Origin of the sequence: Rhizobium sp. Leaf384, assembly GCF_001424065.1 — a bacterium.
Lineage (GTDB): Bacteria > Pseudomonadota > Alphaproteobacteria > Rhizobiales > Rhizobiaceae > Ferranicluibacter.
Genome location: NZ_LMQE01000008.1, coordinates 173014 through 230364 on the forward strand (window position 1 = coordinate 173014; position 57351 = coordinate 230364).

Here is a 57351-nt window from a genome sequence, read left to right on the forward strand (position 1 = left end):
AAGGCATCGAGCTCGAAGCTGATCTTGCCACCATCGGGGCCGGTGATTTCGAGGTTTTCGAGGTCGACGGTAAGAACGGCGTTCGAACCGCGGCTCGCATCGTCCATCAGCTTTTCCAGATCCTCGGGGCTGACGACGACCGGCAGAATGCCGTTCTTGAAACAGTTGTTGTAGAAGATGTCGGCAAACGAGGTCGAGATGACGCAACGGATGCCGAAGTCGAGAAGGGCCCAAGGAGCGTGTTCGCGCGAGGAACCGCAACCGAAATTGTCGCCGGCAACGAGGATCTTGGCGTCCTTGTAGGCAGGCTTGTTCAAGACGAAACTTTCGTTGAGCGTGCCGTCCTCGTTATAACGCGCTTCGGCGAAAAGGCCGGTGCCGAGCCCTGTCCGCTTGATCGTCTTCAGATAATCCTTCGGAATGATCATGTCGGTGTCAATGTTGACGACGGGCAGGGGAGCGGCGACGCCGGTGAGCTTGACGAACTTGTCCATGGCCTTGCGACTTTCGTGTCCAGAAGAGGGAATTGTCCTGCGCTTTAGAGCAAAACGTGGGTAATTTGAAGGAAAATCTCTGGCGGTGCGGAGACAGTCGAAGGCGCGTGAGGCGGCGGAGCACGGATCCGGGCCACTTTCTGTCGCCGCTTTACAGCGTCACTTCCCGCAAGCCCTTGGAGAACGAAACCTACAGCATAGGTAAAGCGTTGAGCACCGTGCGCATGAAATGCGCCGCCCCACCACAGGAGGACGTTCCCAATGGGCATTTTCGACAAGATCAAGGATGCGATCTTCGGTCATCACGACAAGGCCACGGCACCGGCATCGCCGACCGGCACGACCTTGAACCCGTCAGGCGCCGGTCCCGTCGTTGCGTCCACAGCGCCCTCGGCGACCCCGGTTGCCCCGACGGGAACCGCAGGTACAGCTTCCGGCTCGGCGTCTGGAATGCCGTCCGGAACACCCGTCGCTGCCCCGTCCCAGGCGCCTTCGGCCACCGCGCCGACGACCGCGTCGGCGTCCGGTCCGGTCGATGTCGCCGCAATGCTCGACAAGGCTGTCGCCGCCAAGGGCCAGAAGCTCGACTGGCGTCATTCGATTGTCGATCTGATGAAGGCGCTCGGCATGGAAGCCAGCCTTTCCGAACGCAAGGAACTTGCGCAGGAGCTGCATTATACCGGCGACGCAAACGACTCCGGCAAGATGAACATGTTCCTGCACAAGGCGCTGCTTCAGAAGCTGTCGGAAAACGGCGGCAAGGTTCCAGCTGAACTGCTCGACTGAGACCACCCTTTAGCGAATCTGGTCGATGACATGAAAAAGGGCTTCCGTAGTGACACGGAAGCCCTTTCGGTTTGGCGTGTCTGTTTGCAGAAACGCGTCTCAGATTTCCGGGCAGCCGTTCCGGTTGGCGAAGGTGATGCGCTGAGGACCACGGCGGGTCATGCCTTCCACGACGACGCGGCGTTCGGTGACCCGAACAACTTCGGGATCGCGCAGGCCGGAATCGCGTGCTGCTGCACGGGCTTCGCGCTCGCCGCAACGATCGCGTCCACGCTCACGGCGCGGTTCGCGAATGACCGGGCGAATGCCATCGGGCCCAACGCGCAATTCGACACCCTGAGCGTTGGCGATGCCCGCAAAACCGGCGGATCCGCCGGCTGCAATCGCCAGCGCCATGCTGGCAGAGACGAAGAACTTCATCATGATATGACCTCCCATGCGCAGTGATGCGCCTTTGAACAATCTCCATCAATCCAGACGGGGGGATTTGGTTCCGCTGATGGCGGTGGAGCTTGCGTCCCTCGCCAGGGACCGGATGCCAGCACCGAGGCATGTTGCCATGCCCCGGTTGCGCGCTCGTTTTTCAGTCGTCGCTCTCCATCACGGCAGGCTCGATGCTGACGGGCTCGATGGCATCCCGTCCGCCAGCGATAATTGACCGCTTGCCGACATGGTTGGCCGCACCCACGAGGCCTTCGCGCTCCATCCGCTCGACCAGGGAGGCGGCACGGTTGTAACCGATCTGCAGGCGGCGCTGGATATAGGACGTGGAGCACTTCTTGTCGCGCAGCACCACCTTCACGGCCTTGTCGTAGAGATCCTGGCCGTCTTCCTCGGCCATGCCGGACTTGTCGAACACGGCCGTATCTTCTTCGGGAGACTCTTCCACCTCGTCCGCATCCTCGGTCACCGTGCCGAGATATTCCGGGCGGCCCTGCGCCTTCAGATGGTTGACGACCTTCTCGACCTCCTCGTCGGAGACGAACGGTCCGTGCACGCGGGCGATGCGCCCCCCGCCGATCATGTGCAGCATGTCGCCCTGTCCGAGCAGGTGTTCTGCACCCTGCTCGCCAAGGATGGTGCGGCTGTCGATCTTCGAGGTCACCTGGAAGGAGATGCGGGTCGGGAAGTTGGCCTTGATCGTGCCGGTGATGACATCGACCGAGGGACGCTGCGTCGCCATGATCAGGTGGATGCCGGCGGCACGGGCCATCTGGGCGAGCCGCTGGATCGCGCCTTCGATCTCCTTGCCAGCCACCATCATCAGGTCGGCCATCTCATCGACGATGATGACGATGTAGGGCATCGGCGCAAGGTCGAGTTCCTGCTCTTCGAACACCGGCTCGCCGGAGCCGCGATCGAAACCTGTCTGGACCGTCGTGAACACCGTCTCGCCCTTGGCCCGGGCAATGGCCGCGCGGCTGTTGTAGCCGTCGATGTTTCGCACGCCGAGCCGCGACATCTTGCGATAGCGATCTTCCATTTCCCGAACGGCCCATTTCAGCGCCATGACGGCCTTCTTCGGGTCGGTGACGACGGGGGTCAGGAGGTGCGGGATCCCGTCATAGATCGACAGTTCCAGCATCTTCGGATCGACCATGATCAGGCGGCATTCCTCGGGCTTCAACCGATAGAGCAGCGACAGGATCATGGTGTTGATCGCGACAGACTTGCCGGAGCCCGTCGTTCCTGCCACGAGAAGGTGCGGCATCTTGGCGAGTTCCGCCACGACAGGTTCGCCACCGATCGTCTTGCCGAGGCAGAGCGGCAACTTGAACTTCGTTTCCTCGTAGCTGTGCGATTCGATCATCTCCCGGAAGTAGACCGTTTCGCGCACCGGATTGGGCAGCTCGATGCCGATGACATTGCGGCCCGGAACAACCGCGACGCGGGCCGACAGGGCCGACATGGAGCGGGCGATGTCGTCGGACAAACCGATGACGCGCGAGGATTTGACCCCCGGGGCCGGCTCGAATTCATATAGCGTGACGACAGGGCCGGGCCGCACATCGATGATCTCGCCGCGGACGCCGAAGTCTTCCAGCACGCTTTCGAGCAGGCCGGCGCTTTGCTCCAGGGCTTCCTGGCTCATCGAGGTGGTCTGCTGGAACACCGGCTCCTGCAGAAGGTCGACCGGCGGGAGTTGATAGCCCTCCATCTCCGGCAACACCGAGAGATCGATCGCGCGTGCCGCGGCACTCAGTTGCAGCGAAGGGGTCAGCCGTCCGGCGAGAACCTGAGCGGCGCGGATGCGCGGCTTGATGGCAGCCGGCGCTTCCGTCTCCGCAGCGTCGGGAGCCATGGGGATGTCGGCAGGGATAGGCTCGGGAGCAGCTTGCGGCATCTGCTCGGTTCCCAGGGTCACCGTGTCCGCGCCCTCGTCAACGACCGGCAACACCGCGGATTTGGTCGCACCGACCTCGATCACGCGATAGAGGGCCGTAACGGATTCGGGGCTTGCACGAAACGCAACGGTCGCGTTTGCGGGAGCCGTCGAGGCCATGGCCTTTTCTGATAATACTGGATGCGCCGTCGGCATGAGCGTTGGCTCGACGGCCGGGATATCGCGGATAGCCGGCGCCGGAACAAGAGAAAGCGACGGATCGAAATCGGGGTTCGAGAGCAGGGTCTCGAAGAAGATCGCGTCGTTGATGGCAAAGCTGAAGGCCCGAGGCGCAACGGATGGGGCCGTTTCCATCTTGATAGCGGCGTCGTCGATAACCGGTGTCACGACAGGTTCCTCTTCCACCTCGAGCGGATCCTGCAACGCGTCGGCACGTGGTGCTTCGATCTGTGCCTGTGGCCAGCTTTCCGGCTGGGAAAATTCGCGGCGCAGTTTCAGCGCCAAGGCGAGCGCGCCGCGCGCCGTTGCGAAATCGGTGGGGATATCGAAAGTCTGTGTCATTTCAGGTCGTTCCAATGAAGCGTCGGCTTCGATCATGTCCGAGGTCAAGGCGGCCAGCGGCTCGTTCGGCTGCTCGCTGATCTGAACCATTTCAAGCATGGGTGGCGATTTCGGGCTACGTTTGGGGTAGGCGCTGTCCGGTGTTCGGGTAAAGCGGACGTTGGGGCCGATCACGAAGTTGCTCTGCCAGATCGGCGCCCGTCCTTCGATCTCGCCGGCTGCCATCTCGTCGGCGTTCTCCGCATCGTTACCCGACAGGAAAGCGCCGCCGAGTGTCTCCGGCGTGCCGTAGATACGCTTGACCGGCTCGATGCGCTGCGGCGCATCTTCGGCTTTCGTACTGTCGATACCGTGGGGAAGATTTGTTCTGGATAGACGCATAGGAACCTGCAAACTCGGGAACATGAGGGCCGATGGGCACCTCTATTCAATAGAAAATAAAGGTTAATCAGCCCTTTCCACGCCACACGTCCGACAAGGGCAGAAGTGCGTTGTGCCCGTCTTAAACTATTGTAATCATTGAAATGATGATTGGCTTTGCACAAAAGTGCGCAAAAAAATTTCTCCAAAGGCTGGAACCGGAGGGGAAAGCAGGTCATTAATACATCTGGCGGAAATGTGCAGGCGCGACCCGCCCGCGTCGAAGCAAAGTGAGGAGACGCAGATGAAGACACTGCTGCCAGAACTTCACCAGGGGCATGCTCCGATCAACCTGCATCAGCTGTTCCGCGAGGCAATCGACGCCTACGAGGACTGGGATGGGGGCGCCGATGCGCCGACCATCTACCATCAGGGTGCACTCCTGCCGATCGCGCTGGTCTTCGACCATATGCGGGATTGCACCGACATTCTGCCGACGTCCGTCCGGGAAGTCGTAACGTCGCAGCTGACCAAGCCATGGTCGAGCGAAAGTCCGCTCGACGACATGACGGTTTCGACGGCAGCCCGAATCATGGGCGTCATGGTCCGCAAGCGCCAGGTGCGGAGCGGTCGGGCCGACATCAATGCGTTTCTTCGACGGATGGAGCGACAGCAGGCGCATCGCGCCGTGCGCTGACAGACAGATCAGGGGCTGCGAGAGCGGCCCCTTTTTCATTGGCAGGTCGCGCTCGTGTTCTGTTCGCCAAGCTCAGACCTTGGCGATCGCCGTCGTCAACGAAGGCTGAAACCGCTTGATAGCGGCCAAGACCCATGGTGTAATCTGTCGACGACAGAGACCGCATATGTGAACGCATGCGCCATTGACGTCCCAGGGACGATCGGGGCGAGGGCATCAGGTTCAACCATCCGAGACCTGCCAGAGGTGGCAGCAAGGGAGGAATGATATGACGGTTCAGGGCTTTCCCACGTCCAGCCGACGCATCCCCGGCGAGCCGCGCGAGATCGCGGTGGTGGGGCGCGGCTTCTCCGGAATCATGATGGCGATCGCTCTCCTCAAGACGGTCACCCAACCGTTCCGGCTTCGACTTTTCGATCCGGCTCCCACCATCAGCGGCGGACAGGCTCTGGCCGGCGCGCGCTCGACCGAGATCCTGAACAGCCGTGCGCGGGATCTCTCTGTGGCGACCGGGGAACCGAAGGATTTCACGCGGTGGCTTCAGGCGAGCAGCGAGTTCCGCGATGCCGTATCGGCTGCCATCCCCGGTTTCGGGCAGATTTTCGTTCCGAAGTCGATCTTCAGCGACTACGTCTACCAGCGCTTCTCCGAGGCGCTCGCCCAGCGGCGCGACGTCACGGTTCAGATGTCGCATGATGTTGCCGACGATATTCGTCGTCTCGAGCACGGGGGTGTGCGCCTTGGTTTTGCCGATGGCGGCGCCATGGTGTTTGATGAGGTAATCCTTGCAACGGGGTACGGGCTCAAGGCTGACGCGGGCGACGTGGCGCGGGCGGTGAACCGGGACATCACCACGCCGGACAGCGCCGAAAAGCATGTCATCGTCATGGGCAGCGGTCTTCGCGCCGTGGATCAGGTTCTGCAACTGCGCGACGCGGGGTTCGGCGGACGGATCTCCATTCTTTCGCGCCGTGGCTTCCTGCCGCAGCCGCACACGCGGCTTGCCGCTGACTCGGTCTTTCCGACCCAGCCGATGCCGTCTCAGCTGCGCCACATTCTGCGATTCGTGCGGGAGGCCTGTGCGGAGGCTGAGGAAAATGGCTGGAGCTGGCAGGCGGCCATGAACGGGTTGCGCAAGCGTGCAAGCTCGCTCTGGTCGTCGCTCCCGCCCAGCGAGAAGCGGCAGTTCAACCGCCATCTTCGCTCGATCTACGACGCTCATCGCAACCGTCTGCCGGCGGATGTCCATGCGCGACTGGAGCGCGAGCTAGGCGCCGGCCTGACGGATCTCAGACGCGGCACGGCGCTGCGTCGCTCAAGCAAGGGCCTTGTCGTCCGCTGGTCCGGCGAGCAGGGCGAAAGTCTGTTTGCGGCGGATCGAATCATCGATTGCCGTTGCCTGTCGGCCGATCTCGACGTGCCTGTGATCGCAGCCGCGCTTCGCAACCAGCTCGCCGTGACGGACGAGCTCCAGCTCGGTCTCTCGGTCAATTCGGCCGGTGAACTTCTGGATGGACGTGGCCGCGGGCTTGGTCTCTTCGCCATCGGGCCACTGGGCTTGGGCTCCCTGCCGGATATCGATCTGGTGCCGGAAATCGTTGCCCAGGCCTATGCCGCCGCCGCTCTCATCGACCTTCGCGCCCGCCCGCAGCGACAGGCCGGCTGACGCGACGGCCTGGTCGGCGGATGGCTCGGCGTGCATGTCGCGTCCACGCGTTCCGTTCTGCATGCGGCGGCTTCGCCGGCAGGGTGCGTTCGCATTGACAATGACGGGGGGCGGACAGAAAGTGGCAGCGGAACCGACCGCCGTGAGCAGGCCGGGCCTTGAGGGGGGAACTCGGTATGCGCGCGACACTTCGGTTTGCCGTCGGTCTTCTGATGCTGATCGCTTCGGCCATCGCGGCGCAAGCCGCCGGCGGGCGAACGATCGTCACGACGCAGGACCAGGATTATTTCGGTTTCGACCTGCGCACGGAGCAGAACCTCTCGCTGTCCGCCTGCGAAAAGGTCTGCATCGCAGACCGCAACTGCCGAGCCTTTACCTATAATCCCAAGGTGAAGTGGTGTTTTCTCAAGTCGGATTTCCACACGATCAACGCCTTTCCTGGTGCTATCGCCGGCCGGATTGTGGATGCCGGGACGGCTGGCCCGGATATCGGCGCGGCGCTTGCGCTGCCCTTCCTCTCGGAGGATCTGGTTACCCAGGCGCGAGACGCCAAACGCGCTCTTACCGTCCCGGAGGATCGCGCTGAATCCGGTCGAGCAGCGCTTATCGCCCAGGCTGCCCGGGAACGTCAGGATGGCGCCATCGAAGCATCGCTTCAGAGTCTGATGGCCGCACTTGCCATCGATTCTGATGATGGGCGTCTGTGGACGCAGGCCGCCCGCACGGCCAATCTCATCACCGGCAATGCGGCTGTCGCCAACCAGTCCGCACTCGCTGCCATCAACGGCTACGAGCTTTCACGAACCGCAACCGACCGCGCCGAGGCTCTGGCAATGCTCGGGCAGGCGCTCGCCGCTACCGAAAGCTTTCGTCCGGCGCTCGAGGCCTACAAGGCGAGCCTCGCCCTGGTCGAGAATCCGACCGTACGGGCAGCATTTGCCGACCTGCGCAGCAAGAACGGCTTTCGCGTGATCGGCAACACCGTGGAGGCGGAGGCCGCCTCGCCCCGCGCGTGCGTGCAGTTTTCCGAGCCACTGCAGCCGGGCGTCGATTACACGCCGTTCCTGACGCTGGACAAAGCCGCGCCGCAGGCCGTCGAGGCGAAGGACAGTCAGATCTGCGTCGAAGGCCTGTCGCATGGGCAGCGCTATAAGCTTTCGCTGCGCCCCGGCCTGCCGTCCTCCGTCGAGGAGCCGCTTGAGGCGGTCGTCGATCTTGATCTCTACGTTCCCGACCGCCCGGCCATGGTCCGTTTTACGGGAGACAGCTTCGTTCTGCCGATGACGGCGCGCCGCGGCATTCCCCTTGTGTCTGTGAACACCACGAGCGCCAACCTCAAGCTCTACCGCGTCGGCGATCGCAACATCGCCCAACTGCTGACGAACTCGCAGTTTCTGACCCAGCTTGACGGCTACAGCGCCGACCGTATCCAGAACGAGAGCGGCGAACTGGTCTGGCAGGGCACGATCGACCTCCAGACCGACCTCAACAAGGAGGTCGTGACGAGTTTCCCGGTGGATGAGGCGCTGTCGAAGCGCAAGCCGGGCGTGTATGTGCTGACGGCCGTCTCGGCCACCGGCGCGTCCAACGAATGGGATAGCCAGGCCACGCAATGGTTCGTGGTTTCCGATATCGGCCTGTCCACTTTCGCTGGCACCGATGGCCTCAGCGTCTTCGCTCGTTCTCTTTCCTCCGCAAGGCCCCTGCCGGGCATCGTGCTCGAGCTTGTTGCCAAAAACAACGAAGTGCTCGGCACGGCGACCAGCGATGCCGATGGCCGTGCCGTGTTCGATGCCGGTCTGCTGCGCGGTGCCGATGCCGCCCTGCCGGCCGTGATTTCTGCCCGGGCCGGTTCGGACGACTATGTGTTTCTCGACATGACGCGTGCCGGCTTCGATCTGTCGGACCGCGGCGTTACCGGGCGTCCTGCGCCGGGGGCCGTGGATGTGCTTACCTGGACCGAACGCGGCATCTATCGGGCAGGCGAGACGGTTCATGTCTCAGCGCTTGCGCGCGACCCGACGGCTACAGCCGTCACCGACCTGCCGCTGACCTTCGTGTTCCTGCGCCCTGACGGCGTGGAGGACCGGCGGATCGTGTCTGGAGACAGCAAGCTCGGCGGCTATGCGCTCGACATGGTGCTGCAGCCGAACGCCATGCGCGGCACGTGGACCGTCCAGGTGTTCACGGACCCGAAGGGCAAAGCCATCAGCGTGAAGCCGTTCCAGGTCGACGACTTCGTGCCGGACCGCATCGAATTCGACCTGAAGAGCGCTGCACAAGCGATGACACCCGGCACGCCGGTGCCGGTAACCGTCGATGGTCGCTATCTCTACGGCGCGCCTGCCGCAGGCCTTGAGCTGGAAGGCGACGTGCTTTTAAAGCCCACGCATGAGAGCGCCGATTATCCGGGCTATGTCTTTGGCCTTGCCGACGAGGAAAACACCGAGGACAGCCGACAGACGCTCGACCTGCTGCCGCCGCTCGATGCGGACGGAAAGGCGCGTTTCGATGTCGATCTCTCCGAGCTTCCTGCCACGACCCAGCTCGTCAACGCCACGATCGCGGTGCGGCTTCAGGAGGCCGGCGGGCGGGCCGTCGAGCGGACGCTGGAGCTTCCGGTGCGGGCCGAAACCGACAGGATCGGCATCAAGCCGAATTTCAATGGCGCGCTGACCGAGAATTCGACCGGCACGTTTCAGGTGATCGGTATCGGGCCGGATGGCGCGCGCAAGGCGATGAAGGGCCTGAGCTGGAAGCTCATGAGCGTCGAGCGGCAGTATCAGTGGTATCGAGAGGGGACGGCGTGGCGGTACGAACCCATCCTTTCGACGAAGCTGCTGTCGAACGGCACGCTGGATGCCGGTCTTGAGGGCGGCACACTCAGTGTTCCCGTGACCTGGGGACGCTACCGGCTGGAGGTGGCAGCTCCCGGTGGCGATCCCGTTTCCAGCGTCGAGTTCGATGCCGGCTTCTATGTCGCAGCGACCTCGACCGAAACGCCTGACGGCCTGGAGATCGCGCTCGACAAGGACAGCTATAAGGTGGGGGAAACGGCGACCCTTAACGTCTCGCCGCGATTTGCAGGCGAGCTCCTGATAACCGTGGGCTCGGAGACGCTGATCGCAACCAAGACGGTCTCGATCCCCGCGACCGGAGACAAGATCGCCTTGCCGGTCACGGCCGATTTCGGCGCGGGCGCTTACGTGACCGCGACGCTCTATCGCCCGGGAGACGCGCAGGACAGCCGCATGCCGATGCGCGCGATCGGGGTCAAGTGGCTGACGGTGGATCCGGCCGAGCGCAGGCTCGATGTTTCCCTGACGCTGCCGGAAAAGACGCTTCCCCGCCAGACGCTCAACATTCCGGTCAGCGTCGCGGGCGCCGGTGTCGGCGAGGACGCTTACGTCACATTGGCTGCCGTCGATGTCGGTATACTCAACCTCACGCGCTATCAGGCGCCGGATCCCGACGGCTGGTACTTCGGCCAGCGCCGGCTCGGCCTTGAAATCCGCGATCTCTATGGCCGCCTGATCGACGGCTCGCTCGGCGCGACCGGACGGTTGCGGACGGGTGGCGATGGCGGCGCCATGGCACTGCAGGGCAGTCCGCCGACCGAGAAGCTGGTCGCCTTCTTCTCCGGCCCAGTCAAGCTCGATGCCGAGGGCAAGGCCATCATCGGCTTCGATATTCCGCAGTTCAACGGGACCGCGCGCGTCATGGCCGTGGCTTGGACGAAGACCGGCGTCGGCCACGCGACGGCAGACGTCGTCATTCGCGATCCGGTCGTCGTCGCTGCCAGCCTGCCGAAATTCCTCGCGCCTGGCGATAGCGCGGAGTTGCGTCTCGATATCGCCAACACCGACGCGCCGGCCGGCGATCTTTCGATCACGATCGAGTCCGATCCCTCCGTGTCCGTGGATACGGCATCCCTCGCCCAGCGCTTCGCCATTCCGGCGGGCGCGAAGGTCGATGTGACATTGCCGCTGAAAGGCATCCAGCCAGGTGACGGCACACTGACCATCAAGATCGTCGATGCCAGTGGACAGGCTCTCGAGCAGACCCTGGCCATTCCCGTCCGGCCCGCTTCCCTTCCCGTCACCACCCGTTTTCCGGTCGAGCTGAAGCCGGGAGGGAGCCTTGTGGTGGACGAGGGTCTTCTGGCGGAAAGCCAGTTGCGCGGGGCATCCGTCAGCCTCAGCGTCAGCCGGGCTGCGGCGTTCGACATCCCGGCACTTCTCATGGTGCTTGACCGCTATCCCTATGGCTGTGCGGAGCAGACCACCAGCCGCGCCTTGCCGCTCCTTTACCTCAGCGAGCTCTCGGTCCCGTCCGGGCTTCCGTTGGACAGCGACGTGCGGACGCGGGTGGAGGATGCGATCCACCGCGTTCTTTCCTATCAGTCGTCGTCCGGCAGTTTCGGGCTCTGGGCGCCGGGTTCCGGCGATCTCTGGCTCGACAGCTACGTGACCGAGTTCCTGACCCGTGCCCGGGAGAAGAACTTCGACGTGCCGGAGCGGGCCATGGTCCAGGCACTCGACAACCTGCAGAACTCCCTGTCCTATGATGTCAACGTGACGGAGCAGGGCAACGGCATTGCCTATGCGCTCTACGTTCTCGCGCGCAATCGCAGGGCCGCCATCAGCGATCTCCGCTATTACGTCGACACGAAGCTCGGCGAGTTTCCGACTGCGCTGTCGAAGGGTCACCTGGCCGCTGCGCTGTCGCTGTATGGGGATGCGAACCGGGCGCAAACCGTGTTTTCCCAGGCTGCGACCATGTCGACGGATGCAAAGATTTCCGACCTTGCCCGGTCGGATTACGGATCGGCCCTGCGCGACGATGCCGCGGTCCTGGCGCTGGCCGCCGAGAGCCGTCCCGTCCCGACAATCATCCCGGCGCTTGCAAAACAGGTGTCGGAAGCCTGGGATCGCACATCGACGACAAGCACACAGGAGCAATTGTGGATGCTGCTGGCCGCGCGTGCCGTGTCTCGCGGAGACGAGGGCCTTGCCCTGACGATCGACGGCGTGGCGTCTTCCGGCACCTTTGCCGCCCGCAAGACCGGCGAGGAGATCCTTGGCCGTCCGGTCACCATCGTCAATAGCGGCAAGGATCCGGTCACGGCGACGGTGACGACCGTCGCAGCGCCGGCCTTTCCGCTTCCGGCCGGCGGCAATGGCTATGCCATCGAGCGCAGCTACTACACGCTCGACGGCGAGCCGGCGAATGTCAGCGAGGCACGCCAGAACGAGCGCTATGTGGTTGTGATCAAGGCGACCGACCTCAATCCCGGTCCTGCACGGATCCTCGTGACCGACCTTCTGCCCGCCGGGTTCGAGATCGACAATCCGACGCTGGTGGATAGCGCCAAGCTGTCGAATTTCGAATGGCTGGGCGAGATGCAGGCCGCCCACAGCGAGTTCTGGAGCGACCGTTTCGTTGCCGCGTTCGACCATGCGGCCGGGGATTCGAACGACATGACCGTCGCTTATGTCGTGCGCGCCGTCACGCCCGGCACCTACGATCATCCCGCCGCCACTGTCGAGGACATGTACCGTCCGCAATTCTCCGCCCGCACGGCGACCGGACGAATGGAGGTTCAGGCAGTCGAGTGATGCGGTCCTCGGTTAGCTCCCTCCCGAAACCCCGGCGGCTCGTCCGGGCAATGACCGCCACCTTCATCGGTGGCGGTATGCTGGCCGCGCTTGCCGTCATGGCCGTTTTCGGGATCGATGCACTGGATCATGCCTATCCGCCGCCGCTGGATGGCCCGGCGCTTGCAACATCGGCGGAAATGGTTGATCGCGACGGCCGGCTGCTGCGCGCCTTTGCGACAACCGACGGACGCTGGCGCCTGAAAACGACCGCAAAGGATGTCGATCCGCAATTCGTCCGGATGCTCATCGCGTATGAAGATCGCCGCTTCGCCGAACATGGCGGCATCGACGTCCGCGCGCTCGCCCGTGCCACCTTACAGTTTCTGACGCATGGGCGGATCGTCTCGGGCGCCTCGACCCTGACCATGCAGGTCGCCCGTCTGATCGAGCCGCGCGAGAGCCGTTCGATCGGTGCAAAGCTCCGGCAGATGGTCCGCGCCTGGCAACTGGAGCGTCGGCTTACCAAGGCGCAAATTCTGGACATCTACCTTACCCACGCCCCCTATGGCGGAAATCTGGAAGGCGTGCGGGCGGCAAGTCTGGCCTATTTCGGAAAGGAGCCACGCCGTCTGACGGTCGCGGAGTCTTCCCTGCTCGTGGCCCTGCCACAACTGCCCGAACGCCGCCGCCCGGACCGGCATCCCCATGCGGCAGAAGCGGCCCGCGCCCGCGTGCTGGAGCGGGCTGCGGTCGCCGCCGTCATCGGCGAGGGTGAGGCCGAGCGCGCAAGCCTCATGCCCGTGCCCGAAAGCCGCCGTCCACTGCCGACGCTCAGTCCGCATCTCGCCGAACTCGCGCGCCGGAAGGTGCCCGCCGCCTCTACGCTGCGCACGACGCTTGTTGCCCCTGTCCAGGCGGCACTGGAGTCCGTGGCGAAGGGTGCCGCGGAACGGGCGGGCCCACGCATCTCCGTTGCGATGGTCATGGCGGATGCCGCGACAGGCGAGATCCTGGCAGAGGTCGGATCTTCTGACTATCTCGATTCGAGCCGCAAAGGCTGGATCGACATGACCCGAGTGCCGCGCTCTCCGGGATCGACGCTCAAACCGTTCATCTATGGCCTCGCTTTTGAAGAAGGCCTGGTGTCGCAGGAAACCGTGATCGAGGATCGGCCGGCAGATTTCTTCGGTTATCGCCCGCGCAATTTCGACATGACCTATCAGGGCGATGTTACCATCCGGCAGGCGCTGCAGCTATCGCTCAACGTTCCTGCCATCCGCTTGCTGGACGCCGTCGGGCCTTCCCGGCTGATGCTGCGCATGCGTCGGGCCGGAATCAATCCGATGCTTCCGGTGGGAGAGGCGCCGGGCCTTGCGATCGGGCTTGGCGGTCTTGGCGTGTCGCTGCGCGAACTGGTGCAACTCTATGCGGGACTTGCCAATGAAGGCCACCCGGTCCGCCTTGGCGATGGGGTCGAGTCCGCCCCTGGACCGATTGCTGGCGAGCCCATCCTCGATCCGGTCGCCACATGGCAGGTGGCCGATATTCTCTCAGGCGTGCTGCCGCCGGCCGGTAGCGCGCGTCGTGGCATCGCCTACAAGACGGGGACGAGTTACGGATATCGCGATGCCTGGTCGGTTGGGTATGACGGGCGAACGGTGCTCGGCGTCTGGGTTGGGCGGGCGGACAATGGGGCCGTGCCGGGGATGACGGGCTACACCACGGCGGCACCTGTCCTGTTTGATGCCTTCGCGAAATCGGGTATCGCCGGAGTACCGCTTCCGCGTGCGCCGGCTGGCGCCGTTCGCGTTGCGGCGCAGGACCTCCCGATCAGTCAGCGGCGGTTCTCCATGACGACAAGCGGCCTTCTTCGCGCCAATATTCGGGAGGCCGCGCCGCAGATCGTCTATCCGCCTGAAGGGGCACGCGTCGATCTCGGCAAGGATGTTTCAGGGGTCCCGTTGCCGCTCACGCTCAAACTTCAAGGCGGACGCGCGCCGTTTCGTTGGCTCGCCAATGGTCGGCCCTTGGCGGATCTCAGCCGACGGCGCATCAACCAGTGGGTGCCGGACGGGACCGGATATTCCACGCTGACCGTGATTGACGCAGCCGGGCGTGCAGCGAGCGTCCGGGTATTTCTGCAGTAATCGCCGCGTCAGGTCCGGACCCGCTCCCGCAGGCCCGCTCGCGTCGGCGGCGGCGCATCAGTTCTTCTCGTCGAGGGCCTTCAAGACGCGCTTGAGGAGTTCGTCCTCATCAAGAACGCCATGACGATAGAGCGTGAGGACGAGGGCGGCGACAGGATTGCTGGCATCACTGTCGGGTGCGATCTTGCGCTTCTTGCGGGCAGCGTCGTAGACGCGCTGACAGAGAGCGACATGCTCGGGAAGCATGGGTTCGTTACGCCAAGGCATCGTTCAGTCTCTTCTCTCTAACGGCTGCGAGGTGAGGGCCAGGCAGTTTTCGCGTTCGGGATAACCCTTGAGTGAAAATAGGGCAGTTCTGATAAAAGTGTAAAACCTCATTTGGTTCGATTTACGGAAAAACAATGGCTCTCCTCAGAAAAGGAAAGCGTAGATCGAAAGAATTCCTCCAACGTTGATCGCTGATCAAGGGGAAGGGGCCGCAACAGTCCGTCGAGGGAAAGGTGTTTGTACAAAAGGCCTCCTGCTCCATACTGCAGCTTTCGCGACGTGTTGAAATAGCTGTGGTAAACGTTACGTGACAAAAGATGGTCTATGCGGCGGTAGCATCGCGGTCGGGATCATCCAACAGAGGCTGCTTTGGTGTAGCCGGGAGCATGAAATGCTAGGCTCGTATGTTTTCCAGGAAGGGACTGTGATTACGCCAACGGAGATGGATATGCTTTTTCGCGTTTTCCAACGTCTCTGCGACCATCGGCAGATCCCTCATACCGGCCCGAAGGCCGAGATCGAGGCAGCCTATCTCGTTGCGCTGTTCAGCGACGGTCTCAATACGGAAGAGCTTCTGTGGAGCGTTGTCGCCGCCGAGGCGTGATTTCCGCCCGGGCGTTTCGAGGTTATGCCTTCGGAAGCAAGACGCTGCAGGTCAGGGTGTGCTGGCTCTGCGCACAGCTGCCTTGATGGCTGCTTCCAGACCATCGGCATCATAGGGCTTTCGCAGCAGCACTGCTTCTGGCGGCGCTTGCTCAGGCGCACGATCGTTGCCGGTGGCAAAAACGATGCCGAGTGCCGGGTTTGTCGCCAGCGCGTCGACAGCAAGATCCGCTCCCGAGGCATCGGGAAGGCCAAGATCCGTCACGAGAACATCGACCGCGGCTTCGGCCAGCCTTTCCCTTGCTTCCCGCGCACTGCCGGCCTCGAGCACGGCATGGCCGAAATCCTCAACGAGTTCGACGGTGTTGGCGCGGATCAACGGATCGTCCTCGACGACGAGGACCGTCAGCAGGGCCGGGCCGGGCGCCCGTATCACGAGGGCTACCTCACCGGGATTGGATGTCACGGAGACATCGGGCGTCATCGCAGCGGAATCCGGTATGGTGGAACTGGATGTCCCCGGTTTGGCGGGTTCGTGGCCCAAGGCCTTGAGACCGGATGCCGATGGACCAGACCCTCGCGGGTTCAGAGCGGAACGCTGCTTCTGGTTGGCAATGACGTGCCGGATTTTCCGTGCAAGCGCCTCGCGGGTGTAGGGCTTGGACAGAAGCTCGACGCCCGCATCGAGCCGGCCGCCGTGAACGATCGAGTTCTCGGTGTAGCCCGAGGTGAAGAGCACGGCGATATCCGGCAGCCGCTCCTTGGCCTTGCGCGCCATTTCGACGCTTTTCAGCGGGCCAGGCATGACGACATCCGTGAACAGGAGATCGATGGCGATGCCGCTTTCCACGACGCTCAGGGCGTTCTGGGCATTGGTCGCTTTCAGCACGCTGTAGCCGAGATCGCTCAGCATCTCGACGACCGTATTGCGCACCTCGTCGTCATCCTCCACGACAAGGATCATTTCCGTGCCGCCGACAATGGGGCCGGCCTGGATCACGACCTCGCGGTCTTCGCCCGCCGTGGCGCGGGGCAAATAGAGCTTGACCGTCGTGCCGTGGCCGACCTCGCTATAGATCTTGACATGGCCACCGGACTGCTTGACGAAACCATAGACCATCGAAAGGCCGAGCCCGCTGCCCTTGCCCTCTGCCTTCGTGGAAAAGAACGGCTCGAAAACCTGCTCCAGAACCTCCGGCGAGATGCCCGACCCGGTGTCGCTGACGGAGAGAACCACGTACTGGCCCGCCTCGACGTCGGCATGGTTGCGAACGTAGTCGTCGTCGAGATAGGCGTTGCCGACCTCGATCGTCAGCTTGCCGTTGCCCTCCATGGCATCGCGCGCATTGATGGCGAGGTTCAGAACCGCGTTCTCGACATGCACCGGATCGACGAAGGTGTTCCACAACCCGCCAGCGACGATGGTTTCGAGTTCGATGGCCTCGCCGATCGAGCGCCGCAGCAGGTCGTCCATGCCTGACATGAAGCGGCCGACGTTGATGACCTTGGGCTCCAGGGCCTGCCGGCGACCGAAGGCGAGAAGCTGGCTTGCGAGCTTTGCGCCACGGCTGACACCGGCCAGAGCATTGGCGACCCGCCGTTCGGCGCGCTCGTTGCCGGCCACGTCTTTGGACAGGAGTTGCAGATTGCCGGAGACGACCTGCAGCAGATTGTTGAAATCATGGGCGACGCCGCCGGTCAGCTTGCCGATGGTTTCCATCTTCTGCGCCTGCTGCAGGGCCCGCTCGGCCTGCCGCCGTGTCGCGATCTCCTCGCTGACGCGGGCTTCCAGCGTTTCGTTGAGCAGACGCAACTGCTCTTCGGCACGCTGACGGTGGCGAACCTGCCGCTCGAGATGCACCGCATGGCGGCGCAGCTCGTCTTCCGCCTGCCGCTGGTCGCTAATATCGGTGTGGACGCCGACCCATTCGGCGATCTCTCCCTGATCATCGAAGATGGGAACGCCGCGAATGGCAAACATCCGCCAGACGCCGTCATGCCGGCGGACCCGATGCTCCCAGATGAAGGTGTGCCGGTCGGCGACCGCATCGTTCCACGCTTCGACGGTCGCCTGTCGATCGTCGGGGTGAACAGCATCTGCCCAGCCGTAGCCCTGGTAGGCCTCGTAGGGCTGACCGGTGAGTTCGGCCCAGCCTGGCTGCGGCCCGATCATTCTGCCATCGGCGCTGTTGGTCCACAGCACGCCGTGAACGGCGCGCACCGCGGCGCGGAACCGGTTGTTGCTGACCATCAGCTCCCGCTCCGCCCGCTTGCGGTCTTCGATATCGATCAGCAGGATGTAGATGCCATCGACCGTGCCGCCATCCGTCAGCCGCGGCATGTATCGCACCTCGGCGGTGCGGTCGTCGCCGCCTGGCCTGCGGATCACCGTATCCGTGACGACAGGCTCGCCAGCGAAGGCACGCTCGAGATAGGCGATCCGCTTGCGATAGTATTCCTCGCCGATGATCTCGCGAATGTGCCGGCCGACGACAGCACTGGCGGGATGGCCGAACCATTCCAGATAGCCCTTGTTGGCGAACCGGTAGATGTGGTCGACGTCCAGAAACCCGACGAGAATGGGAAGCGCATCGCTGATGCGGCTGAGCTCGGCCTGGCTTTCGGCTAGCGCCCGCACGGCCCGCACGCGATCAGTGTTCTCAAGCACCGTGCAAAGCACGCCATCAACGCCGCCCTGCTCGTTGTAGATCGGCGTATAGAACAGGTCGAAAACGATCTCTTCAGGCCGACCGTTGCGATGCAGCACCAGAGGCTGGTCTCGATAGCTCTGGACCTGACCCTCAAAGCCGCATTGCAGGATCCGGCTGTTCCAATCCCAGATCTCCGGCCAGATCTCCAGCACAGTGCTGCCGAGCGCTTTGGGGTGATTTCCGCCTGCGATTTCGCGGTACCCGTCGTTGTAGATCATCACGTGATCCGGGCCCCACATCAGGACCTGCGGGATCGGCGAATTGATCAACGAGCTGACCTTGATTCGCAGATTGGCAGGCCAGATGTCGATGGGTCCGAGGGACGTCGCGGCCCAGTCGAAATTCCGGATGCGCTGGCCAAGCTCGCCGCCGCCGAAGGGCCAGGTCGCCTCGCTGGAACCAATGCTCATGATGTTCGTATCTCGCCGGATGTGCGTGATGGATCGGGACAGCATGACTAGTACTGCATTCTCCGGAAAATCGGAATCGATTCGCGGCAAAAAATCCTGCGAAAGCTCAGAGCTTTAGATCCTGGGGGAGCGTTCGTGAGGCTCCTTTGTCGAAGGCAGGGTTCCCTCTGATGGAGGGCCTTTCTGCTGCTCGACGGAACCCAGATCGCAAACGGTAGTTCGACATGGCATCCATTCAAAGGAGATAAGCCCATGAAACGAATTCTTGCTGCCGTAACGGCATCCCTTCTTCTCGCGACCGTCGCCCATGCCCAGTCGGCCGCCGAGAAATCCGGCATCAACAGCGTGGCCGGGATTGCGCCGAAAACGCAGGACTTCGTGCAGGAAGCTGCTGCCAGCGACATGTTCGAGATCGAGTCCAGCAAGCTTGCCGTCGAGCGTGGTGACGAGGCCACCAAGGCTTTCGCGCAGCAGATGATCGCTGATCACGAAAAGACGACCAGCGAGCTGACAAAGATGGTTGGCGACCTCAAGCTCAGCCCGCCGGCAAAGAAGATGTCGTCTGCGCAACAGGGCATGCTCGATGATCTGAAGGAGCTCAAGGGCGAGGACTTCAGCGAAGAATATCACGACCAGCAGGTTACTGCCCATGAAAACGCTGTCGACCTCTTCAAGCGCTATGGTGAGGAAGGGGAGACCGCGGAACTGAAGGCCTGGGCTGCAAAGACGCTGCCGGCTCTCCAGCACCACTACGAGATGGCTCAGAAACTCGACGCCGAGTAACGGCGCCCCGCTCGCCAGGGCATTTCATTCACGTACCTGAAATCGGCCAACTGGAAAGGCAGTGTCGACGCTGCCTTTCCAGGAACCCATCGTCCGGTGGATAATGATCCGGCAAACGGAACCAATATTCGGCATCAGTGTTCTCTAAAGCTCGGCCGGAAGCCGCGCTACGCGGGTTTTGGAGAGACATGTGAGCAGCAACGCGACCGTTACACCGCCTCTTCACAAGACCGGTCTCCCTCTGCCGCGCGATCCCGGCACAGGAAACAGATTGTCGGGCCATGTCCTGTTGATCCTGATCTGCGTTACCGTCGTGCTCAAGGTCGGGCAGGAGATCTTCGTTCCGCTCGCGCTCTCCCTCCTCCTGACCTTCACGCTCGCGCCGATCGTCTCGTTTCTGCGGCGCCGCTCGGTTCCGAAAATCGCCGCTGTGATGATCGCGGTCGCCTCCGCCTTTTGCGCGATCGCGCTGTTCAGCGTCATCGTCGCCTCGCAGGTGGCAAACCTCGCGCAGAATATCCCGGCCTATCAGCGCAACATCGTCGTTAAGGTCCAGACATTGGCGCAGGCGGGGTCCGGCGACGGCATCATGAAGCACCTCAGCGGCATCGTCGAACGGGTCGGTGAAGAGATCGAGACCCGCGCGGAAGAGAGCCGGGATGCCACTGCCGCCCCGACCTCGCGGGAGCCGATGCCGGTCGAGATCGTCACGCGCTCGAATCCGATCCAGACGCTCGGAAATCTCATCCTGCCGCTGATCAGCCCATTCGCCACGGCCGGTCTCGTCATCGTGCTCGTTATCTTCATGCTTCTTGAGCGAGAGGATCTGCGCGACCGATTTATCCGGCTTGTCGGTCTCAACGACCTGCACCGCACGACCGAAGCCCTGCAGGATGCCGGAAAACGCGTCGGCAAATATTTGCTGATGCAGCTGGTGGTCAATGCGCTCTACGCCTTTCCGATCACCATCGGCCTCTGGCTTCTCGGGATTCCCAACGCCATTCTCTGGGGCCTTCTGACGCTCGTCCTGCGCTTCGTCCCGTATATCGGACCTGTCATCGGCATGATCCTGCCGCTTTTCCTGGCCCTGGCGATCGCTCCCGGCTGGTCGCTTGTCCTCTGGGTCGGTGCGCTGTTCCTGGTGACGGAACTGATCAGCAACAACGTCGTCGAACCCTGGCTTTACGGGTCGCATACGGGCCTGTCTCCTCTCGCGATCATCATCTCCGCGATCTTCTGGTCCTGGCTCTGGGGACCGCTCGGTTTGATGCTGTCGACGCCGCTGACCGTCTGCCTCGTCGTCCTCGGTCGATATGTTCCGCAGTTCAGTTTCCTTGACGTACTGCTCGGCAACGATCCCGTGCTTGAGCCGCACGAAAAGCTCTATCAGCGCCTTTTGGCGGGCGATCCGGACGAGGCGACGGCCAATGCCGAGGACTATCTCGAAGACGAGTATCTGCTCGACTATTATGAAAAGGTCGGCATGCCGGCGCTGCTGCTGGGCGAGGTCGACAGGCAGCGCGGTGTCATGTCCGATGCACAGGTCGAGCGCTTTTCCGGCAGCGTTCGTTCGCTGATCGATAATCTTTCGGAGATCGCCGACGAAGAGGAAGCCGAGGAAGAGGCGCCGAACGACCAGCAGACGGACAACGGCACGGATGAAAGTGTGGCGATGGACCTGCCCGACGGCACCGGTCATTCCCTTCTCTGCATCGGGGGACGCGGAGACATCGATGACGTTGCGGCGACCATGCTGGCCCAGCTCCTGGAAATCCAGGGTGCGGATGCGCTCGTTGCCGCCCATTCCATGACGGACATGCGCATGCTCAAGGAAAACGACGCGATCGACACGGTCGTGTTCACGTTTCTCAACGGAAACTCCAAGACGCATGCACGTAATCTCGTCCGGCGACTGAAACGCTTGAAGCCCGGCCTACGCGTGGGTCTTTTCGTACCGCTTGCCAACGGTGAGGATAACCCGCGCTTGAAGCTGGAAGATACGAATGCGGACTTCATCACGCTTACACTTGCCGAAACGGTGCGTTCGGCGTTGACCGACACCGGTCCGGTGCCGCTGATGAGCTTAACGCGAAAGCTCGGCAGACCGCGCATCCGTCTTGCCAAAACGGCCTGAGAAAGCGCATCCCGATAACCGACAGGTTGATGATTGCCCTCGTCCGACATTTTCGGACGCGGTCCGCTTGCGGCCCTACGGCGACAGTCCGGCGCATCGCGCCGTGTTGCGGATATGCGCTTCCATCTCACCGCGCGCCGCCGCGGCATCGTTGTTGCGCAAGGCCGCAATGATGCGGCGATGCTCGGCGATCGAATGGCGCATGCGTTCGGGGTCGGTGATCGGGATCGGTTGGCGCTGGGTCTCCGTGATCTGGTCGCGCACCGTCTGATAGAGCGCCTTCAGCATGGCGTTCGAGCAGGCCGAAACGATCGTGCCGTGAAAGGCGAGATCCGCCTCCACATTGGAAAGCAGGTCCTGGCGCGCCCAGCATTCTTCCATCGTCCGCGTCGCCGTTTCCATGCGGTCGAGCTGCAACTGGGTCAGACGACCGGCCGACAGCCGCGCGATCTCACCCTCGAGAAGGATCCGGGTTTGGAAAACGTCGAACACGGAATAACTGTCGGAATATCGCCATGGCGCCATGTGCCCGGACGCGCCCTGGGTTCCTTCTCCTGCCGTTGCGACGAAGGTACCGCGTCCTGCCTCCGTCTTCAAAAGCCCGAGTGTCTCCAGGGTCAGAAGGGCCTCGCGCAGAGAAGCGCGGCTGACGCCGAGCGTCTGGGAGAAGCCGCGCTGCGAGGGGATCTTCTCACCCGCCTTCAACGTGCCGTTCTGAATCATCGCCTGTATTTCGCGGGCGACCGACTGTGGAACGAGCGTCTTGTTCAGCATGAAAACCCCATTTCAGCCCGATCCTGCGTACTCAGCCCGGCGTCACAACGCTTTCTGTGAAGGCGTGTGCATCTGCGATCCGCGGTCGACCCATCCATCCTGTATCCGGGCTCGCTCCCGTGAGCAGGCGCACAATCTATTTTTTTCACAGCCATTGCCAAGCAGAAAGCATCGTGCTTCTTTGGCCTGACTGGTCTGACCAGTCAGGCCACTGTAGATTGAGTCATGTTCAAATAACAAGGGGAACTCTCATGACACGAACGAACGCAATCAAGACCACACTTTTCGCGGGCGTCCTCGCGATCTTCGGAACCACCGGTGCTTTCTCGGCCGACCTGACAGTCGGCGCCAATATCGGAAACGTGCCGTGGGAATTCGAGGATGCGAGCGGCAGGGTGACCGGCTTCGAGGTGGATCTCGTCAACGAAATCGCCAAGCGCCTCGGCAAGACGGTCGAATTCGTCAACACGCCGTTCAACGGTCTTTTCCCGGCCGTCCAGTCCGGTCGCATCAACATGGCGGTGTCCTCGATCACCATCACCGAAAAACGCCTTGCCTCCGTCACCTTTGCGCAACCCTATTATGACAGCGACCAGTCGCTGACTGTAACGGCTGCCTCCGGCATCGCCGGTCTGAAGGACATGGGCGGAAAGGTCGTCGGCGTCGACACCGGCTCCACCGGCGACATGTGGGTGGGTGCGCACAAGTCCGAATACAAGCTGGGCGAAGTTCGCCGTTTCGAAGGCCTGCAGCCTGCCATGCTCGATCTGGTGGCTGGCCGTGTCGATGGTTACATCTCGGACATCCCGGCACTGCTCTATTACGTCAAGGACAAGCCCGAGCTGAAGGTCGTCGAACGCATCCCGACCGGCGAGAAGTACTCGATCATGTTCAACAAGGGCGATCCGCTGGCTACGGAGGTCAATGACGTGATCACCAAGCTGAAGGGCGAAGGCTTCATTGCCAAGCTTCACGAGACCTGGTTCGGCGCCAAGGCCGAGGATAGCACCTCGACCGTGGCCGTCATGGACATGCCAAAGGCCAAGTAAGCCGCAACCGCACCGGCAGGACGCAAGACCCGTCCTGCCGGAGCCAGGGAGCCGTCTCGGCCATGAATCTGATCAATACCTTCTTCAACATGCAGGTGCTGGCCGATAGCCTGCCGCAGCTGCTTTGGGGGCTTGTGGTCACGCTGCAGATCGGCGTCACCAGCATTCTCTGCGGCCTCGCCGGCGGCCTGTTTCTGGCCATCGCGCGGTTGTACGCGCCTGCCTTCTTCAAGCTGCTGATCCGCATCTATATCGACATCTTCCGTTCGATCCCGCTGCTCGTCCTGCTGATCGTCGTCTACTATGCACTTCCCTTCGTGGGCATCCGTCTTTCCCCCTTCCTGTCCGCGGTTACCGCCCTTTCTCTTGTCTCGGCTGCCTATACGGCGGAAATCTTCCGTGCCGGAATCGAGGCCATTCCGCACGGGCAGTTCGAGGCATCCGCCGCACTCGGACTGTCCAACAAGGACACGATGATCGACGTGATCCTCCCGCAGGCCATCCGGATCGTGATTCCGCCGCTCACCAACAATTGCATCAACGTCATGAAGGATACGGCGCTCGCGTCCGTCGTCGCCATGCCGGACCTCTTGAAGCAGGCAACGCAGGCGCAAGCCCTTTCCGCCAATCCGACGCCGCTGATCGGTGCCGCGATCATCTACGTCATGCTGCTCTGGCCGATGGTGGCGATCGTTGCTCGTCTCGAAAAGCATTTCGCACGGGGAAAACGCTGATGTCCGCATCCATGTCCACGTCATCATCGCCGTCGGCGCCTTCGATCATCTCCATTCGTGACCTGAAAAAGGCCTACGGCACCTTCACGGTTCTCCACGGCATCGATCTGGATATTGCCGAAGGGGAAGTTGTCTGCGTCATCGGGCCGTCCGGATCCGGCAAATCCACGCTGATCCGCTGCATCAATCACCTCGAGGCCTTCTCGCCGGACAGCACCATCACGGTCGACGGCATCAGGGTCGCGCCCGGCAAGGCGCTGGCCAAGGTTCGCGCCGAGGTCGGCATGGTGTTCCAGTCGTTCAACCTCTTTCCCCACATGACCGTCCTGAAGAACGTCATGCTTGCCCCGATGCGGGTGCGGGGCACGACAAAAACCGAGGCCGAGCGCAAGGCGCGCGACCTGCTCGCGCGGGTCGGCATCGCCGAGCAGGCCGAGAAATACCCTGGTCAGCTTTCCGGCGGACAGCAGCAGCGCGTCGCCATTGCCCGCGCGCTCGCCATGGAGCCTCGCGTGCTGCTTTTCGACGAGCCGACCTCGTCACTCGATCCGGAAATGGTGGGCGAAGTGCTCGATGTGATGCGCAAGCTCGCCGGCACCGGCGTCACCATGATCATCGTCACGCACGAAATGGGCTTTGCCCGCCAGGTCGCCGACCGCGTCATCTTCATGGACGGCGGACGCCTGGTCGAGGCAGGGACGCCGGCCCGGATCTTTGACAATCCGGCAGAAGAGCGGACACGCAACTTCCTGCGCGCCGTTCTCAATCACTAACAAGAAAACGATACGGAGGAACACCCATGGCCACCACGACGCCGCTCGATCTCGAGTATGTGCGCAGCCAGTTTCCCGGTCTTAGCCGAGGCTGGACCTTCTTTGACAATGCGGGAGGATCGCAGATCCTCAAGGGCGCGCTCGACCGCATCAACACATTCCTGATCGAGAAGAACGTCCAGATCGGTGGCTCGTACGACGTTTCGCAGGAGGCTGCCCGTGCGCTCTATGAGGCGCGAACGGCCGCCATGCATCTGGTCAATGCACACCGGCCAGAGGAGATCGTATTCGGCAGTTCGACCACGGCGCTCCTGCAGAACCTTGCCCGCGCCATGCAGAGCCAGCTGTCGCCGGGCGACGAGATCATCATCACCGTCAGCGACCATGAGTCCAATATCGGGCCTTGGGACCGGTTGCAGGCAGCCGGCATGACGCTCAAGATCTGGCCGCTGAATACGGAAACGATGACGCTCGATCTTGCCGATCTCGCGCCCCTGATGACCGAGCGCACGAAGCTCGTCTGCGTCACCCACGTTTCCAACATCCTCGGCTCGGTCAACCCGATCCGTGAAATCGCGGATTTCGTGCATGCGCGCGGCGCGCGAATTTGCGTCGATGCCGTCGCCTACGCGCCGCACCGCGCCGTTGATGTGCAGGCCTTCGATGCCGATTATTACGTCTTCAGCCTCTACAAGACCTATGGTCCACACTACGCGTTGATGTACGGCAAATACGATCTGCTGCTCGAGCTCGACACGCTCTATCACTACTTCTACGGCAAGGACAAAGTGCCGGGGAAGCTGGAACCGGGGAACCCGAACTACGAGCTTGCATACGCCACCTGCGGTATCGTCGATTACCTCGCGACGCTGGGCGAGCAGGCCGGCGAGACCGGCACGACCCGCCGCAAGATCGAGGTCGCCTTCTCGGCAATCACGGCGCAGGAGAATGCGCTGGCCGAGCGTCTGCTGGGCTATCTCCGTGCGCGCAACGACTGCCGCATCGTCGGGCAGGCCACCAATCGGGACGATTCGCGCGTGCCGACGATTGCCTTCCGCTTCGACGGCCGCGATGCGGGCGAGCTCTGCAAGGCGATGGACGCGGAGAGGATCGCCATGCGCTTTGGCGATTTCCACTCGCGTCGGCTGGCGGAATATCTCGGCCTCACCGACCATGGCGGCATGCTGCGGGTTTCCATGGTTCACTACAACACGCTGGACGAGATCGATCGCTTCACGGAAGCCCTCGATCGTATTCTCGCCGGCGATGCCGGGCTTGCCAAGGCGAGCTGAGCAAGCGGCTCTGACCAAGGGAAGAAGGAGAGAACGATGCGCTTCGACACGGTGATCCGCAACGGAACTGTGGTAACGGCCTCCGATACGTTCAAAAGCGATATCGGCATCCGCGACGGCCGCATTGCGGCTCTTGCGGCCGAGCTGACGGATGCCGACGAGATCATCGACGCGACCGGTCTTCTCGTTCTTCCCGGCGGGATCGACAGCCATGTGCATCTCGACCAGCCCTCCGGCGATGGCATCGTCATGGCAGATGATTTCGACAGCGGTACCCGTTCCGCCGCCGTCGGCGGCAACACGACGGTGATGGCCTTCTGCATGCAGGAGAAGGGCCAATCGTTGCGCGAAGCCTTGAAGATCTATCACGCCAAGGCAGAGGGCAAATGCCATGTGGACGTCTCGTTCCATATGGTCATCACCGATCCGACGCCGGATGTGCTGGGTCAGGAAGTGCCGGCGCTGGTCGAGGACGGCTATACCTCGATGAAGGTCTTCATGACCTATGAAGGCCTGCGCCTGCGGGATGACGAGATCCTCGCCACGCTCGACACCGCGCGGCGCACCGGTGCACTCGTCATGGTCCACTGCGAGAACGAGGATGCCATCCGGTATCTTATCGGCCGCCATGAGGACGAGGGCAAGTTCGCTCCAAAGTTCCACGCGACCACACGTCCGGTTGCGGCGGAACGCGAAGCGACCCACAGGGCTCTGTCGCTGGCCGAAATCGTCGATGTCCCCATCGTCATCGTGCACGTCTCCAACCGCGAGGCGATGGAAGAGATCCGCCGGGCCCGCCAGCGCGGCCAGAAGATCGCCGGAGAGACATGCCCGCAGTATCTTCTCCTGACAGCGGATGATCTGGATCAGGAGGCACTCGAAGGCGCAAAATACGTCTGCTCGCCGCCACCGCGCGACAAGGCCAGTCAGGATGCCTGCTGGGAAGGTCTCGAACAGGGTGTGTTCGACCTTTTCTCCTCGGACCATTGCCCCTTCCGGTTCGACGACCCCGAGGGCAAGTTAAACGAAAAGGGCAAACGGCATTTCCGGTGGATCCCCAACGGTATTCCGGGCGTCGCCACGCGCCTTCCCATTCTCTTCTCCGAAGGCGTCATGAAAGGTCGCATCGACCTCAATACCTTCGTCGCGGTTACCGCCACCAATCATGCCAAACTTTACGGTCTGTATCCGCAGAAGGGCACGATCGCGATCGGTTCGGACGCCGACCTCGCGCTCTGGGATCCGGAAAAGCGTACCACGCTCACAAACGACCTTCTTCATCATGGCGCCGATTACACGCCCTATGAAGGCTTGGCCCTCACAGGCTGGCCTGTCCGCGTCCTCCTGCGTGGACGGACGATGGTCGAGGACGGCAGGCCGGTCGCCCTGGACCAGCCAGGCGGCACCTATCTGCCGCGCGGCAAGTCTGCGCTGATCCGATAGGAAGGGCTGTCGTCGGACGATCGTCGTGGCACGGCGTCGTCAGGTCACTGGGTGCCGCCCTTTCGCAGGGGCGCGCCTAGTGAGTGCGATTGGCAACGAAGGCAGCGGCCTCGACCAGCGTCCTTGCAGCATCGCCGTACGGCGTCAGGAGAGCGCTTGCCTCCGCGACAAGACGCGCAAGCTCGCCTTCTGCCCAGTCCGGACCTCGGCGGGCGACAAGGGTGGCCTTGCCGCGGGCCTCGTCCTTGCCTGTCGCCTTGCCCATCGTCGCCGCATCCGCCGTGAGGTCGAGCAGGTCATCCGCCAGCTGAAATGCGCGGCCGATATGCTCGCCGAACTGTCGAAGCCGCGCCCGGTCGCCGGCATCCCTGCCGGAAACAATGGCCCCGGCTTCGCAGGCAAAGCGGATCAGCGCACCCGTCTTCATGGCCTGAAGCGTGACGATGCCCTGCTCGTCAGGCGCGCGGCTTTCCGCGGCAAGATCGAGCGCCTGCCCACCGGCCATGCCGCCAAGACCGGAGGCGCGTGCCAAGGCCAGCACAAGAGCCGTCTTTACAGCATCCGGAAGCACCGTCTCGGGGCCTGCCAGGATGTCGAAGGCAAGCGTCAGCAAGCTGTCGCCGGCCAGAATGGCATTCGCCTCTCCATAGGCGATGTGGACCGTCGGCTGGCCGCGCCGGACGGCGTCGTCGTCCATTGCCGGCAGGTCGTCATGCACGAGAGAGTAGCAGTGCACGCATTCGAGGGCCGCCGCGACGCGAAGGGCAGCCTTTGCGTCTCCTGCGAACAGCGCAGTGCTTTCCATGACCAGAAAGGGACGCAAGCGCTTGCCGCCGTTCAGCACGCCATGTCGCATGGCGGCCAGAAGAGCCGGCGGGCGGGCGATCTCGTCGGGCGCTGGCGCGTCGCCGAGGAGCGCGTCAAGGCAGGCCTTGACCTGGTCGGCACTCTGCCGGAGTCGGGCGTCGAAGGTCAGGGCGGCTGCGTTCATGGCGGCTCTTTGGCATGGGCAGGCGGCGACTTGCAATGAATTTCACCGGGAATGCCCTTTCCACCGGGGACAGCGGTGAAAATGACGTTCAAATTGCAAGCGTCTTGGACTAAGACAAGAAGCACGGATGGGGCCACGGACGGGTTGATCAGGCGGGACGATCAGAGCTGGGATATCGTACCGGAGCCACGTGATCCAGGATCGCGGGGATCAGAGTCCCGTAAGCTGCAGGCCGATACGTCCTGGACGACGCCGGAGGACGACGAGGGCCGCGAAGCCGACCCTGCACCGCATCCGGAACTCGAGGCTCCTCTTGCGCATGCGTCGTCAGGCTCTTTCGAGGGATCGGCTGCGCCGCCTTCGCTCGCGGCCGAAGAAAGACCTTCGGCGGCGCAGGAAGGAAGCGGTCCGGACACAGCTGGAGATGAGGCGCTGCCATCAAACGCCAAACGAGGCATGCTCGCACGGATCCGGCGCCGGTGGCGCCAGCTCGTCGTCGTCGCCGTCATCCTTTTGCTGCTGCCCTATGCGCTGATCATTCTCTATGCTCCGAATTTCGTGCATCCGGTGTCGTCGCTCATGCTGCGCGACCTCGCCCTGTTGCGCGGCTACGACCGGCAATGGGTGCCGTTCGAGAAGATCTCGCCCAATCTCGTCCAGTCGGTCATGATGTCGGAGGACGGACAATTCTGCATGCATGCCGGCGTTGACTGGGTCCAGATGCGCGGTGTCGTGGACGACGCGCTGGAGGGCGAGCAAACGCGAGGCGCGAGCACCATTCCCATGCAGACGGCCAAGAACCTGTTTCTCTGGAACGGCCGCTCCTTCGTGCGCAAGGCCATGGAGCTGCCCCTGGCGCTGGCCGCTGATTTCGTCTGGACCAAACGACGCCTGATGGAGATCTACCTCAACATTGCCGAGTGGGGGCCGGGAATCTACGGCGCTGAGGCCGCGGCGCAGCATCATTTCGGCGTCCCGGCGTCGAAGCTGACACGGCGGCAGGCCGCGCTCCTTGCCGTTTCCCTGCCCAACCCGATCGACCGCAATGCCGGCAAGCCCGGGCGGGGACTGAAGCGGCTCGCAGCCATGATCGAGCGTCGGGCGGGGGCGTCGGGCGAATACATCAAGTGCCTTTATCCCTGAAATCACGCCTTTTGATTGGATGGGCACTCCGGCGTCTGCTCTAACGCAAGGACGGTTACAGGAGACCCTTGCATGAGCGACCTTGTCCTTTATGTCGGCAACAAGAACTATTCCTCCTGGTCGCTGAGGCCGTGGCTGGCTTTGAAAGCCTGCGGCGTTCCTTTTGTCGATGTGGTGATCCCGTTCGACTTTCCCAACGGCAACCCGAAATTCCGGGAGATCTCGCCAACGGCACGGGTTCCGGTCCTGCATCATGGCGATATCAGGGTCTGGGAATCGCTGGCGATCATCGAATATGTCGCAGAACTCTTTCCGCAGGCCGCCTTGTGGCCCGAGGGCCAGATCGACCGTGCGATAGCCCGGAGCATCTCGATGGAAATGCTGGCCGGCTTTCGCGCGCTCCGCGGCGCCTGCCCGATGAACATTCGCCGCCCGGTCGGAGCCATCGCTCTGCCGAACGGCGTCGCGGAAGACGTTGCGCGGATCGAGGCAATCTGGGCCCAGGCTCTGGCCAGGTCCGGCGGACCCTTCCTCTTCGGGCGGTTCACGGCCGCGGATGCCATGTTCGCGCCGGTCGTCAACCGGTTCGAGATCTATGCGCTCACGCAGGATCCGGTATCGTTGGCCTACATGGCGGCCGTCAAGGCGCATCCGGCTTTTCTTGCCTGGCAGGCCGATGCCCTCAAAGAGACCTGGATCGTACCGGAAGACGAAGCCTGAGAGCGACCTGCTGTTCGTTCGCAATGCGGCGTCAAAAAAAACCTGTGGGGTCTGGCCAAGAGGACATCTAGCATGTATAAGCCCGGCCAATTCCGAGATTGAAACGCCTTCATCCCGGCCCGTTCAACGGTCCGCAGACTGGTGGTTTCCCCCGATACGTGGAGTGTTTGAAATGGCTGTTCCTAAGAGAAAAACGAGCCCGTCGAAGCGCGGCATGCGCCGTTCTGCTGATGCGCTGAAGACCCCGACCTACATCGAAGACAAGAACTCCGGTGAACTGCGTCGCCCGCATCATATCGACATGAAGACCGGCATGTATCGTGGCCGTCAGGTTCTGACCCCGAAGGCGAGCTGATCCTCGTCTGTCCGGCTAACGGCTTTTGGCCATGCCGAACGACGTCGAAGCGATCGAATTTGCAAAAGGCTGGCCTCGCGCCGGCCTTTTCTGCGTTCTCAAGGTCTGCTGCTCTCGTTGTTGCCTGCTCTACCCGTGCCTTGTTTGCTGTGCACGGCTGGTTCATACCTCGGCACGACCCGGACCAAGCCAGATGATCTCGACAGACAGGAACCTGCCATGCTCGCATCCATCCCCCTCCTGATCCTGCCGTTCGCGCTCTACAATCTTGCCATGACCGGAGCCTTCGGATCGAGCGGCGTTGCCGCTTTCGACAACACGGTCACAAGCCTTGCCATGCTGTCGGGCGCGACCTGGCAGATGAGCGTCGGTGATGTCCTGATCGTCGGAAGCCTGGCTCTCCTGTTCGTGGAAATTCTCAAAGCCACCCGGACAAGCTCAAAGACCCTTTTCGATCATATCCTGTCGATGGTGCTCTTCATCGTCTTTCTCATCGAGTTCCTGCTCGTGGCGGGCGCCGCAACCGACGTCTTCTTCATCCTGATGGTGATCAGTTTCATCGACGTCGTCGCCGGATTCACGATCTCGATGCGCACTGCCGGGCGGGATGTCTCGATCGGGCTCTGATTGCGCATCCTGGAAGCGCACCGAGGGTGTGGCACGACGGGCGACAAACCCCGTCGCCACCGTGTCCCGTCGCTCATCGTGAGTCAGGCTCGGTTCGGGCCGAGCGCACAACAAACCCGCGCCTTTAAGGTCAGGTCAGGTTCTCGAGCTTGCTCTGGAGCGCGCGCAGCTGCTCCTTGAGCTCGTCAATGTCCTTGGCCTCTGCCTTGCGGGGCTCGCGCGCCTGCGGTGCTGCCGCCATGAACGGCGAGAACATCTGCATGGCTTGATGAAACATCTCCGTGTTCCGCTTCACCTGTTCTTCGACAAGCTGTAGCGGAACCTGAAGGTTCTTGCTCAGGGGCGTGTCTCCGAAGGCCTTGCCGATCTGCTCGCGCATCTGCGCCTGCTGGTCGGTGAAAGCCTGCATGGAATGCTCGAGATAGCTCGGCACGACGGCTTGCATCTGGTCGCCGTAGAAGGCGATGAGCTGGCGCAGGAACGATATTGGCAGGAGCGTGTTGCCGGTTTTGCTTTCCTGCTCGAAGATGATCTGCGTCAGGACGGAATGGGTGATGTCCTCCCCTGTCTTGGCGTCCTGGACGTTGAACTCCTCGCCTTTCTTGACCATGACCGCGAGATCGTCGAGCGTGACATAGGTACTCGTGCCGGTGTTGTAGAGACGTCGGTTCGCGTATTTCTTGATTACGATCTGCCCGTCCTGCTTCGCCATCAGGGTCTCCTCCCCAAATTGCTGTTTTTATGGCATTTCAGAAGGATATGCGGAAAGAGCGGCATAAGACAATCTCTTTGTGCGCTGCAGTGATCACGCCCGCGTATCAACTTACAGGTTTATTGAGTTACGCTTTGACTTGTCAGCTGACCTCGTTCAGACTCTCCTCATAGAGGGTCTCGGCAGCAGGATCCGTTTGCATCAACAGGGAGGAGACCGTGATGAGCACATCATCCATCGTCATCGCCAGCGCAGGCCGTACCGCCGTCGGCGCGTTCAATGGTTCCTTTGCCAATACGCCAGCCCATGAGCTGGGCGCCGCCGTGGTCAAGGGCGTGCTCGCCCGCGCAGGCATTGAAGCCGCAGAAGTGGACGAGGTCATTCTCGGCCAGGTGCTCGCCGCTGGCGAGGGGCAGAACCCGGCGCGTCAGGCAGCGATGAAGGCCGGCGTCCCGCAGGAGAAGACGGCCTGGGGCATGAACCAGCTTTGTGGTTCCGGTCTGCGGGCCGTCGCACTCGGCATGCAGCAGATCGCGACAGGCGACGCCGCCATCATCGTGGCCGGTGGTATGGAGTCGATGTCCATGGCCCCGCACTGCGCGCATCTGCGCTCGGGCGTGAAAATGGGCGATTTCAAGATGATCGACACCATGATCAAGGACGGCCTGACGGACGCTTTTCATGGCTACCATATGGGCGTGACAGCCGAGAACATCGCCAAGAAGTGGCAACTGTCGCGCGATGACCAGGATCAGTTCGCTCTCGCCTCGCAGAACAAGGCCGAGGCTGCGCAGAAGGCGGGTCGCTTCACGGACGAGATCATTCCGTTCGTCGTCTCGACGCGCAAGGGCGACGTGACCGTCGATAGTGACGAGTATATCCGCCACGGCGCAACGATCGAGAGCATGGCGAAGCTTCGCCCGGCCTTTGACAAGGACGGCACCGTGACGGCCGCGAACGCGTCGGGCCTCAATGATGGTGCTGCGGCAACGCTTCTGATGAGCGAGCAGGAAGCGGTGCGCCGTGGCATCACGCCACTTGCCCGGATCGCCTCCTGGGCAACGGCCGGCGTGGATCCGCAGATCATGGGCACCGGCCCGATTCCCGCATCGCGCAAGGCGCTGGAGAAGGCCGGTTGGTCTGCCTCCGACCTCGATCTCGTGGAAGCCAACGAGGCGTTTGCGGCGCAGGCCTGCGCCGTCAACAAGGATCTCGGCTGGGACACGTCCATCGTCAACGTCAATGGTGGTGCGATTGCCATCGGACATCCGATCGGAGCGTCGGGTGCGCGTATTCTCAACACGCTGCTTTTCGAAATGAAGCGCCGGGGCGCCAAGCGCGGCTTGGCGACGCTTTGCATCGGCGGCGGCATGGGCATCGCCCTCTGCGTCGAAGGTCTTTGAGGAGAGGCTTACAGCCAGGACTGGCGGTGCGGGCGGCACCCCGCCGGCCCGCGCACGTCTTGCGGAGGTTCATCGGGACGACACGATCGCTTTGTAGACCGTCATGAAGAGGGAGGACGTGCATGAGCAGGGTTGCCTTGGTTACGGGAGGAACGCGCGGCATCGGCGCTGCCATTTCGATTGCGCTTAAGGGGGCTGGTTATCGCGTTGCAGCGAATTATGCCGGCAACGATGAAAAGGCCCAGGCCTTCTCCGACGTCACAGGCATTCCGGTCCTCAAATGGGACGTATCAGATTATGCCGCTTGCGCCGCAGGCGCTGCCAAAATCGAGGAGACGCTCGGACCGGTCGAGGTTCTCGTCAACAATGCCGGCATTACGCGCGATGCCATGTTCCACAAGATGACGCCGGCCCAGTGGAACGAGGTCGTGAACGTCAACCTCAATGGTCTTTTCAATATGACGCATCCGGTCTGGTCCGGCATGCGGGACCGGAGCTTTGGCCGCATCGTCAATATCTCGTCCATCAACGGTCAGAAGGGGCAGATGGGCCAGGCCAATTATTCCGCCTCCAAGGCCGGCGACATCGGGTTTACCAAGGCGCTGGCGCAGGAAGGTGCCGCCAAGGGCATCACGGTCAATGCCATCTGCCCAGGCTATATCGGCACCGAGATGGTGCGAGCGATCCCGGAAAAGGTTCTGAACGAGCGGATCATCCCCCAGATCCCGGTCGGGCGGCTCGGCGAGCCCGAGGAAATCGCGCGTTGCGTGGTGTTCCTGGCCTCCGATGATGCCGGTTTCATCACCGGATCGACGCTCTCAGCCAACGGCGGACAGTTTTTCGTCTGAGAATTCGCGGTCATCGCACCGGGAGGGGCGGTCTTTTTGCCGGCATGCCCTTGTGTTTCCCGCGCGGCGTGGTCATGTGTGTCGCGCCGCCGACGTTTCGATGTCTGCCGCCCGTACAATGCGCAAGGTCTGAAACGTGCCTGACCAACCGATGATCTTGAGCGGCCGCGGCGTGATCGCGGTCCTCGGCCCGACCAACACCGGCAAGACGCATTATGCAATCGAACGCATGGTCGCGCACGAAACCGGCGTCATCGGTCTTCCCCTGCGTCTTCTCGCCCGCGAAGTCTACACGCGCGTGGTCGAGCGGGTCGGAGCGCACAATGTCGCGCTTGTCACCGGCGAAGAAAAGATCACCCCGCATCTTGCCCGCTATTCCGTCTGCACCGTGGAGGCGATGCCGCGCGAGACGAAGGCGGCCTTCGTCGCCATCGATGAAGTCCAGCTGGCTGGCGATCTCGAGCGCGGGCATATCTTTACCGATCGCCTGATGCACCTGCGCGGCCGGCAGGAGACGTTGTTGCTCGGTGCTTCGACCATGCGGCCAATCCTCGAGCAACTGCTGCCGGGGATCACGATCGTCGAGCGTCCACGCCTGTCGCAGCTTCTCTACGCAGGCTCCAAGAAGATTACGCGCCTTCCGCAGCGCTCGGCCATCGTCGCCTTCTCGGCCGACGAGGTCTACGCCATCGCAGAGCTCATTCGACGGCAACGCGGCGGCGCGGCCGTCGTCCTCGGAGCGCTGAGCCCGCGCACGCGCAATGCGCAGGTCGCGCTCTACCAGGAGGGCGACGTCGAATACCTGGTGGCGACCGATGCCATCGGCATGGGTCTCAACCTCGATGTGGACCATGTCGCCTTTGCGCAGGATCGCAAGTATGACGGCTATCAGTTTCGCAGTCTCAATCCGGGCGAACTCGCACAGATCGCGGGCCGCGCCGGACGACATCTGCGTGATGGAACCTTCGGCGTCACGTCGCGCGTCGAGCCTTTCGACGACGAACTCGTTCACCGCATCGAGCAGCACCAGTTCGATCCGGTCCGCGTGCTGCAATGGCGCTCCAAGGCGCTCGACTTCACGTCGCTGACCACGCTGAAGAAGACGCTGGAGACACCCCCCGCCGTGCACGGGTTGACGCGGGCGCTGCCGGCGGTTGACCAGCAGGCTCTCGAATTCCTCACGACCTATCCCGAGGTCAAGTCGCTGGCGACGACGGCGCCGCGTGTCGAGAAGCTCTGGGAAGCCTGCGCGCTCCCCGATTATCGCCGCATCGCTCCCGCGCAGCACGCCGATCTCATCGCGACCATCTATTCCGATCTTGTGCGACGTGGCACCGTCAACGAAGAGTTCATGTCCGAGCAGGTGCGCCGGGCCGACCATACAGACGGCGAAATCGATACGCTGTCGGCGCGAATCGCGCAGATCAGAACGTGGACCTATGTGTCGAACCGGCCCGGCTGGCTTGCCGATCCGACACACTGGCAGGAAAAGACGCGGGAAATCGAAGATCGATTGTCCGACGCGTTACATGAACGGTTGACGAAACGGTTCGTTGACCGCAGGACATCTGTGCTCATGAAGCGGCTGAGAGAGAATGCGATGCTGGAAGCGGAAATCAGTGTGAATGGCGATGTCTTCGTGGAAGGACATCATGTGGGACAACTCACCGGTTTCCGGTTCGTGCTGGCCACCACGACGGACGGGCTCGATGCCCGCGCCGTGCAGGGTGCAGCGCAGAAGGCTCTGGCGCTCGAGTTTGAAGCCCGCGCTGCCCGTCTGCACGCTGCCGGCAATGCTGATCTTGCCCTGTCGTCCGACGGCCTCGTGCGCTGGCTTGGCGATCCCGTGGCGCGGCTCGCTCCCAGCGAGCACATCATGCGTCCGCGCGTCATCCTGCTGGCGGACGAGCAGCTGCAGAGTGCAGCGCGCGATCATGTCGCCGCCCGCATCGAGCGCTATGTCAATCACCACATCGCGACCGTGCTGAAGCCGCTCGACGACCTGTCGCGCGCCGAAGACCTGCAAGGCCTTGCAAAGGGTCTGGCCTTCCAGCTGGTCGAAAGCCTCGGCGTCCTTTTCCGCCGCGATGTTGCCGAAGACGTGAAGTCGCTCGATCAGGAGGCGCGTGCCTCGATTCGCCGCCACGGTATCCGGTTCGGCGCCTATCACATCTTCATGCCGGCACTGTTGAAGCCGGCCCCGGCCGAACTGATCACGCTGCTCTGGGCGTTGAAGAATGATGGCCTGGACAAGCCGGGCTATGGCGAACTTATCCCGGTTCTCGCAGCGGGCCGGACCTCGATCGTGACCGATCCGTCCTACGAGCGCATGTTCTACAAGCTTGCCGGGTTCCGATTCCTTGGCAAGCGCGCGGTGCGCATCGACATTCTGGAACGCCTTGCCGATCTCATTCGCCCGCTTCTGCAGTGGAAGCCCGGCACGACTGCGCGGCCGGATGGTGCGTATGATGGCCGCCGGTTCACGACCACCACCGCCATGCTGTCGATTCTTGGCGCAACGCCCGACGACATGGAAGAGATTCTCAAGGGTCTTGGCTATCGCGCCGACAGCGTGAAGCCGGAAGAGGCTGCAGCGTTTCTTGGTGCGCAGGCGCCGGCAACGAGCACGGCTGTTGCGACAGCCGAAACAGCGCAGGCAAACGAAACCGACGCGATCGCGGAAGTGACCACGGACGACAGTGTTTCCGTGGCAACCGAGGGCACGGCCGAACCGGTTGCCGAGGCTGAAGCCGCCGAACCGGTGGCCGTGCCGTCCGACGTCGTGCCGTCCGACGTCGTGCCGGAGACCCCTGTCGCTGCCGACGCGCCGAGCGGCGAAAGCGCGCCGGAATCCGAGCAGGCATCCGCGGCGTCGTCCGTGGCTGCGGAGACCGCATCATCGGACGCGGTTGCCAGCGATGTGCCTGAAGCGGAGGCAAAGCCGGTGCTTCTGTGGCGTCCGGGTGGGCGCAGCGACAACCAGCGCCCGGGAGATCGTCGTCCCGGGCAACGCGAGGCGCGGTCCGGCGACCGCCGTGGCGGAAATCGCACCGGTCAGGATCGCACGGCCTCTGGGCCGAGCGACGGTTCCCCGCCATCAGAAGGCCGTCCGCAGGGTCGTGACGGCGATCGCAAGGCCGGCGGTGGCCGCACCGACGGCGGACGTCCGGACCGGCATCGCGGCCGTGATGGCAAGCCGGGTGAGGGCCCTCGTTCCGACCAGAAGGGTGATCGCGCCGATCGTCGCGACCGCAACGATCGTCCGGGTGGCAAGCCTGGCAATGGTGGGCATGGCAAATCACAGGCGCCGGCGACGTTCGAGGCGCGTCCTCCACGCAAGGACAAGCCGATCGATCCCGATTCGCCTTTCGCCAAGCTCGCTGCCCTCAAGGAGCAGATGAAGAAGTAGGGAGCCGCAGTGTCATGGCCGAACCGGAGATCACGCCTGCAGAGGCTGTTTCCCGCCAGCGCCTCGATAAATGGCTCTTCTTCACACGGCTGACGAAGTCTCGCTCCATTGCCCAGAAGGCCATCGAGGGCGGCAAGGTTCTCGTCAACGCGCATCGCGTGACGCAGCCTTCGCATGCCGTGAAGGCTGGCGATGTCGTGGTGTTGTCTCTCGATCGCCGCGATATCACGGTGCGCATGCGCAGCGGCGGCAGCCGACGGGGCCCCTATGAGGAAGCGCAAAAGCTTTATGACGACCTGACGCCGGTCCCTATTCCCGGAGAGCGCCTGACGCCATTCGAGCAGGCAACGCGCGAGCCAGGCAGCGGCCGGCCGACCAAGCGGGAGCGCCGCGAGATCGAACGTTTGCAAGACGGGTGGGACAGCGGGGACGAGGAGTAAAATCGTCCGTTTTCAGGGCTGAGATCGGAACGTAAGAGCCTTGCAAAGGTTGGGCAAAGCCGTTACCTCACGCTACAACACCGGGAATGCCACGGGCGCGGTGCGCTGAGGCCCGACGATCTGGGCCCATGTTGCGCAGGCGTTCGAGCAAATCCGGGCGACCGGCCGGCGCGGGCGTGCAACGTGCCATAGGAATTCTTCTGATGATCGGGTTCTCGCAAAGGGAACCGCAAGATCCTCGCTCATGCCAGGGCTTCCCAAGCGCCCCGGGTTCGAGACGAGAGCGACTGGAGTGAGAGCATGACCTACGTCGTCACCGACAATTGCATTCGCTGCAAGTACACCGACTGCGTCGAGGTGTGCCCGGTCGATTGCTTCTACGAGGGCGAGAATTTTCTGGTCATTCATCCGGACGAGTGCATCGACTGCGGTGTTTGCGAGCCCGAATGTCCGGCAGGCGCGATCAAGCCCGACACGGAGCCGGGCCTTGATATGTGGCTCCAGGTGAATGCCGAATTCTCGACGCAGTGGCCGAACATCACGATCAAACGCGAAGAGATGCCGGAAGCCAAGGAAATGGACGGCATTGAAGGGAAGTACGAAAAGTTCTTCTCGCCCAACCCGGGTCAGGGCGACTAAGCTCGCCGGAACGCGCTCCTGCAGTGCGTGATTCGAAAGCGGTCTTCTCCGCGAAACCAGCGCGCCGTTTTTAACGACATGCGGCGAAGCTTGCCTGTGGCTTAAGCAAAACATTGATTTCGACAGATTTTTGTGGTAGGGTTCACATACTGATCCACATCGTGGCATTTTTGCATGCCCGAAACCATCACGAAAGCAAATTCTCCTTCGCCACGGTTCATGTCTCCATGCAACGTCCGTTGCCTGTGTGTGATCTGTTTGCCGAAGCGTTTGAATTCGTTTGGTGCGTTTCAGTAAGGAGTGACCCGCAGGATGCCCGTCCATCCCGGGCCTGACTGACCCGACCCCGGCCCATGCCGGGAGCGTAACAGGGAGTTTTTGAAACGAATGACGACCCAGCAGAAAAAATCCTCCACGCGCCATGGCTTCAAAACCGGTGAATCGATTGTTTATCCGGCTCATGGTGTTGGACAAATCGTCGTTATTGAAGAGCAGGTTGTCGCCGGCATGTCGCTCGAACTCTTCGTGATCGATTTCGACAAGGACAAGATGCGCCTGAAGGTGCCGGTCGCCAAGGCCGTCAGCATCGGCATGCGCAAGCTGTCTGAGACGGATTTCGTCGAGCGTGCGTTGAAGGTCGTCCAGGGCAAGGCACGTGTCAAGCGGACCATGTGGTCGCGTCGTGCGCAGGAATATGATGCCAAGATCAATTCCGGCGACCTGATCGCCATCGCGGAAGTCGTTCGCGATCTGTACCGTGCGGAAAACCAGCCGGAGCAGTCCTATTCGGAACGGCAGCTTTATGAGGCCGCTCTCGACCGCATGGCGCGCGAAATTGCCGCCGTCAACAAGATGTCCGGCACCGAAGCCGTGCGCTTGGTCGAAGCAAACCTTGCCAAGGGTCCGAAGCGCGGCAAGACCGTCGAGGAAGACGAGGCTCAGGAAGAAGAAGCCGCATAATCGGCGCTACATCTTTCTGTTCAAAAACCCTGCCTTGCGAAAGGCGGGGTTTTTTTATGCCGCTCACGAGGAGCAGGGATGCCGAACCGGTGTCTTAAGGTGCACAGCGTCGATGCGCTGTCTGTCGTGTGACGGCCGTTGAAGGTGGGTGGCATCAGCCGTTGTTGCGAGGGCCTCGTCAGCGCGTCGGGGCAAGCTGAAGCGATTGCGCCTGCCGTCAAATCCGATCCCGGGCAACTGTCCTGCCACCATCGCGGCGTTGCATCCGCACAAAAAAGCCCCGCCTTTTGCAAGGCAGGGCGTGATGGTCAGGTCTTCGTCATAGCCTTATGCGGCGCCAGCCGTGCGGCTCTTTTCGAAACGCTTGCGGTCGTTCGGGTCGAGATACATCTTGCGAAGACGGATCGATTTCGGGGTCACTTCCATCAGCTCGTCGTCCTGGATCCAGGACAGCGCGCGGTCGAGCGTCATGCGGATGGGCGGCGTAAGCTTCACGGCTTCATCCTTGCCGGCGGCGCGGATGTTGGTGAGCTGCTTGCCCTTGAGCACGTTGACCTCGAGGTCGTTGTCGCGCGAGTGAATGCCGATGATCATGCCGGCATAGACCTTCTCGCCGGGCTCGATGATCATCGGACCGCGATCTTCCAGGTTGAACATGGCGTAGGCCACGGCTTCGCCCGATCCATTGGCAAGCAGCACGCCGTTGACGCGGCCGCCGATGGCGCCCTTGAAGGGCTGATAGTCGTGGAAGAGGCGGTTCATGATCGCCGTGCCGCGCGTGTCGGTCAGAAGTTCCGACTGGTAGCCGATCAGGCCACGCGTCGGAGCGTAGAAGCGCAGACGCAGACGGTTGCCGCCCGACGGACGCAGCTCGACCATTTCGGCCTTGCGCTCGGACATCTTCTGCACGACGACGCCGGAATGTTCCTCATCCACGTCAATGACGACTTCCTCGATCGGCTCCAGGAGCGTGCCGTCCTCGTCCTTGTGCATGACGACGCGCGGACGCGACACAGCCAGCTCGAAGCCCTCGCGACGCATGGTTTCGATCAGAACGGCGAGCTGCAATTCGCCGCGGCCGGAGACGTAGAACGAGTCCTTGCCCTCGGCTTCCTCGATCTTCAGCGCCACGTTGCCTTCGGCTTCCTTCAGCAGGCGGTCGCGAATGACGCGGCTTGTGACCTTGTCGCCTTCGGTACCGGCAAGCGGGCTGTCGTTGACGATGAACGACATGGTGACGGTCGGCGGATCAATCGGCTGTGCCTTCATCGGCTCGGTGACCGAGGGGTCGCAGAAGGTATCGGCAACCGTTCCCTTGGAAAGCCCGGCGATCGCGACAATGTCGCCCGCCTGGGCTTCTTCGATGGCCGTGCGCTCGATGCCGCGGAAAGCAAGAATCTTGGAGATACGGCCGGTTTCGACGAGCTTGCCGTCCTGGCCCAGAACCTTGACGGCCTGGTTCGGCTTGATCGTGCCGGATGCGATACGGCCGGTGATGATGCGACCGAGGAAGGGGTTGGCTTCCAGGATCGTGCCGATCAGACGGAAGGGGCCTTCTTCGACGGTCGGTTCGGGAACATGCTTCAGCACGAGATCGAGAAGCGGTGCGAGACCCTCGTCCTTCGGGCCTTCCGGATTAACGTTCATCCAGCCATCGCGGCCCGAGCCGTAGAGGATCGGGAAATCGAGCTGCTCGTCGGTGGCGTCGAGATTGGCAAAGAGGTCGAACACCTCGTTGATGACTTCCTCGTGGCGGCCGTCCGGACGGTCGATCTTGTTGATGGCGACGATCGGACGGAGGCCGACCTTCAACGCTTTGGAGACCACGAACTTGGTCTGCGGCATCGGGCCTTCCGAGCTGTCGACCAGGACGATCGCGCCGTCCACCATCGACAGGATACGTTCGACTTCACCGCCAAAGTCGGCGTGGCCGGGCGTGTCGACGATGTTGATGCGAACGCCCTTCCACTCGATCGAGGTCGCCTTGGCGAGAATGGTGATGCCGCGTTCTTTTTCGAGGTCGTTGGAGTCCATCATGCGCTCGACGGTGCGCTGGTTTTCGCGGAACGAGCCCGACTGCTTCAGAAGTTCGTCGACGAGGGTCGTTTTCCCATGGTCGACGTGTGCGATGATCGCGATATTGCGCATATTCATGATTTGGGTATCCGGGGGCTCGGGGCGTGTCTTGGGAACGCCGCAACTTCATTGCCCGGGCTCTTACATGTTTTTTTGCAAATGCGAAAGAGGGTGCCCGGCGCTCGGTTCAATGAGCGCCGGTTGAGGCCTTTTTAGGCGTCGCTGCCGGCCAGCGCCTCCATGACGCCCAAGCCCTTCTTCCGCAACATGGCTTCCGGGCTCGGCAGCTTGCCGCGGAATGCGGTGTAGGCGTCTTCGGGATCGATCGACCCGCCAACGGAATAGATATGATCGCGTAGCCGCTTTGCCATGGCGGGATCAAACGGATTTCCTGTTTCCTCGAAAGCGGCGAACGCATCGGCATCGAGGACTTCCGACCACATGTAGGAATAGTAGCCGGCCGAATATCCGTCGCCGGAGAAGATGTGCTGGAAGTGCGGAGAACGATGCCGCATCGTGATCGATTGCGGCATGCCCAGCCGCTTCAGGACGGCCGCTTCGAATTCCGAGGGGTCGTCCACGCTCTCGGCCGTGTGATAGGCCATGTCAACAAGAGCCGACGCGGTGAATTCGACCGTGTTGAAGCCGGAGTTGAAGGTGCGCGCTGCCATCACCTTGTCGAACAGGGCCTGTGGCATGGGTTCGCCCGTCGTCTCATGGACAGCATAGCGTTTCAGGATATCCGGCACCGTGAGCCAGTGCTCATAGAGCTGGGACGGGAGCTCGACGAAGTCGCGCGAGACGCTTGTTCCGGATACGGACGGATAGGTTACGTTCGACAGCATGCCGTGCAGCCCGTGGCCGAACTCGTGGAACAGCGTGCGGGCATCGTCGAGCGAGAGGAGCGCCGGCTTGCCGTCGGCAGGCTTGGCGAAATTGCAGACATTGTAGATGATCGGCAGTTCACCTTCTGCGCCATTCGGCAGCGGCAGGCGATGCTGGGACTGGAAGGCGCTCATCCAGGCACCGGAGCGCTTCGATGCGCGAGCGAAGTAATCCCCCAGGAAGAGCGCGACGAGCGTCCCGTCCGCATTGCGGATGTCGAAGACGCGGACATCGGGATGATAGCCCCGCACGCCTGGCTTTTCCGTGGCGGTAATGCCGAACAGCCGGTTCGCGACATCGAAGCAGGCTTCGATCATGCGATCGAGCTGGAGATAGGGCTTCAGTTCACTTTCAGAGAAATTGAAACGCTCGGCGCGAAGCTTCTCGGCATAGTGCCGCCAATCCCATGGCATGACCGGATGGTCGCGCCCTTCTCGGGCAATCAGCGTTGCGAGATCGTGCTCCTCCCGACGCGCCTTGGCCACGGCCTTGTCCCACACCGCGCTTAGGAGGCCGTTCACGGCTTCCGGTGTCTTTGCCATGGTGTTGTCGAGCTTGAGGGCGGCATAGTTGTCGTAGCCGAGCAGCCTTGCCTTTTCGGCACGCAAGGACAGCGTTTCCCGAATAACCGCGCCATTGTCCGTCGCACCGCCGTTCTCGCCACGGGACGACCAGGCGCGGAACGCCTTTTCGCGCAGATTGCGAACGTCGGAGAAGGTCAGGAAAGGCTCGATGATCGACCGGGAGAGGGTGACGGCATAGCCGCTCTCTGCGCCGTTGTCTCGCGCTGCCGATGCCATGGCATCACGCAGGAAGCCGGGAAGGCCTGCCAGATCCGCCTCGTCTGTCAGGATCAGCGACCAGCCCTTCTCGTCCGCCAAGACGTTCTGTCCGAAGGCCGCACCGAGGCCCGCAAGCCGCTCGTTGATGGCGGCAAGGCGCTCCTGCTCGGGCTTTGCGAGCTGCGCACCGGATTTGACGAAGCCTTTCCAATGTCGCTCGAGCACGCGCGCCTGTTCCAGGGACAGGCCAAGCGTTTCGCGCTTGTTCCACAGGGAATCGATTCGCGCGAAAAGGGCGGTGTCCATTCCGATCTTGGAATAGTGTCGCGACATCTTTGGTGCGATCTCGCGCTCCAAAGCCTGGATCGTCTTGTTGGTATGGGCACCGGCGCGGTTCCAGAAAAGCGCCGATACGCGCGACAGGCGATCGCCGGCGATTTCGAGAGCTGTGATGGTGTTTTCGAACGTCTGAGCATCCGGATGATGCGCGATGCCGGCAATTTCCGTCTCGTGCTCGGCAAGCGCTGCATCGAAGGCCGGTGCAAAATCGGTATCGTTGACCGCTTCGAAATGCGGCAGCCCGTTCGGGCCGGTCCATTCTGTCAATGCGGGGTTCAGATCGGGGGTGGCCATCGTCAAATCCTTCAAGGCGTGGTCTGTGATCATGGAATGCCGCGGGCCGGCGAACCAGTGTCCTTGGCGAAAGAGGTAGCATTGCGACAGGGCGGCTTGCAAAGCCGGGCTCAAAGAAGCAATTGCTTGTAAGCCCATTGAATGATAAGCAATGCTTATTGCATGTATTCTGAAACAGGAATGGATCCAGCGCGTTATGCCGCGGCGATCATCGCCTGTCACCCCACACGGCGGCGCATTACGGAGATTTCATGACCGTCCGACTGGAAGCCGACACTGTCGGCATGCTTCTCACCGATGTTTCCCGTTTGCTGCGCAGTGCATTCGACCGGCGGATCAATGCCGCCAATCTCGGGGTAACCCCCGGTGAGGCACGCGCTCTCATCCAGGTGGCGGTCAACCAGCGCATCAAGCAAGCCGACATTGCCGTCCGCATGGGCATCGAGCCGATGACGCTTTCGACGTATCTCGATCGGCTCGAGGCGCTGGGCTTCGTGGAGCGAATCCCCGATCCGTCGGACCGGCGCGCGAAGAACGTGGTAGCGACGCCAGCGGCCGATGGCGTATTGCTGGATATCCGCACGCATGTTCGTGCGCTGATGGACGAGGTCACCGCCGGCCACGATGCCGCGGAGCTTGAAATTCTGAGGCGCAGCCTCAAGATGATGCGAGATAACCTGCACGATCTCGATCGCAATCTGACGCCATCCTCCGGGACGGGAGCAGCACCGGCAGGCGAGGACGTACCAGCGAACATCTTCCGGGCGGCTGATCGAAAAAATTGATGAGCCGAGCGACACGGGGACGCATGAGCGAGCGTCGGACCAGCATTCTCGGCGCGTTGCTGGCGACGCTGGGCCCGATTTCCATGTCCATCTACACGCCGGCCATGCCGCAGCTGGTCAGCGCCTTTTCCAGCACCGAGTCGATGATCAAGATGACGTTGACCGTCTATTTCGCCGGCTTCTCGGTGGCGCAGCTCGTATCCGGGCCGTTCTCGGATGCGTTCGGGCGGCGAACTGCGACCCTGCTCTTTGTCGGCATCAATGCGATTGGAGGCCTCGTCTGCATCTTTTCGCCGGATGTCACATGGCTACTCGGCGGGCGGCTGGTGCAGGGCATCGGCGCATCCGTCGGCATTACGGTGGCGCGCGCCGTCGTGCGGGATCAGTTCAAAGGCGCCGAGGCGTCGCGCATCATGAACCTCATCGGGATCATGCTTGCCATCGGTCCGGCGACAGCGCCTGCGATCGGCGGGCTGTTGCTTGGCGCTTTCGGGTGGCACGCTATTTTTCTTGCGTTGATCGGCTTTTCTCTGGCGATCATCGTCTCCGTGCTTGTTTTCATGCGGGAAACAGGACGACCGGATCCGGCCCTCGCGACGCCGAGACGGGTCGTCGCGTCCTATCTGGAGGTGCTCGGCGATCTCCGGTTTATCGCGGCCACGGCTGTGCTCGGCGGATCAATCGGTTCGCTCTATGCGCAGGCGACCCTGCTGCCCTTCATCCTGATCGACCAGGTCGGTCTGTCTCCCACCGCCTTTGGCGTGGGCATGCTGATGCAATCCGGGTTCTATTTTCTCGGATCGGTCTGCCTTCGGTTGACCTCAGCCCGGCTTGCAGGCGAGCGTTCCGTGCAGGTAGGCCTGGCGATGCTGGCCTCGGGCGGCATGCTGATCGCGCTCTCGACCCACCTGCTGCCGCCGACCTATCTGTCGGTCATGGCACCTGTCGCCTTCTCGAGCTTCGGCATCGCATTCCTGACGCCGCACATGACGACGGCCGCACTTCAGTCGTTCCCGCACATTGCGGGTTCCGCCTCCGCCATGCTCGGCTTCATTCAGATGGCGAGCGGGTTTCTCGGAGGACTGGCAGCCGCGCGCATCGGCGCGCCGCTGGTCGCTTTCGGTACGATCATACCTTTGATGTGTCTTTGCGCCGTCGCAGCTTATCTGGTCTTTCTGCGCATGACGCAGATATCGGTCGCAACGTGATCGCCAGAGCGGCCGGTTTCCCGACCGTTCCGGCGTTGTCGTTTATCGGTTGCGGGCCGCAAGAGTGCGCAGGCGCAATGCGTTCAGCTTGATGAAGCCGGCAGCATCCTTCTGGTCGTAGGCACCCTGGTCGTCCTCGAACGTGACGAGCTTGTCGGAGTAGAGCGACTTTTCGCTTGTCCGTCCGATGACCATGACATTGCCCTTGTAGAGCTTCAGCGTCACTTCGCCTTCCACATGCTCCTGGCTCTTGTCGATCAGGGCCTGCAACATGTCGCGTTCGGGCGAGAACCAGAAGCCGTAATAGATCAGCTCGGCGTAGCGCGGCATGATCTCGTCCTTGAGGTGTGCAGCACCCCGGTCGAGTGTGATGCTTTCGATGGCGCGGTGCGCCGTCAAAAGAATGGTACCGCCGGGCGTCTCGTAGATGCCACGCGACTTCATGCCGACGAAGCGGTTTTCCACGAGGTCGAGACGGCCGATGCCATTGTCGCGGCCGAGCGCGTTGAGCGCGGTGAGGATCGAGGCCGGGCTCATCTCCTTGCCGTCGATCGAAACGGCGTCGCCCTTGCGGAAGCCGATCTTGACGGTGGTCGCCACATCTGGCGCCTCTTCCGGCGAGATGGTGCGCATGTACACGTAATTCGGTGCTTCCTGCGCCGGATCCTCGAGCACCTTTCCTTCGGACGAGGAGTGCAAGAGGTTTGCATCGACGGAGAAGGGAGCTTCGCCCTTCTTGTCCTTGGCCACGGGAATCTGATGCTTCTCGGCAAATTCCAACAGGTCGGAGCGGCTCTTGAACGACCAGTCGCGCCAGGGCGCGATAATCTTGATGTCGGGATTGAGCGCATAGGCCGAAAGCTCGAAGCGGACCTGGTCGTTGCCCTTGCCGGTCGCACCGTGCGCGATCGCATCGGCACCAGTTTCCCGGGCGATTTCGATCAGGTGCTTGGAGATCAGCGGACGCGCGATCGAGGTGCCGAGCAGGTAGACCCCTTCGTAGACGGCATTGGCGCGAAACATCGGGAAGACGAAGTCGCGCACGAACTCCTCGCGGACATCCTTGATGTAGATGTCCTTGATGCCCATCATTTCGGCCTTCATCCTTGCCGGCTCCAGTTCCTCGCCCTGGCCGAGATCGGCGGTGAACGTCACCACCTCCGCGCCGAGTTCCGTCTGCAGCCATTTGAGGATGATGGATGTGTCGAGCCCGCCGGAGTAAGCGAGCACGACCTTCTTGACGTCTTTGGGAAGTGCCATGGTGATCCGATCCGTCTGATGTAACGGCGGCAGGATGCGCCGTATCTCTTGGAAATGGCGGAACTCTTACTGCATATTCCGGAAATCCGAAATCCCGCACCGGGAGAAATTCGCAGCGCCGCGGGACGCTTGTCAGGTACGGTCGAGACCCATCTGCCAGAAGTCTGCCTCCAGCCGGGTCGCCTCGCCGAATATTTTCGAGAGGCGATCGACCGTGATGTCATCAAGCCCCGCGAGCTGGTGGTCGAGCCAGCGGATCTCGCTTTCCACAAGCGTCTGATATTCGGGGCTCCCATACATGGCGATCCAGGCGGTATAGGGGTTCCCTTCGGTTTTCAGGAACGGTTGCGCCTGAAGCCAGAGTGCGATGTCCCCATAGCCGATGATGCAGGGTGCCAGCGCCACATGCAGGTCGAGTAAGTCTCCGTGCAGCCCCGTTTCGAGAACATAGTCCGTATAGGCAAGCGTCGCGGCCGATGGCGGGACCTCGGCAAGGGATGTCTCCGGAATGCCCCATTCGGCGCAATAGCCGACATGCAGACCGATCTCGACGTCGACAATGGCTTTCAAGCTGTCCAACCCTTGCCGGATCTCCTGAAGATCTCGGCTCTTGTAGACGGCAAGGCCCCAGGTGCGGGCGAACTGGACGAGGAAGAGATAATCCTGCTTGAGATAGTGGCGAAAGCTCTCCTCCGACAATGTTCCATCCCCCAGGCCGCGGACGAAGGGATGCTCGCAGTAAGCCTGCCATCCCTTGATGTTTCGGCTCTTCAGGCTTTGGAAAGGCGATGTCATCAGGAGCCTTCACGTCGAGATTGCGGGTTCTTGCCTTGCCAGGGAATAGCTGCAAAAGCTGAGGAAGGACAGAACCGTTCTGCGAGACGATGCCATGGACCTCATCCCCAACCTGCCAACCCTCCTGGCCTTCGCCGCGGCGAGCCTTCTGCTTGCGATCACACCCGGACCGGACATGACGCTCTGGATCAGCCGCGCGCTCTCGCAAGGGAGAGCGGCGGCGTTTCAGGTCAGTCTGGGCACCAATCTCGGTTGTCTGGTGCACACATTTCTCGTCGCCTTCGGGGTTTCGGCGCTCGTCACCGCATCGCCCACCGCCTTCTTCGTCCTGAAAACGGGCGGTGCGGCCTATCTGCTCTACATCGCCGTTCAGGCCGTCCGGTTCGGGTCGAGCCTTTCGGTAAAGCGTCTTGCGGCTCCCAAGGCGTCGGCCATGACGAACGTCCTGTCCGGCCTATCGGTCAATCTTCTCAATCCCAAGGTCATCATCTTCTTCATGACCTTCCTACCGCAATTCGTGACGGCCGGAGATCCGAACATCCGAACGAAGCTGATCGTGCTCGGATTGGTTCTGATCGGTGTTTCGCTGCCGATCAATATTGCGGTCGTGCTCATGGCGGACCGCCTTTCGGGATGGCTTCAGGCACGCCCGGGCGTCATGCGCACCATCGACTACGTCTTTGCCGGGGTGTTTTCACTGTTTGCCGTGAAGATCGTTCTGACGCAGGCCCGCTGAGCGGTGTCGCCCTTCGTTTGCCCGGGGTCGATCCGGCGCCTCAATCGTCGGCACCGTGATTTGCGATCATCATCGCTTCGAAGGCCATGCGATCGACCTTTCTCATGCGCTCGGACTCCGACTTCAACTGACCGCAGGCGGCGAGGATATCGCGGCCGCGCGGTGTGCGAATGGGTGAGGCATAGCCGGCGGCATTGATGAAATCCGCAAACTTTTCGATCTGGTCCCAGGAAGAACACTGGTAGTTCGTGCCGGGCCAGGGGTTGAACGGGATCAGGTTGATCTTGGCCGGCACGCCCTTCAAGAGCTTCACAAGTTCCTTGGCGTCCTCGAGGCTGTCGTTGACGCCTTCCAGCATCACATATTCGAACGTGATCCGGCGGGCATTGGACAGCCCCGGATAGGCGCGGCACGCCTCCATCAACGCCTTGAGCGGATACTTCTTGTTGATCGGCACCAGCATGTCGCGCAGATCGTCGCGCACGGCATGGAGCGAGATCGCCAGCATGACGCCGATTTCCTCGCCGGTGCGATAGATTTCCGGCACGATGCCGGAGGTCGACAGCGTCACACGTCGCTTCGACAGAGACAGGCCGTCGCCATCTGTCGCGATCAGAAGCGCGGTCTTGACGCTTTCGAAATTGTAGAGCGGCTCGCCCATGCCCATCATCACGACGTTGGAGACCTTGCGGCCTTCAGCGGGTGCGATCGTGCCGGGCGGGGTGTCGCGGTCCGGGAAATCGCCCAGACGGTCGCGGGCCAGCAAGAGCTGGGCGAGAATCTCTTCAGCGGTGAGATTGCGCACGAGTTTCTGCGTGCCGGTATGGCAAAACGAACAGGTCAGCGTGCAGCCAACCTGGCTGGAGATGCAGAGTGTTCCCCTGCCTTCCTCGGGAATATAGACCGTTTCGATCTCGACCGGGCGACCGGCGCCGCGCGCGGGAAACCGCAGAAGCCATTTCCGGGTCCCGTCGGTGGAGATCTGCTCCTCGACGACCTCGGGCCGCGCAATCGTGAAATGTCGCTTCAACATCTCCCGCATGTCCTTGGAGACGTTCGTCATATGGTCGAAGTCGGAGACGCCGCGAACATAGAGCCAGTGCCAGAGTTGGCTGACCCGCATCTTCACCTGCCGCTCGGGAACGCCCACCTCGGCCAGCGCCTTGCCCATCTCGTCGCGGGTCAGGCCGATCAGGGAGGGCATTTCTGCGAGCGCAGGCGCACGGGCGGCAGGGCGAGCGGGACGGTCGAGGGAAAGGATATCGGTCATAACACAATGTTCCTGTCGCAGCTCTGCCCGCAACGCCGAACGGTTCCCTTCGATGCTGCGAAGGGACGGAATGGCGGAACGGGAGCAGGCTATATCCGGCGCACGGGGAGCGTCTCACCCGTGCTGCATGTCATTGCCGCGGCGTCTAGCATGATTTTGGCCGGGCGTCACCTCCCGCATCAAAAGGCGTGCTGTGCCGCGCTTTAGGTCTTGTTGTGATGCATGTCGTTTCCTGACTTTCGGGCGCCCTGCATGAGGCCGAAACGACGAAGGCCGGCAAAGCCGGCCTTCGATCAATAGCCTTTTCGAGACGCTTACTTGCAGCTCTCGATTTGCTTCAGCGCAGCGGAAATCCCGGAAAGCGAATAGGAATAGTTGGTCTGTGTGCCCTTGCGCGACTTTGCGACGACGGACATGGCCTTGCCCACCTTCATCGCCGCAACCAGAGCCGGCTCTTCTGCGGCATTTTCGACCCAGGCCGAATTGCCCTTCGTAAACAGCGTGAAGTTCTTGGCGTCGATCGTGACAATGACCTTGGAGTTTTCCTGCAGCGCGTAGCCCATCATGGCTTGCGGCTCGTAGGAGATGTTCTGGCCCGGTCGCTGGGAAACCAGGAAGAAGATGTCGCCGTGATCGACATTGGCCGGGCTCTTCTCCTTCGGAACGGACAGGACGTAGCATACCTTGGACTTGCCCGACTGGTAGGAATAGGCACCCCACGCATTGAACTGCTGGATGCGTGTCGGAGACTGCGCCGAAGCGATGCCTGCGCCGGCGAGTAGGAGTGCGAGTGCGGTTGAGAGCTGTCTTACAAACATCTTGTCCTGCCGGTTGTCTTGCTGCCAGCGCCCGTAAAGTGCAGGGCGATGCATGGTCGCGATTACGATTATTGTGACTTCATTCAGGTTACCAAACCGTCAACACCACAGGAATAAGGCAGGAGCGTGCAGAAAGAGATCGGCTGACAAATCCCATCACCTCGACGTCGAAGGCTCCACCTTGGACGCTTGCCCATCTTCCTTCTCCTCGTCGCCCCTGTCTGGATGTCCCCTGCAGACGGCCTGCTTGTTCTTTCGGTGCGCACTTCCCGATCCGCTGTCGAACCTGGGGCGCGAAGCTGTCAAAGCGTTGAAAACTGGTTGGTAAACGACGGAAGAACGTCTGATTTCATGTGAAATCAACTCTAATGACCGCTAATGTCACAAAGAATCGGGCAACAGTTTGACGTTTACCGAATGAGCTTTACCTGTTGTTTCACCAACACCGGATCTTGGGCGCGGAGGCCCTGAAAGCAGGCATGACAGGGGACGCGAGACAGCATTTCGCAGGGCTGGCGGATGCCGTCGCGAAAAAGCGGGACCAGGCCGCTTTCGCCGAACTGTTTCATTTTTTTGCACCTCGCCTGAAATCCTTCCTGCTGCGACAGAATACGCCTGCCAACGAAGCGGAAGAGATCGTGCAGGAAGTCATGATCGTTCTCTGGCACAAGGCCGATCTCTACGATGCCGAAAAATCCTCGCTCTCCACGTGGCTCTTCCGAATTGCGCGGAACCGGCGGATCGACGCCGCACGGCGGCAGCTGACGCGCAAGCTGGACGAGAAAGACCCGCTCCTTCTGCCATCCGCGCCGCCGGCGCCGGACGAGTTCGTGCAGAGCGGAGATCGGGAGGATGTGGTGCGCGCGGCGCTCGCCAAGCTTCCGAGCGAACAGGTGAAGCTGATCCAGCTCGCTTTCTTCTTCGGCCAGTCGCATTCCGAGATTGCCGCTTCGACGGGATTACCCTTGGGAACCGTGAAATCGCGGATCAGGCTTGCCTTCGGAAAGCTGCGCACACTTCTTCAGAATGACGGCTTCGACGGTTCGGAGTAAGCGAACGATCGGAGCCTGTCAGGCCGCGAGGCCTTCTTCGCCGAGTGCCGTATCAGCCTTGACGTAGTGGTCTTCCTTGATCTGCCCGCTGATGGCGGCAAAGGCCGCGGTCAGGACAGCAATATCGTCAGAGAAGCCAACCACGGCAAGGACGTCCGGAAGGACGTCGAAGGGCATGACGAAATAAGCGAGAGCTCCAAGCAGGATACCGCGCGTGCGTAGCGGCGTTGCGGGATCCATCGCGCAAAAATAGGCCGCAACGAGATCCCGACTGAAGGGAACCTGACGGACCGCCCGTTTGAGGGTCGGCCAGAACCGCCGACGGACCTTCTGCGCCTTGGCTTCCTGCTCGCTGCGATCGCCCGGCAGTAGGATTTCCCCGATCTTCACGTCGTCCATCGTCCTGTCCGCCTTCATGCGCCTCACCCGCCTGTCTCTGATCCCGTGCTCGGGAACGTGTCTAGACCTGATATGGGAAAGCATTGCAGCAATTCAAACAGCGGTCATGTCCAACAGCCTCTGCCAGTGGTCGGAGCAGTCGTCAGGAGTGCGCGGACGAAGCCGCCTTTTCCATGCGCGCAGCCAGAGCGAGGTCGAGGGCCGTCACGCCCTTGGCGCTATGAGTCGTCAACGTCACCTCGACACGGTTGTAGACGTTGAACCATTCCGGGTGATGATCGAGCTTTTCGGCTGCGAGTGCGCTTTGGCTCATGAAGCCGAACGCCTCGACGAAAGAGGAAAACCGGTAGCTCTTCGTGATCGACAAGCCGTCTTGAGACAGGGACCAACCTGCGAGATCGGCGAGACCCGACGCTATGTCCTCGGGGGCCAGTCTGTCCCGCTCCGTCATAGCAGACCCTTGGGCATATGTTCCTCACCCCTTGCAGGACCGGCGAGCCGCGGTTCGTGGAGCTGGAAAACCTCTTCGGTGAGATAAGGTCCACCGCCCACCGAATCGCGCGACGACAGAAGAACAAAGCGCGAGACCGTGAAGGGCGTGGTGTGAAAGCCGCCGCGGCCGGAGAGATAATGCACCACATCGTCGACACGCGAGGAACGCAGCCGGGCCAGCGTGACGTGCGGCGTGAACTTTCGGGGATCGGCAGGAAGGCCCAGGCGCTGACATATGCGTTCGATCTCCGCCTGCAGGGCGATCAATTCGGGTGGATTGGAGACGCCTGCCCAGACCGAATGCGGCTTCTTCGAACCGAAGGCGCCGGTCCCTGTCAGCTGGATGTCGAACTCCGGTCGCTCGATCCGGTCGAGGCGATCGACCACTTCGTCGGCCGTCCGGTTGTCTACATCGCCGATGAAGCGCAGGGTAATGTGATAGTTTTCGACGTCGATCCAGCGCGCGCCCGGAAGACCTCCGCGCAGGAGGGACAGGCTCATCGCCGCATTGCGCGGGATTTCGAGGGCGGTAAACAGTCTCGGCATGACGAGCTCCCCGAATCTTGCAGACCTTCCTGCAGACGTCCCAGCCGACCACGACGCGTGCCGTCTAGCAACTACAAATTCGCACCCGCAATATTTGTCCAACGCTCATTGCTGATCGCCGAACCTTAGCACGCGCTGGCCGGCAGCAGACGGCAGGCGCGCAATCCTCGCGACAGGCACCCGTCCGGCACGCTTTTGGATGCCCGGCTTATTTCGGCAGTTCCTGGACGAACGTTTCGACCAAGGGGAGGATCCGGTCCACGATGATGCCGACGCCCTTGGGGTTTGGATGCATGCCGTCCTCGATCTTGAGGCTGGCATCCTCGACCACGCCGTCCAGGAAAAAGGGATAAAGCGGAATGCCATAGGTCTTGGCGAGATCGGGATAGATCGGGTTGAAGCGCTCGGCATAGTCGCCGCCCATGTTCGGCGGTGCGAGCATGCCGACGAGGAGCACGCCGATGCCACGCGCCTTGAGCTTCTCGATCATCGCCACGAGGTTCTTCCGGCTCTCTTCGGGCGGAATGCCCCGCAATGCATCGTTGGCGCCGAGTTCGAGGATCACACCCTTCGTGCCGTCGGGGACGGACCAGTCGATCCGCGCGAGGCCGCCCGACGTCGTGTCACCAGACACCCCGGCATTGGAGATCGACACATCGATGCCCTTGTCGCGCAGCGCTTTTTCCAGTCGGGCCGGGAAGGCGTCAGCCGGCGGGAGCTGGTAGCCGGCCATCAGGCTATCCCCGAAGCCGACGATTTCGATGGGCGCAGCTCGGAGCGGACACGCCGCGATCAAACCTGCGAGAGCAGCCAGGAAAAGCGTCCTGAAACCTTTCATTCGCATCATGTCGCTCCTAAATCGGGTGTGAGCAATTGCAGCATGACCCAGATATAGGGCGGACAAGCGTGGCAAAAACCATGATCGAACTGAAAAATGCGGATCTGACCCTCGGGCAGGCCGCAGCGTCCGTCCACGTGCTGAAAGGGATGAACCTTCAAATTGACGCCGGGCAATCGGTTGGCATCGTCGGTCCCTCCGGGTCCGGCAAATCGACCCTGCTGATGGTCCTTGCCGGCCTGGAGCGCCTCGACAAGGGCGAGATCGTCATCGACGGGACGCCGCTTCACGGGCTCAGCGAAGATCGGGTGGCCGATTTTCGCGGACGCAACATCGGAATCGTCTTCCAGTCTTTTCATCTCATCCCCAACATGACGGCGCTCGAGAACGTGGCCGTGCCGCTGGAGCTTGCCAATGTGCGCGATGCCTTCGACATCGCCCGTCGCGAGTTGACATCGGTTGGGCTCGGTGAGCGGCTCACGCATTATCCCGGCCAGCTCTCCGGCGGCGAACAGCAGCGCGTCGCCATTGCAAGGGCTCTTGCGCCATCACCGAAACTGCTGATCGCCGACGAGCCGACCGGCAATCTCGATACGGAGACGGGCCGCCAGATTGCCGACCTGATCTTTACGAAACAGGCCGAGCGCAACATGACGTTGATCCTCGTGACCCACGACAACAGCCTTGCTGCCCGCTGCTCGCGGCAGATCAAGGTGCGGTCCGGTACCATCGTCGATGACGGACGGCTGACGGCTGCTCCCGCGCCGTCAGCAGTTTCGGCATGAGGGCGTCAATGCACCTGCCCAACGTCTCGCTTGCCCTGCGGCTGGCATTGCGGGAAATGCGTGGCGGCCTATCCGGCTTCTACATCTTTCTTGCCTGCATCGCGCTGGGAACAGCGGCGATCGCCGGGGTCAACTCGTTGTCCCAGGCCATCACGGGGTCCATTGCGTCGCAGGGACAGTCGCTTCTGGCCGGAGATCTGAGGTTCGAGCTCAACAATCGCCTGGCCAATGCCGAAGAAACATCCTTTCTGGACAGCGCCGGAACTGTTTCCCTGACCTCGGGCCTGCGCTCCATGGCGCGGCTCGCCGATGGCTCGAACCAGGCTTTGGTGGAATTGAAGGCGGTCGATTCCGCCTATCCTCTTTATGGTGCCGTGGAGAGCGAACCCCAGGCGCCGCTTGCCGTGCTCCTGTCGGCTGAAAATGGAACCTTTGGGGCTCTTGCAGCGCCCCTGCTTCTGGAGCGTCTCGGCGTCAAGACGGGCGATACGCTGCTGATTGGGAATGTCCGGCTCAGGATCACGGGCACGCTGGTGCGCGAGCCGGACGCGCTGTCCGACGGCTTCGGATTTGCCCCGCGGCTGATGGTGTCACAGGCGGCGTTGTCGGCCAGCGGGCTGGTGCAGACCGGAAGTCTGGTCGAGCACGCCTACAAGGTACGTCTTGCCGACCCGACCGGGGTGCCGGCCGTCCGCAGCCAGGCAGAGCAGCAGTTCCCGCAGGCCGGCTGGTCGATCCGTTCCAGCCAGAATGCTGCGCCATCGCTGACGGCCAACATCACGCGCTTTTCGCAATTTCTCACGCTGGTCGGGCTGACGGCGCTGATTGTCGGCGGTGTCGGGGTCGCCAACGCGGTCCGGGCCTATCTCGATTCAAAGCGCGGCGTCATCGCGGCATTCAAGTGCCTCGGCGCGCCCGGCGCTCTTGTGTCCACCATCTATCTTATCCAGATCCTGTTGATCGCGATGATCGGCATCGTCCTCGGGCTTGTCGTCGGAGCCATCATTCCCCTGGTTGCCGCTCACTTTCTTGCCGACGTCCTGCCGATCTCCACGGATTTCCGGATTTACCCGTCTGCCCTCGGGCTTGCGGCTGTGTTCGGCCTGCTTACGGCGCTGGCCTTTGCCTGCCTGCCGCTCGGTCGTGCCCGCAGCGTGCCGGCAACCGCGCTCTTCCGCAATCAGGACTTCGATCGGAGCCGCTGGCCGACCTGGCCTTATCTCCTGGCCGCAGCCCTCAGCCTTGCGGCCCTTGGCGGCCTTGCCATCTTCACGGCCTATGACCGGACGATCTCGCTCGTGTTCCTCGGCGCCATCGCGTTTTCCTTCGTTGTGCTGCGCGGCGTCTCCGTGCTGGTCGCCGGCCTTGCACGGCGCAGCCCAAGGGTTTCGTCGCCGGCCCTGCGGCTTGCTATCGGAAATATCCATCGGCCGGGGGCGCTGACGCCCTCCGTCGTTCTCTCGCTCGGCCTTGGGCTGGCACTGCTGGTCACGCTGGCCCTGATCGATGGAAACCTCCGGCGTGAATTGACCGGCAACCTGCCGGAACGGGCGCCGAACTTTTTCTTCGTCGATATCCAGGGAAGCGAAATCGAGGGCTTCCGCTCGCTGCTCAACACGGCGCTGCCTGGCGGCAAGGTGATCGAGGTTCCGATGCTGCGCGGACGTATTCTCGCCTTCAACGGCGAGGATGTTGCCAAACGCGAGGTTGCGCCGGCCGGGCGCTGGGTTTTGCGAGGCGACCGCGGCATCACCTACGCCAGGAACCTGCCGGAAAATTCGCGTCTCGTCGAAGGCCAGTGGTGGCCGGATGGCTATAGCGGCGAGCCGCTTGTTTCGTTCTCCGAGCAGGAAGCACGGGAGCTCAACCTCAAGATCGGAGATACCGTCACGGTCAACGTGCTGGGACGCAATATCACGGCGCGCATTTCCAACTTCCGTACGGTCGAATGGGAATCCCTCTCGATCAACTTCGTCATGGTGTTTTCGCCCAACACATTCGCCGGGGCGCCGCATGCCTGGCTCGCCACGGTCATCGATCCCTCGGCCACCGCCGAGCAGGAGGCGACGGCCCTGCGCCAGATCACCAACACCTATCCGACCATTACCAGCGTCCG

47 protein-coding genes (2 of these 47 cut by a window edge) are annotated in these 57351 nt (G+C 62.2%); 29 read left to right on the top strand and 18 right to left on the bottom strand.

Annotation, left to right across the window (positions count from 1 at the left end):
• Positions 1–494, bottom strand: the 5' portion of a protein-coding gene (gene leuD, locus ASG25_RS18610) for a 3-isopropylmalate dehydratase small subunit (RefSeq protein ID WP_062477586.1). The gene continues 112 nt to the left of window position 1, outside the view; only the first 494 of its 606 coding nucleotides appear in the window; it begins with the start codon at positions 492–494; its stop codon lies beyond the left edge, outside the window.
• A 261-nt stretch (positions 495–755) separates the two neighbouring features.
• Between leuD and ASG25_RS18615 the strand changes: the two genes are divergently transcribed.
• The gene (locus ASG25_RS18615) at positions 756–1280 is read left to right on the top strand and encodes a DUF3597 domain-containing protein (protein WP_062477589.1); all 525 of its coding nucleotides are present in this window, start codon (positions 756–758) and stop codon (positions 1278–1280) included.
• A 99-nt stretch (positions 1281–1379) separates the two neighbouring features.
• Here ASG25_RS18615 and ASG25_RS18620 read toward each other — a convergent pair whose 3' ends face one another.
• Positions 1380–1703: a hypothetical protein gene (locus tag ASG25_RS18620; protein ID WP_062478079.1), complete on the bottom strand. Its 324-nt coding sequence runs from the start codon at positions 1701–1703 to the stop codon at positions 1380–1382.
• Between the two features lie 160 nt (positions 1704–1863).
• On the bottom strand, positions 1864–4410 hold the full coding sequence (locus ASG25_RS18625) for a DNA translocase FtsK (protein WP_062478084.1): 2547 nt from the start codon (positions 4408–4410) through the stop codon (positions 1864–1866).
• A gap of 439 nt (positions 4411–4849) precedes the next feature.
• Between ASG25_RS18625 and ASG25_RS18630 the strand changes: the two genes are divergently transcribed.
• From ASG25_RS18630 to pbpC, 4 genes are all read left to right on the top strand, one after another.
• Complete coding sequence (locus ASG25_RS18630) at positions 4850–5242, top strand: hypothetical protein (protein ID WP_062477591.1); 393 nt, start codon at positions 4850–4852, stop codon at positions 5240–5242.
• 268 nt (positions 5243–5510) lie between these two features.
• Positions 5511–6908, top strand: coding sequence for an FAD/NAD(P)-binding protein (locus ASG25_RS18635; protein ID WP_062477594.1), 1398 nt, complete (start codon positions 5511–5513; stop codon positions 6906–6908).
• A gap of 176 nt (positions 6909–7084) precedes the next feature.
• On the top strand, positions 7085–12526 hold the full coding sequence (locus ASG25_RS18640; RefSeq protein ID WP_062477597.1) for an alpha-2-macroglobulin family protein: 5442 nt from the start codon (positions 7085–7087) through the stop codon (positions 12524–12526).
• A gap of 50 nt (positions 12527–12576) precedes the next feature.
• A complete protein-coding gene (gene pbpC / locus ASG25_RS18645) occupies positions 12577–14655 on the top strand; it encodes a penicillin-binding protein 1C (protein ID WP_062477600.1) in 2079 nt (692 codons plus the stop codon).
• A 57-nt stretch (positions 14656–14712) separates the two neighbouring features.
• Here the strand turns inward: pbpC and ASG25_RS18650 are convergent, their stop codons facing one another.
• On the bottom strand, positions 14713–14922 hold the full coding sequence (locus tag ASG25_RS18650) for a hypothetical protein (RefSeq protein WP_156379806.1): 210 nt from the start codon (positions 14920–14922) through the stop codon (positions 14713–14715).
• Between the two features lie 448 nt (positions 14923–15370).
• On the opposite strand from ASG25_RS18650, the gene ASG25_RS22885 reads away from it, so the two are divergent.
• Positions 15371–15526, top strand: coding sequence for a hypothetical protein (locus ASG25_RS22885; protein ID WP_156379805.1), 156 nt, complete (start codon positions 15371–15373; stop codon positions 15524–15526).
• A 51-nt stretch (positions 15527–15577) separates the two neighbouring features.
• On the opposite strand, the gene ASG25_RS18655 is transcribed toward ASG25_RS22885, so the two are convergent.
• Positions 15578–18646, bottom strand: coding sequence for a PAS domain-containing protein (locus ASG25_RS18655; protein ID WP_062478087.1), 3069 nt, complete (start codon positions 18644–18646; stop codon positions 15578–15580).
• Between the two features lie 252 nt (positions 18647–18898).
• Here ASG25_RS18655 and ASG25_RS18660 point away from each other — a divergent pair, with 252 nt between their 5' ends.
• A complete protein-coding gene (locus ASG25_RS18660; RefSeq protein ID WP_062477606.1) occupies positions 18899–19429 on the top strand; it encodes a DUF4142 domain-containing protein in 531 nt (176 codons plus the stop codon).
• Between the two features lie 271 nt (positions 19430–19700).
• On the top strand, positions 19701–21563 hold the full coding sequence (locus ASG25_RS18665) for an AI-2E family transporter (protein WP_244479449.1): 1863 nt from the start codon (positions 19701–19703) through the stop codon (positions 21561–21563).
• Between the two features lie 75 nt (positions 21564–21638).
• On the opposite strand, the gene ASG25_RS18670 is transcribed toward ASG25_RS18665, so the two are convergent.
• Positions 21639–22337: an FCD domain-containing protein gene (locus ASG25_RS18670; RefSeq protein WP_062477609.1), complete on the bottom strand. Its 699-nt coding sequence runs from the start codon at positions 22335–22337 to the stop codon at positions 21639–21641.
• Positions 22338–22588: 251 nt separating this feature from the next.
• Between ASG25_RS18670 and ASG25_RS18675 the strand changes: the two genes are divergently transcribed.
• From ASG25_RS18675 to hydA, 5 genes are all read left to right on the top strand, one after another.
• The gene (locus tag ASG25_RS18675) at positions 22589–23386 is read left to right on the top strand and encodes an ABC transporter substrate-binding protein (protein WP_062477613.1); all 798 of its coding nucleotides are present in this window, start codon (positions 22589–22591) and stop codon (positions 23384–23386) included.
• 62 nt (positions 23387–23448) lie between these two features.
• On the top strand, positions 23449–24120 hold the full coding sequence (locus ASG25_RS18680; RefSeq protein WP_062477616.1) for an amino acid ABC transporter permease: 672 nt from the start codon (positions 23449–23451) through the stop codon (positions 24118–24120).
• Positions 24121–24131: 11 nt separating this feature from the next.
• The gene (locus ASG25_RS18685) at positions 24132–24893 is read left to right on the top strand and encodes an amino acid ABC transporter ATP-binding protein (RefSeq protein ID WP_062478093.1); all 762 of its coding nucleotides are present in this window, start codon (positions 24132–24134) and stop codon (positions 24891–24893) included.
• A gap of 26 nt (positions 24894–24919) precedes the next feature.
• Positions 24920–26185: a cysteine desulfurase-like protein gene (locus ASG25_RS18690; RefSeq protein ID WP_062477618.1), complete on the top strand. Its 1266-nt coding sequence runs from the start codon at positions 24920–24922 to the stop codon at positions 26183–26185.
• A 36-nt stretch (positions 26186–26221) separates the two neighbouring features.
• The gene (hydA, locus tag ASG25_RS18695; RefSeq protein ID WP_062477621.1) at positions 26222–27628 is read left to right on the top strand and encodes a dihydropyrimidinase; all 1407 of its coding nucleotides are present in this window, start codon (positions 26222–26224) and stop codon (positions 27626–27628) included.
• A gap of 76 nt (positions 27629–27704) precedes the next feature.
• Here the strand turns inward: hydA and ASG25_RS18700 are convergent, their stop codons facing one another.
• Positions 27705–28619, bottom strand: a complete 915-nt coding sequence (locus tag ASG25_RS18700) for a polyprenyl synthetase family protein (protein ID WP_062477624.1) — start codon at positions 28617–28619, stop codon at positions 27705–27707.
• A 456-nt stretch (positions 28620–29075) separates the two neighbouring features.
• On the opposite strand from ASG25_RS18700, the gene mtgA reads away from it, so the two are divergent.
• The 4 genes from mtgA (at position 29076) to ASG25_RS18720 (ending at position 31464) form a co-directional block, all read left to right on the top strand.
• On the top strand, positions 29076–29762 hold the full coding sequence (gene mtgA, locus ASG25_RS18705; RefSeq protein ID WP_062477626.1) for a monofunctional biosynthetic peptidoglycan transglycosylase: 687 nt from the start codon (positions 29076–29078) through the stop codon (positions 29760–29762).
• A gap of 72 nt (positions 29763–29834) precedes the next feature.
• Positions 29835–30482: a glutathione S-transferase family protein gene (locus ASG25_RS18710; RefSeq protein ID WP_062477629.1), complete on the top strand. Its 648-nt coding sequence runs from the start codon at positions 29835–29837 to the stop codon at positions 30480–30482.
• 172 nt (positions 30483–30654) lie between these two features.
• Complete coding sequence (gene rpmF / locus ASG25_RS18715) at positions 30655–30837, top strand: 50S ribosomal protein L32 (RefSeq protein WP_062477634.1); 183 nt, start codon at positions 30655–30657, stop codon at positions 30835–30837.
• Between the two features lie 219 nt (positions 30838–31056).
• The gene (locus ASG25_RS18720; RefSeq protein WP_062477636.1) at positions 31057–31464 is read left to right on the top strand and encodes a hypothetical protein; all 408 of its coding nucleotides are present in this window, start codon (positions 31057–31059) and stop codon (positions 31462–31464) included.
• 130 nt (positions 31465–31594) lie between these two features.
• Here the strand turns inward: ASG25_RS18720 and phaR are convergent, their stop codons facing one another.
• Positions 31595–32176 (bottom strand): polyhydroxyalkanoate synthesis repressor PhaR, encoded by a 582-nt coding sequence (gene phaR, locus ASG25_RS18725; protein WP_062477641.1) that lies wholly within the window; start codon positions 32174–32176, stop codon positions 31595–31597.
• A gap of 221 nt (positions 32177–32397) precedes the next feature.
• On the opposite strand from phaR, the gene ASG25_RS18730 reads away from it, so the two are divergent.
• The 6 genes from ASG25_RS18730 to ASG25_RS18755 all read left to right on the top strand — a co-directional run bounded on the left by ASG25_RS18730 (position 32398) and on the right by ASG25_RS18755 (position 39875).
• Positions 32398–33579 carry an acetyl-CoA C-acetyltransferase gene (locus tag ASG25_RS18730; protein WP_062477645.1) on the top strand — a complete coding sequence of 394 codons (1182 nt, stop codon included), beginning with the start codon at positions 32398–32400 and terminating at the stop codon, positions 33577–33579.
• Between the two features lie 122 nt (positions 33580–33701).
• Complete coding sequence (locus ASG25_RS18735; protein ID WP_062477648.1) at positions 33702–34427, top strand: beta-ketoacyl-ACP reductase; 726 nt, start codon at positions 33702–33704, stop codon at positions 34425–34427.
• Positions 34428–34578: 151 nt separating this feature from the next.
• Positions 34579–37836, top strand: a complete 3258-nt coding sequence (locus ASG25_RS18740) for a helicase-related protein (RefSeq protein WP_062477651.1) — start codon at positions 34579–34581, stop codon at positions 37834–37836.
• A gap of 14 nt (positions 37837–37850) precedes the next feature.
• Positions 37851–38276, top strand: coding sequence for an RNA-binding S4 domain-containing protein (locus ASG25_RS18745; RefSeq protein ID WP_062477654.1), 426 nt, complete (start codon positions 37851–37853; stop codon positions 38274–38276).
• 300 nt (positions 38277–38576) lie between these two features.
• Positions 38577–38915: a ferredoxin FdxA gene (fdxA, locus tag ASG25_RS18750; RefSeq protein ID WP_062477657.1), complete on the top strand. Its 339-nt coding sequence runs from the start codon at positions 38577–38579 to the stop codon at positions 38913–38915.
• A gap of 387 nt (positions 38916–39302) precedes the next feature.
• Complete coding sequence (locus ASG25_RS18755) at positions 39303–39875, top strand: CarD family transcriptional regulator (protein WP_062477660.1); 573 nt, start codon at positions 39303–39305, stop codon at positions 39873–39875.
• Positions 39876–40202: 327 nt separating this feature from the next.
• Here the strand turns inward: ASG25_RS18755 and typA are convergent, their stop codons facing one another.
• Positions 40203–42029: a translational GTPase TypA gene (typA, locus tag ASG25_RS18760; RefSeq protein WP_062477663.1), complete on the bottom strand. Its 1827-nt coding sequence runs from the start codon at positions 42027–42029 to the stop codon at positions 40203–40205.
• Positions 42030–42163: 134 nt separating this feature from the next.
• Positions 42164–44251, bottom strand: a complete 2088-nt coding sequence (locus ASG25_RS18765; protein WP_062478096.1) for a M3 family metallopeptidase — start codon at positions 44249–44251, stop codon at positions 42164–42166.
• A 251-nt stretch (positions 44252–44502) separates the two neighbouring features.
• Here ASG25_RS18765 and ASG25_RS18770 point away from each other — a divergent pair, with 251 nt between their 5' ends.
• Together ASG25_RS18770 and ASG25_RS18775 are read left to right on the top strand one after the other, a co-directional pair.
• Positions 44503–45036 carry a MarR family transcriptional regulator gene (locus ASG25_RS18770; RefSeq protein WP_082475470.1) on the top strand — a complete coding sequence of 178 codons (534 nt, stop codon included), beginning with the start codon at positions 44503–44505 and terminating at the stop codon, positions 45034–45036.
• Positions 45036–46244, top strand: coding sequence for a multidrug effflux MFS transporter (locus ASG25_RS18775; protein ID WP_244475118.1), 1209 nt, complete (start codon positions 45036–45038; stop codon positions 46242–46244). Before ASG25_RS18770 ends, ASG25_RS18775 begins: the two co-directional genes overlap by 1 nt.
• Positions 46245–46286: 42 nt before the next feature.
• Here ASG25_RS18775 and ASG25_RS18780 read toward each other — a convergent pair whose 3' ends face one another.
• Both ASG25_RS18780 and tenA read right to left on the bottom strand, forming a co-directional pair.
• The gene (locus ASG25_RS18780; protein ID WP_062477670.1) at positions 46287–47504 is read right to left on the bottom strand and encodes an argininosuccinate synthase; all 1218 of its coding nucleotides are present in this window, start codon (positions 47502–47504) and stop codon (positions 46287–46289) included.
• 132 nt (positions 47505–47636) lie between these two features.
• Positions 47637–48299 (bottom strand): thiaminase II, encoded by a 663-nt coding sequence (tenA, locus tag ASG25_RS18785; RefSeq protein ID WP_062477673.1) that lies wholly within the window; start codon positions 48297–48299, stop codon positions 47637–47639.
• A 94-nt stretch (positions 48300–48393) separates the two neighbouring features.
• On the opposite strand from tenA, the gene ASG25_RS18790 reads away from it, so the two are divergent.
• On the top strand, positions 48394–49035 hold the full coding sequence (locus ASG25_RS18790; protein WP_062477676.1) for a LysE family translocator: 642 nt from the start codon (positions 48394–48396) through the stop codon (positions 49033–49035).
• Between the two features lie 40 nt (positions 49036–49075).
• On the opposite strand, the gene rlmN is transcribed toward ASG25_RS18790, so the two are convergent.
• Together rlmN and ASG25_RS18800 are read right to left on the bottom strand one after the other, a co-directional pair.
• Positions 49076–50305, bottom strand: a complete 1230-nt coding sequence (gene rlmN, locus ASG25_RS18795) for a 23S rRNA (adenine(2503)-C(2))-methyltransferase RlmN (protein ID WP_062477679.1) — start codon at positions 50303–50305, stop codon at positions 49076–49078.
• Between the two features lie 314 nt (positions 50306–50619).
• Entirely contained in the window at positions 50620–51123 is a 504-nt protein-coding gene (locus ASG25_RS18800; protein ID WP_062478098.1) for an invasion associated locus B family protein, read from the bottom strand.
• A gap of 479 nt (positions 51124–51602) precedes the next feature.
• On the opposite strand from ASG25_RS18800, the gene ASG25_RS18805 reads away from it, so the two are divergent.
• Positions 51603–52175 carry a sigma-70 family RNA polymerase sigma factor gene (locus ASG25_RS18805; protein WP_062477682.1) on the top strand — a complete coding sequence of 191 codons (573 nt, stop codon included), beginning with the start codon at positions 51603–51605 and terminating at the stop codon, positions 52173–52175.
• An 18-nt stretch (positions 52176–52193) separates the two neighbouring features.
• On the opposite strand, the gene ASG25_RS18810 is transcribed toward ASG25_RS18805, so the two are convergent.
• From ASG25_RS18810 to ASG25_RS18825, 4 genes are all read right to left on the bottom strand, one after another.
• On the bottom strand, positions 52194–52574 hold the full coding sequence (locus tag ASG25_RS18810; protein ID WP_062477685.1) for a YkvA family protein: 381 nt from the start codon (positions 52572–52574) through the stop codon (positions 52194–52196).
• A 142-nt stretch (positions 52575–52716) separates the two neighbouring features.
• On the bottom strand, positions 52717–53025 hold the full coding sequence (locus tag ASG25_RS18815) for a 4a-hydroxytetrahydrobiopterin dehydratase (protein ID WP_062477688.1): 309 nt from the start codon (positions 53023–53025) through the stop codon (positions 52717–52719).
• On the bottom strand, positions 53022–53612 hold the full coding sequence (thpR, locus tag ASG25_RS18820) for an RNA 2',3'-cyclic phosphodiesterase (RefSeq protein ID WP_062477690.1): 591 nt from the start codon (positions 53610–53612) through the stop codon (positions 53022–53024). The genes ASG25_RS18815 and thpR overlap by 4 nt, the downstream gene beginning before the upstream one ends.
• A 208-nt stretch (positions 53613–53820) precedes the next feature.
• Positions 53821–54450 (bottom strand): arylesterase, encoded by a 630-nt coding sequence (locus ASG25_RS18825; RefSeq protein ID WP_348271269.1) that lies wholly within the window; start codon positions 54448–54450, stop codon positions 53821–53823.
• A 68-nt stretch (positions 54451–54518) separates the two neighbouring features.
• Between ASG25_RS18825 and ASG25_RS18830 the strand changes: the two genes are divergently transcribed.
• Together ASG25_RS18830 and ASG25_RS18835 are read left to right on the top strand one after the other, a co-directional pair.
• On the top strand, positions 54519–55235 hold the full coding sequence (locus ASG25_RS18830) for an ABC transporter ATP-binding protein (RefSeq protein ID WP_062477693.1): 717 nt from the start codon (positions 54519–54521) through the stop codon (positions 55233–55235).
• Between the two features lie 8 nt (positions 55236–55243).
• Positions 55244–57351 carry the 5' portion of an ABC transporter permease gene (locus tag ASG25_RS18835; protein ID WP_162242207.1) on the top strand. The gene runs 430 nt beyond the window's last position, so 2108 of the gene's 2538 nt are visible here — the first part of the coding sequence; it begins with the start codon at positions 55244–55246; its stop codon lies beyond the right edge, outside the window.

Excerpts from the sequence above, each read along its gene's own strand:
- ASG25_RS18615 (WP_062477589.1), top strand. The coding sequence starts at position 756 with ATGGGCATTTTCGACAAGATCAAGGATGCGATCTTCGGTCATCACGAC.
- ASG25_RS18620 (WP_062478079.1), bottom strand. The coding sequence starts at position 1,703 with ATGATGAAGTTCTTCGTCTCTGCCAGCATGGCGCTGGCGATTGCAGCC.
- ASG25_RS18625 (WP_062478084.1), bottom strand. The coding sequence starts at position 4,410 with ATGGCAGCCGGCGAGATCGAAGGACGGGCGCCGATCTGGCAGAGCAAC.
- ASG25_RS18630 (WP_062477591.1), top strand. The coding sequence starts at position 4,850 with ATGAAGACACTGCTGCCAGAACTTCACCAGGGGCATGCTCCGATCAAC.
- ASG25_RS18635 (WP_062477594.1), top strand. The coding sequence starts at position 5,511 with ATGACGGTTCAGGGCTTTCCCACGTCCAGCCGACGCATCCCCGGCGAG.
- ASG25_RS18640 (WP_062477597.1), top strand. The coding sequence starts at position 7,085 with ATGCGCGCGACACTTCGGTTTGCCGTCGGTCTTCTGATGCTGATCGCT.
- pbpC (WP_062477600.1), top strand. The coding sequence starts at position 12,577 with ATGACCGCCACCTTCATCGGTGGCGGTATGCTGGCCGCGCTTGCCGTC.
- ASG25_RS18650 (WP_156379806.1), bottom strand. The coding sequence starts at position 14,922 with ATGCCTTGGCGTAACGAACCCATGCTTCCCGAGCATGTCGCTCTCTGT.
- ASG25_RS22885 (WP_156379805.1), top strand. The coding sequence starts at position 15,371 with ATGCTTTTTCGCGTTTTCCAACGTCTCTGCGACCATCGGCAGATCCCT.
- ASG25_RS18655 (WP_062478087.1), bottom strand. The coding sequence starts at position 18,646 with ATGAGCATTGGTTCCAGCGAGGCGACCTGGCCCTTCGGCGGCGGCGAG.
- ASG25_RS18660 (WP_062477606.1), top strand. The coding sequence starts at position 18,899 with ATGAAACGAATTCTTGCTGCCGTAACGGCATCCCTTCTTCTCGCGACC.
- ASG25_RS18670 (WP_062477609.1), bottom strand. The coding sequence starts at position 22,337 with ATGCTGAACAAGACGCTCGTTCCACAGTCGGTCGCCCGCGAAATACAG.
- ASG25_RS18675 (WP_062477613.1), top strand. The coding sequence starts at position 22,589 with ATGACACGAACGAACGCAATCAAGACCACACTTTTCGCGGGCGTCCTC.
- ASG25_RS18680 (WP_062477616.1), top strand. The coding sequence starts at position 23,449 with ATGAATCTGATCAATACCTTCTTCAACATGCAGGTGCTGGCCGATAGC.
- ASG25_RS18685 (WP_062478093.1), top strand. The coding sequence starts at position 24,132 with ATGTCCACGTCATCATCGCCGTCGGCGCCTTCGATCATCTCCATTCGT.
- ASG25_RS18690 (WP_062477618.1), top strand. The coding sequence starts at position 24,920 with ATGGCCACCACGACGCCGCTCGATCTCGAGTATGTGCGCAGCCAGTTT.
- hydA (WP_062477621.1), top strand. The coding sequence starts at position 26,222 with ATGCGCTTCGACACGGTGATCCGCAACGGAACTGTGGTAACGGCCTCC.
- ASG25_RS18700 (WP_062477624.1), bottom strand. The coding sequence starts at position 28,619 with ATGAACGCAGCCGCCCTGACCTTCGACGCCCGACTCCGGCAGAGTGCC.
- mtgA (WP_062477626.1), top strand. The coding sequence starts at position 29,076 with ATGCTCGCACGGATCCGGCGCCGGTGGCGCCAGCTCGTCGTCGTCGCC.
- ASG25_RS18710 (WP_062477629.1), top strand. The coding sequence starts at position 29,835 with ATGAGCGACCTTGTCCTTTATGTCGGCAACAAGAACTATTCCTCCTGG.
- rpmF (WP_062477634.1), top strand. The coding sequence starts at position 30,655 with ATGGCTGTTCCTAAGAGAAAAACGAGCCCGTCGAAGCGCGGCATGCGC.
- ASG25_RS18720 (WP_062477636.1), top strand. The coding sequence starts at position 31,057 with ATGCTCGCATCCATCCCCCTCCTGATCCTGCCGTTCGCGCTCTACAAT.
- phaR (WP_062477641.1), bottom strand. The coding sequence starts at position 32,176 with ATGGCGAAGCAGGACGGGCAGATCGTAATCAAGAAATACGCGAACCGA.
- ASG25_RS18730 (WP_062477645.1), top strand. The coding sequence starts at position 32,398 with ATGAGCACATCATCCATCGTCATCGCCAGCGCAGGCCGTACCGCCGTC.
- ASG25_RS18735 (WP_062477648.1), top strand. The coding sequence starts at position 33,702 with ATGAGCAGGGTTGCCTTGGTTACGGGAGGAACGCGCGGCATCGGCGCT.
- ASG25_RS18740 (WP_062477651.1), top strand. The coding sequence starts at position 34,579 with ATGATCTTGAGCGGCCGCGGCGTGATCGCGGTCCTCGGCCCGACCAAC.
- ASG25_RS18745 (WP_062477654.1), top strand. The coding sequence starts at position 37,851 with ATGGCCGAACCGGAGATCACGCCTGCAGAGGCTGTTTCCCGCCAGCGC.
- fdxA (WP_062477657.1), top strand. The coding sequence starts at position 38,577 with ATGACCTACGTCGTCACCGACAATTGCATTCGCTGCAAGTACACCGAC.
- ASG25_RS18755 (WP_062477660.1), top strand. The coding sequence starts at position 39,303 with ATGACGACCCAGCAGAAAAAATCCTCCACGCGCCATGGCTTCAAAACC.
- typA (WP_062477663.1), bottom strand. The coding sequence starts at position 42,029 with ATGAATATGCGCAATATCGCGATCATCGCACACGTCGACCATGGGAAA.
- ASG25_RS18765 (WP_062478096.1), bottom strand. The coding sequence starts at position 44,251 with ATGGCCACCCCCGATCTGAACCCCGCATTGACAGAATGGACCGGCCCG.
- ASG25_RS18770 (WP_082475470.1), top strand. The coding sequence starts at position 44,503 with ATGACCGTCCGACTGGAAGCCGACACTGTCGGCATGCTTCTCACCGAT.
- ASG25_RS18775 (WP_244475118.1), top strand. The coding sequence starts at position 45,036 with ATGAGCCGAGCGACACGGGGACGCATGAGCGAGCGTCGGACCAGCATT.
- ASG25_RS18780 (WP_062477670.1), bottom strand. The coding sequence starts at position 47,504 with ATGGCACTTCCCAAAGACGTCAAGAAGGTCGTGCTCGCTTACTCCGGC.
- tenA (WP_062477673.1), bottom strand. The coding sequence starts at position 48,299 with ATGACATCGCCTTTCCAAAGCCTGAAGAGCCGAAACATCAAGGGATGG.
- ASG25_RS18790 (WP_062477676.1), top strand. The coding sequence starts at position 48,394 with ATGGACCTCATCCCCAACCTGCCAACCCTCCTGGCCTTCGCCGCGGCG.
- rlmN (WP_062477679.1), bottom strand. The coding sequence starts at position 50,305 with ATGACCGATATCCTTTCCCTCGACCGTCCCGCTCGCCCTGCCGCCCGT.
- ASG25_RS18800 (WP_062478098.1), bottom strand. The coding sequence starts at position 51,123 with ATGTTTGTAAGACAGCTCTCAACCGCACTCGCACTCCTACTCGCCGGC.
- ASG25_RS18805 (WP_062477682.1), top strand. The coding sequence starts at position 51,603 with ATGACAGGGGACGCGAGACAGCATTTCGCAGGGCTGGCGGATGCCGTC.
- ASG25_RS18810 (WP_062477685.1), bottom strand. The coding sequence starts at position 52,574 with ATGGACGACGTGAAGATCGGGGAAATCCTACTGCCGGGCGATCGCAGC.
- ASG25_RS18815 (WP_062477688.1), bottom strand. The coding sequence starts at position 53,025 with ATGACGGAGCGGGACAGACTGGCCCCCGAGGACATAGCGTCGGGTCTC.
- thpR (WP_062477690.1), bottom strand. The coding sequence starts at position 53,612 with ATGCCGAGACTGTTTACCGCCCTCGAAATCCCGCGCAATGCGGCGATG.
- ASG25_RS18825 (WP_348271269.1), bottom strand. The coding sequence starts at position 54,450 with ATGAAAGGTTTCAGGACGCTTTTCCTGGCTGCTCTCGCAGGTTTGATC.